Annotated in this window: 38 protein-coding genes; 20 read left to right on the forward strand and 18 right to left on the reverse strand. The window is 71.3% G+C overall.

The window, feature by feature from the left end; genetic code table 11:
* The first annotated feature begins 36 nt into the window (after positions 1–36).
* The gene (locus C1I93_RS06435) at positions 37–438 is read left to right on the forward strand and encodes an AbfB domain-containing protein (RefSeq protein ID WP_258378265.1); all 402 of its coding nucleotides are present in this window, start codon (positions 37–39) and stop codon (positions 436–438) included.
* A gap of 71 nt (positions 439–509) precedes the next feature.
* On the opposite strand, the gene C1I93_RS06440 is transcribed toward C1I93_RS06435, so the two are convergent.
* Positions 510–1,109: a DJ-1/PfpI family protein gene (locus C1I93_RS06440; protein WP_111242306.1), complete on the reverse strand. Its 600-nt coding sequence runs from the start codon at positions 1,107–1,109 to the stop codon at positions 510–512.
* A gap of 137 nt (positions 1,110–1,246) precedes the next feature.
* Between C1I93_RS06440 and C1I93_RS06445 the strand changes: the two genes are divergently transcribed.
* The 4 genes from C1I93_RS06445 to C1I93_RS06460 all read left to right on the forward strand — a co-directional run bounded on the left by C1I93_RS06445 (position 1,247) and on the right by C1I93_RS06460 (position 4,257).
* Complete coding sequence (locus C1I93_RS06445) at positions 1,247–1,651, forward strand: helix-turn-helix domain-containing protein (RefSeq protein WP_181445040.1); 405 nt, start codon at positions 1,247–1,249, stop codon at positions 1,649–1,651.
* 35 nt (positions 1,652–1,686) lie between these two features.
* Positions 1,687–2,106 (forward strand): VOC family protein, encoded by a 420-nt coding sequence (locus tag C1I93_RS06450; protein WP_111242308.1) that lies wholly within the window; start codon positions 1,687–1,689, stop codon positions 2,104–2,106.
* A 100-nt stretch (positions 2,107–2,206) separates the two neighbouring features.
* Positions 2,207–2,545, forward strand: coding sequence for an ArsR/SmtB family transcription factor (locus C1I93_RS06455; RefSeq protein WP_111242309.1), 339 nt, complete (start codon positions 2,207–2,209; stop codon positions 2,543–2,545).
* A complete protein-coding gene (locus tag C1I93_RS06460; protein ID WP_223256420.1) occupies positions 2,542–4,257 on the forward strand; it encodes a SulP family inorganic anion transporter in 1,716 nt (571 codons plus the stop codon). Before C1I93_RS06455 ends, C1I93_RS06460 begins: the two co-directional genes overlap by 4 nt.
* Positions 4,258–4,313: 56 nt before the next feature.
* Here C1I93_RS06460 and C1I93_RS06465 read toward each other — a convergent pair whose 3' ends face one another.
* The 6 genes from C1I93_RS06465 to C1I93_RS06490 all read right to left on the reverse strand — a co-directional run bounded on the left by C1I93_RS06465 (position 4,314) and on the right by C1I93_RS06490 (position 10,392).
* Positions 4,314–5,195, reverse strand: a complete 882-nt coding sequence (locus C1I93_RS06465) for a prephenate dehydrogenase (protein WP_146603450.1) — start codon at positions 5,193–5,195, stop codon at positions 4,314–4,316.
* A 65-nt stretch (positions 5,196–5,260) separates the two neighbouring features.
* On the reverse strand, positions 5,261–5,998 hold the full coding sequence (locus C1I93_RS06470; RefSeq protein ID WP_111242311.1) for a class I SAM-dependent methyltransferase: 738 nt from the start codon (positions 5,996–5,998) through the stop codon (positions 5,261–5,263).
* A gap of 28 nt (positions 5,999–6,026) precedes the next feature.
* A complete protein-coding gene (locus C1I93_RS06475; protein WP_111242312.1) occupies positions 6,027–7,406 on the reverse strand; it encodes a class II 3-deoxy-7-phosphoheptulonate synthase in 1,380 nt (459 codons plus the stop codon).
* A 43-nt stretch (positions 7,407–7,449) separates the two neighbouring features.
* Positions 7,450–7,935, reverse strand: a complete 486-nt coding sequence (locus tag C1I93_RS06480) for a hypothetical protein (RefSeq protein ID WP_111242313.1) — start codon at positions 7,933–7,935, stop codon at positions 7,450–7,452.
* A gap of 44 nt (positions 7,936–7,979) precedes the next feature.
* On the reverse strand, positions 7,980–8,789 hold the full coding sequence (locus tag C1I93_RS06485) for a class II aldolase/adducin family protein (protein ID WP_111242314.1): 810 nt from the start codon (positions 8,787–8,789) through the stop codon (positions 7,980–7,982).
* Positions 8,790–8,868: 79 nt separating this feature from the next.
* Entirely contained in the window at positions 8,869–10,392 is a 1,524-nt protein-coding gene (locus C1I93_RS06490) for an FAD/NAD(P)-binding protein (RefSeq protein WP_111242315.1), read from the reverse strand.
* 246 nt (positions 10,393–10,638) lie between these two features.
* Here C1I93_RS06490 and C1I93_RS06495 point away from each other — a divergent pair, with 246 nt between their 5' ends.
* Complete coding sequence (locus tag C1I93_RS06495) at positions 10,639–12,270, forward strand: AMP-binding protein (protein ID WP_111242316.1); 1,632 nt, start codon at positions 10,639–10,641, stop codon at positions 12,268–12,270.
* A 62-nt stretch (positions 12,271–12,332) separates the two neighbouring features.
* On the opposite strand, the gene C1I93_RS06500 is transcribed toward C1I93_RS06495, so the two are convergent.
* The 5 genes from C1I93_RS06500 to C1I93_RS06520 all read right to left on the reverse strand — a co-directional run bounded on the left by C1I93_RS06500 (position 12,333) and on the right by C1I93_RS06520 (position 17,685).
* Positions 12,333–13,346, reverse strand: a complete 1,014-nt coding sequence (locus C1I93_RS06500) for a hypothetical protein (protein ID WP_147374974.1) — start codon at positions 13,344–13,346, stop codon at positions 12,333–12,335.
* A gap of 4 nt (positions 13,347–13,350) precedes the next feature.
* Positions 13,351–13,836 (reverse strand): flavin reductase family protein, encoded by a 486-nt coding sequence (locus C1I93_RS06505; RefSeq protein ID WP_111242318.1) that lies wholly within the window; start codon positions 13,834–13,836, stop codon positions 13,351–13,353.
* 24 nt (positions 13,837–13,860) lie between these two features.
* Positions 13,861–15,405 carry a 4-hydroxyphenylacetate 3-hydroxylase family protein gene (locus tag C1I93_RS06510; protein WP_111242319.1) on the reverse strand — a complete coding sequence of 515 codons (1,545 nt, stop codon included), beginning with the start codon at positions 15,403–15,405 and terminating at the stop codon, positions 13,861–13,863.
* A gap of 218 nt (positions 15,406–15,623) precedes the next feature.
* On the reverse strand, positions 15,624–16,637 hold the full coding sequence (locus C1I93_RS06515; RefSeq protein WP_111242320.1) for an AraC-like ligand-binding domain-containing protein: 1,014 nt from the start codon (positions 16,635–16,637) through the stop codon (positions 15,624–15,626).
* A gap of 433 nt (positions 16,638–17,070) precedes the next feature.
* Entirely contained in the window at positions 17,071–17,685 is a 615-nt protein-coding gene (locus C1I93_RS06520) for a TetR/AcrR family transcriptional regulator (RefSeq protein WP_111242321.1), read from the reverse strand.
* 138 nt (positions 17,686–17,823) lie between these two features.
* On the opposite strand from C1I93_RS06520, the gene C1I93_RS06525 reads away from it, so the two are divergent.
* The 6 genes from C1I93_RS06525 (at position 17,824) to aroC (ending at position 23,414) form a co-directional block, all read left to right on the forward strand.
* Complete coding sequence (locus tag C1I93_RS06525; RefSeq protein WP_111242338.1) at positions 17,824–18,468, forward strand: NAD(P)-dependent oxidoreductase; 645 nt, start codon at positions 17,824–17,826, stop codon at positions 18,466–18,468.
* Between the two features lie 31 nt (positions 18,469–18,499).
* Positions 18,500–19,753 carry a multidrug effflux MFS transporter gene (locus C1I93_RS06530; protein ID WP_212808603.1) on the forward strand — a complete coding sequence of 418 codons (1,254 nt, stop codon included), beginning with the start codon at positions 18,500–18,502 and terminating at the stop codon, positions 19,751–19,753.
* Positions 19,754–19,955: 202 nt separating this feature from the next.
* Positions 19,956–20,960 carry a type I glyceraldehyde-3-phosphate dehydrogenase gene (gap, locus tag C1I93_RS06535; protein ID WP_111242323.1) on the forward strand — a complete coding sequence of 335 codons (1,005 nt, stop codon included), beginning with the start codon at positions 19,956–19,958 and terminating at the stop codon, positions 20,958–20,960.
* Between the two features lie 70 nt (positions 20,961–21,030).
* Entirely contained in the window at positions 21,031–21,960 is a 930-nt protein-coding gene (locus C1I93_RS06540) for a pyridoxamine 5'-phosphate oxidase family protein (protein WP_111242339.1), read from the forward strand.
* A gap of 1 nt (position 21,961) precedes the next feature.
* The gene (locus tag C1I93_RS06545) at positions 21,962–22,237 is read left to right on the forward strand and encodes a Dabb family protein (protein ID WP_111242324.1); all 276 of its coding nucleotides are present in this window, start codon (positions 21,962–21,964) and stop codon (positions 22,235–22,237) included.
* Position 22,238: 1 nt separating this feature from the next.
* Entirely contained in the window at positions 22,239–23,414 is a 1,176-nt protein-coding gene (gene aroC / locus C1I93_RS06550) for a chorismate synthase (RefSeq protein WP_111242325.1), read from the forward strand.
* Positions 23,415–23,460: 46 nt separating this feature from the next.
* On the opposite strand, the gene ilvD is transcribed toward aroC, so the two are convergent.
* The gene (gene ilvD / locus C1I93_RS06555) at positions 23,461–25,308 is read right to left on the reverse strand and encodes a dihydroxy-acid dehydratase (RefSeq protein WP_111242326.1); all 1,848 of its coding nucleotides are present in this window, start codon (positions 25,306–25,308) and stop codon (positions 23,461–23,463) included.
* A gap of 110 nt (positions 25,309–25,418) precedes the next feature.
* Here ilvD and C1I93_RS06560 point away from each other — a divergent pair, with 110 nt between their 5' ends.
* From C1I93_RS06560 to serA, 5 genes are all read left to right on the forward strand, one after another.
* Positions 25,419–27,752, forward strand: a complete 2,334-nt coding sequence (locus tag C1I93_RS06560) for a putative bifunctional diguanylate cyclase/phosphodiesterase (protein ID WP_111242327.1) — start codon at positions 25,419–25,421, stop codon at positions 27,750–27,752.
* 175 nt (positions 27,753–27,927) lie between these two features.
* On the forward strand, positions 27,928–29,787 hold the full coding sequence (locus tag C1I93_RS06565; RefSeq protein ID WP_111242328.1) for an acetolactate synthase large subunit: 1,860 nt from the start codon (positions 27,928–27,930) through the stop codon (positions 29,785–29,787).
* Complete coding sequence (gene ilvN / locus C1I93_RS06570; RefSeq protein WP_111242329.1) at positions 29,788–30,303, forward strand: acetolactate synthase small subunit; 516 nt, start codon at positions 29,788–29,790, stop codon at positions 30,301–30,303. It begins immediately after the preceding gene.
* A 154-nt stretch (positions 30,304–30,457) separates the two neighbouring features.
* Complete coding sequence (ilvC, locus tag C1I93_RS06575; protein WP_111242330.1) at positions 30,458–31,471, forward strand: ketol-acid reductoisomerase; 1,014 nt, start codon at positions 30,458–30,460, stop codon at positions 31,469–31,471.
* A gap of 294 nt (positions 31,472–31,765) precedes the next feature.
* Entirely contained in the window at positions 31,766–33,364 is a 1,599-nt protein-coding gene (serA, locus tag C1I93_RS06580; RefSeq protein ID WP_111242331.1) for a phosphoglycerate dehydrogenase, read from the forward strand.
* A gap of 91 nt (positions 33,365–33,455) precedes the next feature.
* Here serA and C1I93_RS06585 read toward each other — a convergent pair whose 3' ends face one another.
* A complete protein-coding gene (locus C1I93_RS06585; RefSeq protein ID WP_181445043.1) occupies positions 33,456–33,815 on the reverse strand; it encodes a hypothetical protein in 360 nt (119 codons plus the stop codon).
* A gap of 315 nt (positions 33,816–34,130) precedes the next feature.
* Positions 34,131–34,976: an FAD:protein FMN transferase gene (locus C1I93_RS06590; protein ID WP_111242332.1), complete on the reverse strand. Its 846-nt coding sequence runs from the start codon at positions 34,974–34,976 to the stop codon at positions 34,131–34,133.
* 222 nt (positions 34,977–35,198) lie between these two features.
* Here C1I93_RS06590 and C1I93_RS06595 point away from each other — a divergent pair, with 222 nt between their 5' ends.
* Positions 35,199–36,230, forward strand: a complete 1,032-nt coding sequence (locus C1I93_RS06595) for a 3-isopropylmalate dehydrogenase (RefSeq protein ID WP_111242333.1) — start codon at positions 35,199–35,201, stop codon at positions 36,228–36,230.
* A 154-nt stretch (positions 36,231–36,384) separates the two neighbouring features.
* Positions 36,385–37,482 (forward strand): branched-chain amino acid aminotransferase, encoded by a 1,098-nt coding sequence (locus C1I93_RS06600; RefSeq protein ID WP_111242341.1) that lies wholly within the window; start codon positions 36,385–36,387, stop codon positions 37,480–37,482.
* A gap of 77 nt (positions 37,483–37,559) precedes the next feature.
* Here C1I93_RS06600 and C1I93_RS06605 read toward each other — a convergent pair whose 3' ends face one another.
* Both C1I93_RS06605 and C1I93_RS06610 read right to left on the reverse strand, forming a co-directional pair.
* Positions 37,560–38,297, reverse strand: a complete 738-nt coding sequence (locus C1I93_RS06605; protein WP_111242334.1) for a tyrosine-protein phosphatase — start codon at positions 38,295–38,297, stop codon at positions 37,560–37,562.
* A 68-nt stretch (positions 38,298–38,365) separates the two neighbouring features.
* The gene (locus tag C1I93_RS06610) at positions 38,366–38,824 is read right to left on the reverse strand and encodes a PRC-barrel domain-containing protein (RefSeq protein WP_181445044.1); all 459 of its coding nucleotides are present in this window, start codon (positions 38,822–38,824) and stop codon (positions 38,366–38,368) included.
* A gap of 305 nt (positions 38,825–39,129) precedes the next feature.
* Here C1I93_RS06610 and cimA point away from each other — a divergent pair, with 305 nt between their 5' ends.
* Positions 39,130–40,713, forward strand: coding sequence for a citramalate synthase (gene cimA, locus C1I93_RS06615; protein ID WP_111242335.1), 1,584 nt, complete (start codon positions 39,130–39,132; stop codon positions 40,711–40,713).
* Positions 40,714–40,821: 108 nt separating this feature from the next.
* On the opposite strand, the gene C1I93_RS06620 is transcribed toward cimA, so the two are convergent.
* Positions 40,822–41,394, reverse strand: coding sequence for a DUF2690 domain-containing protein (locus C1I93_RS06620; RefSeq protein ID WP_181445045.1), 573 nt, complete (start codon positions 41,392–41,394; stop codon positions 40,822–40,824).
* Between the last annotated feature and the right edge of the window lie 104 nt (positions 41,395–41,498).

Here is a 41,498-nt window from a genome sequence, read left to right on the forward strand (position 1 = left end):
AGATGTGTATAAGAGGCAGGTCTCGAAGTCGCCGGCCTGCCCGGCCATCGGGTGCGGCACGCCAACTTCGAGGCACGAGTCGACCCGGTCAATGCCGGCAGCAACGCCGGCACGAAAGCCGACGCCGCGTTCGTCGTCCGTTCCGGCCTCGGCAAAAGTGACTGTGTCTCTTTCGAGGCGGTGAATTACCCCGGCTACTACCTGCGACACTCGGGATTCCGGGTGTTCCTGCATCGGGCTGAGGGCAGCGCGGGATTCCGCGCCGACGCCACGTTCTGCCCGGTCACCGGCATCGGCGGCAAGCACACGTCACTGCGCTCGCACAACTACCCCGATCGTTACCTGAGCCATGACTCCCGCAGGCAGATGCGTATCGCCCCGATCGGCGACGGAGCCACCTCCTCGACGGCCGCCTTCCTGATCCGCCCCGCCCTGTAGGGCTCAGCCGCCGCGCCCGTCATGGCGGCAGGTGTTCCGTTCGCCTGTCGACGGCCGCCCCGCAGAGCAGATCACCGGCTCTGCGGGGCGGAAGCGTTTCTCCACACGGGGGCCCGTAGGGCGAAGTCGATGGCGGTGGCCACCTCGATGGCGCGCTGCGCGCCGAACTCCCGCTCGGTCAGCCAGAGGCCCAGATCCAAGCCAGCGCTCAAGGCGCCCGCGGTGACTCGATCGCCGTCGTCGACCACCCGCTCCGCGACCACATTCACGCCGTACGCGCGCAGTTCCTCGTACGCGTTGCGGTTGGTCGTGGCGTTGCGCCCGGTGAGCAGACCCGCCGCAGCGAGCAGCATCCCGCCCGTGCACACCGACGCCATCCAGCGTGCGGAACCTGCCGCGTCTACCAGGCGTTCGAGCAGCACCCCACCCTGCGCCTGCGCCCAGGAGCCCTGCTCGGCTCGGTTCAACCAGCCACCGCCGACCACGATCACCCCGTCGGGGCGGCCCAGCACAGCGGGCACCTGAAGCTGGACCCCGCGCATGCTGCGTACCGGGCCCGGCCCGTGCCCGACCACGAGTTCCACGTCGAACCCGGCGCTGGACAGGACCTCGAACGGGCCGAAGGCATCGAGTTCGTCAAAGCCGTCGAAGACGACGATTTCTACTCTCATCCGCCCAGGCTCCCCGACCGATGCGTGATGTGCCAGTGGCATGCTTGCCGTCCTGAGCAACTGGGTAGCGACTGCGCAGCTACCCTGCTCGGCGCGGTCAGGCTGGTAGACATGGACGTGTCGCGGGGAGGGGCGGGTTGAGCAGGGCGATCGAGGAGACGAACCGGGCCATGCTGCGCGCCCGGGACGCGATGGACCGGGCGTACGCCGATCCGCTCGACATCGCGACGCTGGCGCGGATCGCGCACGTCTCCCCGGCGCACTTCATCCGCACCTTCCGGGCGACCTTCGGCGAGACGCCGCACCGATACCTGCAACGGCGTCGGGTGGAGCGGGCCATGTATCTGCTGCTGCACACCGGTCGGGACGTGACGGAGATCTGCCACGCGGTCGGGTTCGGCAGTCTCGGCACGTTCAGTCGTACCTTCCGGCAGATCGTGGGGGAGTCACCCACCGACTACCGCAAGCGGCGGGCGGTGCCTGCCGCGCCGGTGCCGGGCTGCTTCACCAAAGCCTGGACCAGACCGAGCAGTTTTGGATAAGCAGCAGGTCAGAGCGCTGCACTAGCGTTCCGGGCATGACGATGAACGCGATCAGCCGGTCCCAGATCTATGTGCTCGACCAGGACGAGGCGCTCGACTTCTATATTGGCAAGCTCGGCCTGGAGTTGAACACCGACCTGGATCTCGGCTTCATGCGCTGGCTCACGGTCAACCTGCCGGGCGACCCGACCCGCGAGATCCTGCTGGAGAAGCCGGGCCCGCCGAACCTCGACCCGGCCACCGCCGAGCAGGTCCGCGAGTTGCTCACCAAGGGCGCCGCCGGTGGCCTCCTCTTCATGACCACCGACGACGCCCAGAAGACGTACGAGGAGTTGGTCGCCAAGGGCGTCGAGATCACCGACGAGCCGATGGAACGGCCGTACGGGATCGACTTCGGCATCCGTGACCCGTTCGGCAACAAGACCCGGATCGGCCAGATGTTCCCGCGCGGCTGAGTGGCGGCCCGGCGCGGCACATCCGGACGAGTTGCAGATTTTTGCAAGTGCTAAAGTCTTCAGTGCGGTGTTGACTATCGCCGCAGGAGGAGGCTGAGGCGTGTCGGTGCCGCTGTACCAGGCGAAGGCGGAGCTGTTCCGCACCCTCGGGCATCCCGTCCGGATCCGGGTCCTGGAGCTGCTCCAGGACGGTCCCAAACCGGTGCGGGACCTGCTCGCCGTCGTCGAGGTGGAGGCGTCGAACCTGTCCCAGCAACTCGCCGTGCTGCGCCGGGCCGGCATGGTCACCTCGTACCGCGACGGCCCCCTGGTGATGTACGCGCTGAGCACGCCGGACGTCGCCGACCTGTTGGCCGCCGGGCGGCGGATCCTCGGCGCGGTGCTCACCGACCGGGACGGCCTGCTGGACGAGCTGCGGGCCAGCGGGCCGGACCGATGAGCACCCAGGCCGGGCCCGCCAGCGGCATCCGGCCGGCCGCGAGCACCATCGGGCGTCGTCTCCTCGACCTGCTGCCGGGCCGCGCCGACTGGCAGGCGGTACGCCGGGCACCCCGCCGGGATCTCGTCGCCGGGCTCACCGTCGCCATCGTCGCGCTTCCGCTGGCGCTCGCCTTCGGCGTCACCTCCGGCCTCGGCGCGGAGGCCGGGCTGATCACCGCAGTGGTGGCCGGTGCCGTGGCGGCTGTCTTCGGCGGGTCGAACCTCCAGGTCTCCGGCCCGACCGGCGCGATGACCGTGGTGCTGGTGCCGGTCGTGGCGCAGTTCGGGGCGACCGGCGTGCTGATGGTCGGCGTGCTGGCCGGGCTGATCCTGATCGCCCTCGCCATCGCCCGCGTCGGCAGGTACGTCCGCTACCTGCCGATGCCGGTGATCGAGGGCTTCACCGCCGGCATCGCGGTGGTCATCGCCCTGCAACAGGTGCCGGCCGCGCTCGGCGTGACCGACGCGCACGGCGAACGGGTGTGGGCGGTCGCGGCCGACGCGGTCGTCCGTTTCGTCGTACACCCGCGACCGGTGCCGGTCCTGGTGGCCCTCGGCGTCGCGGCGGTGCTGCTGCTCGGTGCGCGCTGGCGCCCCAACGTGCCGTTCTCGCTGCTGGCGGTGGCCGCTGCCACGGTCCTCGCCGAACTGGCACCGGTCGACCTGGTCCGGATCGGCGCCCTGCCGCAGACGCTGCCCGCGCCGTCGCTGGACTTTGTCGACCTCGGCGCGGTGGGTGTGCTGCTGCCGGCCGCGTTGGCGGTGGCGGCGCTGGCCGCGCTGGAGAGTCTGCTCTCGGCCACCGTCGCTGATGGCATGACCGTCGGCCAGCGGCACGACCCCGACCGCGAACTGTTCGGACAGGGGCTGGCCAACCTGGCGTCTCCGCTGTTCGGTGGTATTCCGGCCACCGCCGCGATCGCGCGTACCGCAGTCAACGTGCGGGCCGGCGCGGTGTCGAAGCTGGCCGCGCTCACCCACGCGGTGGCCCTGGCCGGCATCGTGCTGGCCGCCGCGCCGCTGGTCGGCCGCATCCCACTCGCGGCGCTCGCCGGGGTGCTGCTGGCCACCACGGTACGGATGGTCGAGGCGGCGTCGCTCTGGGCGTTGGCCCGTGCCACCCGGGGCGACGCGCTGGTGCTGATGCTCACCTTCGCCGTGACCGTCATCTGGGACCTGGTCACCGCCGTGGCCGTCGGGGTCGGCGTGGCGGTCGTGGTGGCCCTGCGCGCGGTCGCCCGCGCCGCCCGGCTGGAACAGGTCCCCCTCGACACCGGCGAGCACACCGCTGAGGAGCAGGCACTGCTCGCCGAGCACATCGTGGCGTACCGGCTCGACGGGCCGTTGTTCTTCGCCGCCGCGCACAACTTCCTACTCCGGCTCTCCGACGTCGCCGACGTGCGGGTGGTCATCCTGCGGATGTCCCGGGTGTCCACCATCGACGCCACCGGCGCACACGTGCTCGGCGACGCCATCCGCCGACTCCAGGGACGCGGCATCACGGTGCTGCTCTCCGGCATCGTTCCCGGCCACGACGAGGTGTTGGACGCCCTCGGCGTGGCCGACCAGTTGCGCCGCGACGGCCTGGTCTTCCCGGACACCCCGGCCGCCATCGCGTACGCCCGCACCCTCGTGCCGGGCACGCCGGATCCGGACCACGCGGTGGCGTGACGCCGGTCAGAGATCGAGGACGATCTCGCCGTGGACCTGCCGGTCACGTTGCGACCCTATCGCCGCGCCGGCAACCCCCTCGAGCCTCGTCGGCTACCGTGCTCCGCGGCGACCTCCAGCGCGGCCCGGCCGGCCTGCCCGGCCCCGAGCAGACCATTGACGGTGGCCAGGTCGGGCGGGTTGGCGGCCAGGGCCTCCGCCGCACGGCGCAGGTCCTCGGCGACCGCCGTGGCCACGGCGGCGACCTCGGTGGCGTTGTGGGCCAGGATCTGGGTCCACAGGTGCGGATCACCGGCGGCTATCCGGGTGGTGTCGCGCAGACCGGGACCGGCCAGACACAGGTCGGCGGCGGGCAGCCGGGCGAGCGCGGCGGCGAGCGCCCCCGCGACCAGGTGCGGGGTGTGCGAGACCGCGGCGACCGCGCGGTCGTGCTCTTCGGGGCTGCGCAGCACCGGCGTGGCACCGCAGAGCCGCACCAGGTGGCAGACCAGGTCGACGGCGGCGGGTGGGGCCTGTGTCGGGCAGATCGCCCAGGACCGCCCGGCGAACAGATCCGCGCGCGCCGCCGTCGGACCCGACCGCTCGCCGCCGGCCATCGGATGGCCGGGCACGAACGAGGTGAGGTCACACCCGGCGGCCCGCGCACCGGCCACGACCGACGCCTTGACGCTGGCCACGTCGGTGTAGACGCGGGCCAGCCGGTGCTGCTGGGCGGTGCGCAGCACGGCCGGCACCGCGTTCGGCGGCACGGCCAGCACCGCCAGATCGACTGTGGGCTCCTGCGGCGCGGCGGGTCGCCCGGCGCCCCGGGCGACCGCCTCCGCCACCGCGGCGGGATCTTCGTCGAGCAGGGTCACCGAAAGTCCCTGCGCCCGCGCGGCCAGCCCGACCGACGCGCCGATCAGTCCGGCCCCGACCACTACGACAGACACGATCATGGACGTCCCTCCGTGCCGGGCGTACGGGTGCGGGAACCAGACCCCGCACCCGTACGCGTCGATGATCAACTGACCCGTGCCACCGTGATCAGCGGCCCGCGCCCGGACGGCGCGGGCGACTCCTTCCGGAAGCCGCCGAACTCCTCGACGATCGTGAATCCGGACGACCGCAGCAGCCCACGGATCTCCGGGCCGGTCAACACCGTCTGGGCGAAGGTGTTCTCGTACATGCTCACCGTCCCGTCGGTGCCCCGGACCAGCAGCGTTTCGTCGTTGATCCAGGCGCCGTCGAGGGGACGCAGGACCTGACGGGCCAGGCGGGTGATGAGCAGCCCGTCGCCGCGGTGGTGGGTGACCACCGCCGGCTGGTACGCGTCGACGAAGTTGAGCAGGTGCGCCGCGTCGAGCACGAGGTGACCGCCGGGCCGAAGCCAGCTGGCGACCCGGGTCAACAGGCCCGGCAGGTCCGCGTACGGCACCAGGTTGAGTGTGCCGAACAGGCAGGTGACGACGTCGTACACGGTCGAGGTGTGGAACCGCGTGACGTCCTCCCACACGTACTCGACGCCGGGGTCGCCGGCCTCCTTGGCGTAGCTGATGAACTGCGCGCTGCTGTCCACGCCGGTGCCGGCGTACCCGCGTGCCGCCAGCGCCCGCAGGGTCGTGCCGGTGCCGCAACCCAGGTCGAGGACCCGGCCACCCGGCGGCAGGTACGCGGCGAGGAAGTCGGCCTCCGCGGTGGCGTCGCGCATGCCCCGGCGCATCACCTCGTAGCACCCGCCGGGAAAGTTGAAGGTTTCCATGTGCTGCCTCTCGAACGTCGGTGGGTGGTCAGCGGCGCAGCGCCTCGGCGACCAGGAACGCCAGTTCCAGCGACTGCTGGGGGTTCAGGCGCGGATCGCAGGCGGTCTCGTACCGCTGGGGCAGGTGCAGGTCCTGGATGGCCTGCGCGCCGCCCAGGCATTCGGTGACGTCCTCGCCGGTCAGCTCCACGTGGATGCCGCCCGGGTGGGTGCCGCTGTCCCGGTGGACCTGGAAGTAGCCGAGCACCTCGTCGAGGATCTGGTCGAAGTGCCGGGTCTTGTAGCCGTTGGACGACTCCTGGGTGTTGCCGTGCATCGGGTCGCACTGCCAGACCACCTTGACGCCGTTGCCTGTCACCTTCTCCACGATGGGCGGCAAGACCTCGCGTACCCGCCGGCTGCCCATCCGGCTCACCAGCGTGAGGCGGCCCGGGATGTTCTCCGGGTTCAGCCGTTCGCACAGATCCAGAGCCGTCTCCGGGGTGGTGTCGGGCCCGATCTTGACGCCGATCGGGTTCGCCACCCGGGAGACGAAGTCGATGTGCGCCCCGTCCAGTTGCCGGGTGCGCTCGCCGACCCAGAGGAAGTGCGCGGACAGGCAGTACGCCCGCCCGTTGGACACCCGGGTCAACGCCTGGTCGTACTCCAGCGCCAGGGCCTCGTGCGAGCAGCTCACCGACGTGGTTTGCAGGGCGGCCACGTCGGTGAGCCCGCAGGCGGTGATGAAGTCGATCGCCCGGTCGATCTCCCGGGCCAGTGACTCGTAGCGCTGACCGGCCGGGGATTTGCGGACGAAGTCCCGGTTCCAGTCGTGTACGCGGTGCAGGTCGCCGAGGCCACCGCCGAGGTACGCGCGCAGCATGTTCATCGCGCTGGAGGCGTTGGCGTACGCCCGGATGAGCCGCTGCGGGTCCGGCCGGCGGGCCTCCGGAGTGCTCTCCAGTGAATTGATCATGTCGCCCCGGTAGGCCGGCAGACCGGCGGCGTCGACGTCCTGCGACCGTGGCTTGCTGTACTGACCGGCCACCCGGGCGACCTTCACCACGGGCAGGCTGGCCCCGTAGGTGAGCACCACCGCCATCTGGAGCAGGGTGCGCAGGTTGAGCTGAAGGTGTTCCTCGGTGTTGGCGGCGAACGTCTCCGCGCAGTCGCCGCCCTGGAGTACGAAGGCGCGACCCTCGCAGACCACGGCGAGCTGCCGGCGCAGGTCGTCCACCTCGTTCGGTGCCACGATCGGCGGCACCTCACGCAGCAGGTCGGCGACGGCGTCGACCTCGGCCGGGTCCGGCCAGGGTGGCTGCTGTGCCCTCGGCAGCCGACGCCAGGTGTCGAGGCCGAAGTCGTCGTCGGGAGCGGAGGGCGCGGCGCTGGCCTCCGCGAGAGAGATGGCGGGAGAGGAGTGGGTCATGAGTCAGCTCCAGGCTGATCGGCGCGGCGCGGCGCGGACCGGATCACCGGGCGGCGGTCCGTACGCCCGTCATGCTGACCGGGTTCGGACCGCTGACCGTTGCGTCGGGCTTGTACAGGTACGACTCGCCGGTGGTCTGGAAGGTGCCACCGTCGATCGCTCCCTCCTGGGTGCCGTGGATGACGCCGAGGAGACTGCCGTCGGCAGCCGGCACCGGGTGCACGACGGTGAAGCTGAGCCGATCGCCGGCCAGCTTCCACAGGCCGGCGCCGACGTAGAGCGGCTTGCCGTCGGGGCCGGTCGGTCCGGTGATCGTGACCAGGTGCCGGGGCGCGAACACGAGTGTCACTACCGAATCGGCGCGGCCGGGGATCGTGACTGTGGTGCGCCACGAGCCGATCGCGCTCTGGGCCGGTGTGACGACGGCGGGACCGGCAGCGTGGGCGGCGCCGGGCACGGCCGCCACCGGGACGAGCGCGGCGACGGCCGCGGTGGCGATCAGGACGAGGCGGTACGGGATGGCGCGCATGGGTGTTCCCTCCTGAGGGTGACGGGTACGGGGTCGGGGTGTGGTCATTCGTCGAGCAGGTCGGGCTGCTCGTGGACGATGTCGTCCCAGAGCACCTGGAAGCTGAACCAGCCCAACTGGGCATCGCCGAAGCCGTCGCGGGCGGCCTCGGCCTGCTCGTCGGTGAAACGGCCAAGCTGTCCGGCCGCGGCGGCGAGCAGTTGCACCTGGGCGCAGCCGTCGTACGTGACGAACCAGTGCACGGCCTCGTCCACCGAGCCGCCCACGGTGATCAGGCCGTGGTGGCGCAGCAGGATGGCCCGCCGGTCGCCGAGCGCCTCGGCCATCGCCCGGCCCTGCTCGACGGCGACTGAGGGGCCGTCGTACCGGTCGAAGAGGACCTGGTTGCGGTAGAAGGCGGCGGATTCCTGGTCGATCGGTTCCAGCAGCCGGCCCAGCGCGCCCAGCGCCCGGGAGTGGGCGGTGTGGCCGTGCGCCGCCGCGGTGGCGTCGGGACGCAGTTGGTGAATCTGCGAGTGGATGGCGAACGCGCTGGGGTTGACCGGGTGCCGGCCGGCGACGACCCGGCCCTGGTCGTCGACGCAGATGAGGTCGCGCACCGTCACCCGGTTGAACGAGACCCCGAACGGGTTGACCCAGAACTGGTCGAGGTTCTCCGGGTCGCGTACCGAGATGTGCCCGGAGATCCCTTCGCCGTAGCCGAGCTTGCCGAAGATCCGCAGGGCGGCGGCCAGCCGCTGCTTGCGGTGCCGGCGTTCGTCCTCGGCCGACGTGAACACCGGCTCGGTCGGGATCGGCAGTCCGGTGTGGGTGTCGGCCAGGTATCCGGGCCGACGGTGGTCGATGACGGTCATGATTCCCCCTTGCTGGTCGGTCTGGTGGGTTCGGCGGGAATGGTCGGTTCGATGAGTCCGGCGGGGATGTAGGCCGGGCTCAGGCGACGCCGGCACCCACCGGCATCGCCCGCGTCACGGTGGGGTGCTCCGCGTCGGCGATCGAGGCGGCCACGTCGACGGCCCGGTCCACCAGGGACGGGACGCCGAAGGTGAAGAAGAGTTCGCCGGCGGCGATGTCGCCGACGCCGTACAGGCGGGGGTCGGCACCGCGGATCGAGACGATCCGGCTGGTGGCGCGTTCGAGACGCAGGCCGCCGCGCGGGTGCCGGATCGCGGCGCCGTCGGCCTCCAACGAGTGCACCAGCGCCCCCGCGGCGGGCGGGATGCGGTGCGGCGCGGAGCTTGTCGCGTTGACGACGTGCGCCGTGCGGAACGAGCCTGAGCCTGCGGTGACGTCGAAGCCGCCGGCCGGGCGGGGCCGGATGTCCATCAGGCCACCGCCGACCGTCAACTGGCCGCGGTCCATCAGCTCCAGCAAGGCCGCCGCGCTGGCCGGTGGCATGGGGCAGCAGAGGCTCATGATGGTGCGGTAGTGCGGGCCGAGCAGTCGCGCCCGGTCGTTGCCGTCGAGCAGCGGCCAGACGTCCGGTCCGGCGTCCGGCACGGCCCGTTGCAGGATCCGTAGCCCGAGGTCGGGCGAGTTCACCTCGGACAGTTGCCGGCGCAGCCGCTCCGGGGCCGGCTCGGTGCCGTTGGCGGCCAGCTCGCGGCGTACCTCCGCCTCGGCGCCCGGACCGGCCTCGGCGAGTTCGCGGCGCATCAGGGCCACCAGGTCGGCCAGCTCGACGCGGTCGCGGGTGGCGGCCCAGTGGCGCAGCCGCTGCGGGGTGAAGTGTCGCAGTTCGTGGTCGACCACGCGCTGCCGGACGCCGGGGAGCAGGCCGCTGCGCGACACCATGGCGATCGGGCCGGTGTGGCCGGTACGGGCGAGCCCGAGCACCACGTCGACTGCGGTGAGCCCGCAGCCCAGCACCGTCACCGGGTCCTCGGGGCCGATCTGCCGTAGCGTCGCGCGCAGCGGGTAGGGATCGACGACGAAGCCGCGCTCGCCGGTGAGGCCGTACACGTCCTGGGGACGGCCGCCGCCGAAGCAGAGCACGGCGTAGTCGAGGGCGTGGTGCCGGCCGTACGCGGTGCGCAGCACCATTCGGTCGCGGGCGCGCCGGGCGGCGGTCACCGCCGAGCGGACCACCTCCACCCGCCAGCCGCGCTGCCGCAGCAGGTCCAGGGCGGTGGTGGCGGTCTCGGCCAGGTAGTCGCCGTAGCGGGCCCGCGGCGGGAAGAGCGAGCCGCTGTACGGGTCGGGAGTGACCGTGCGCGTGGCGCAGGAGTTGAGCCAACGGCCGAAGTGCCCGGGGTCGCCGGCGAAGACGGACATCTCCTCGGGCGGGGCGTTGACGCGGACGGAGTCGAGGTCGGGCTGGAACGGCCGTCCGCGCCACAGGTGTGGCGACGGCTCGTAGACCGTCAGGCCGCCGTGGCTGAGGTCGAGTTGAGTGAGCGCTGCGATGAGGCAGACGGCGGATGCTCCGCCGCCGACGATGCCGATTTCCATGGTCATATCTCGTTCTCCCCCCAACGTCTTGCGGTTCCTTCTCGGTCAATTTAGAGCTTCAAAAAAGGATTTGGATCGGACCATACGGCTCAATGTTCACTCCATTGTGTTCATCATCACACCACCCTTTCTTGAGCGCCGGATTTCTGGCTAGCTTGAGCGGTGGGTCGACGCGTTTACAGGGAGCCGCTGCGAGCGACTCTATGGCGTTGACCAGCGCAAACAGTCGACTATTCGCAAGGAGGAACTGTCATGGATCCGTCAGTTGCAGACGGCGGCGACGCGCCTTTTCTGGCGCATGAAAACATTGGGTCCGCACTATTGGCGGCGGCGCGGGTGCAGACCGGCTCGATGGTTTTCATCGACTCGGCGGGCGCTCGGGAAAGTCTTTCCTACGCCGACCTCCTGTTCCATTCACGGAAAGTGCTCAACGGGCTGCGTTCACGCGGCGTCGCCGTCGGCGACCTGGTCCTGCTGCAGGCCGAGGAAGAACGGGAACTGCTCGCCGGCTTCTGGGCCTGCGTCCTCGGCGGCTTCGTGCCGGTGCCGGTGACCGCCGGCACCTCATCGGCCCAGCGCACCGACGCGGATCGGCTGCTCGTCGACGTCTGGCGGATGCTGGACCAGCCGTGGGTGCTCACGGGGCACGAGACGGACGGCGACGCCGCGCCGCCCTGGGCGGCGCGCTGGCTGGGTTCGATCGCCCGGCTCGCCGAGCACGAGCCGGCCGACCGGCTGCACGAGGCCGCTCCGGACGACCTCGCCGTCCTGCTGCTCACCTCCGGCAGCACCGGCCTGCCCAAGGCCGTGATGCTGCGACACGGCAACATCCTCAGCCGCAGCGTCGCCACCGCCGAGGTCAACGGGCTGACCGCTGAGACCCGTACCTTCAACTGGATGCCGCTGGACCACGTCGGCGGCCTGATCATGTTCCACGCCCGCGACGTCGTCCTGGGCTGTCACCAGGTGCACGCCCGGCTGCCGTGGATCCTCGCCGACCCGCTGCGCTGGCTGGCCGCCATGTCGGCGCACGGCAGCGAGGTGACCTGGGCGCCCAACTTCGCCTTCGGCCTGGTCAACGACCGGGCCGTGGCGCTGGCCGGACGGGACTGGGACCTGCGGGCGTTGCGCTACATCATGAACGGCGGCGAGCCGGTCAAGCCCCGGGTGGCCCGGACGTTCCTGCGCCTGCTGAGCGAGTACGGCCTGCCGGCCACCGCGATGTACCCGGGCTGGGGCATGTCGGAGACGACAGCCGGCGTGGTGGACTGCGTCTTCTCGCCTGAGCAGGTCGAGGAGGACGCCCGGTACGTGCCGGTCGGTCGGCCGCACCCCGGCGTACGCCTGCGGGTGGTGGACGAGGACGACCGGGTGGTGCCGCAGGGCACGGTGGGCCGGTTGCAGGCGGCCGGCCCGACCATCTTCGCCGGCTACTACGGCAATCCGGAGCAGACCGCGGCCGCCTTCACCGAGGACGGCTGGTTCCGCACCGGGGACCTGGCCTACCTGGACGACGGCACGCTTGTGGTGACCGGCCGGGTGGACGACGTGCTCGTGCTGGACGGGATCTACCTGCACGGGCACGAGATCGAGGCCGCAGTCGAGGAGTTGGCGGCGGTGGAGCCGTCGTACACGGTGGCCTCGACCGTCCGGGAGCGGCCGGAGAACCCGCACCGGCTGGCGGTCTTCCTGCACCCGCGCGACTCGGCGGACGTGGGGGCGCTCGCCGCCGACGTCCGCTCCCTGGTGCACCGGCGATTCGGTGTCGAGGTGGCGCACGTGGTTCCGGTGGCCCGCGAGGACGTGCCGAAGACCGGCATCGGCAAGCTGCGGCGGGCACACCTGCGGCGACGGTTCGAGGCGGGCGCGATCGTGAGCAGTTGAGGGCATCTCGTCCTCCGCAGCAGGGCGGGCGGGAGCGGTCATCGCTCCAGCCCGCCCCGACGTCAGCGCCGGAAGTTCTCCAGCGACACGGTGAAGTCGTCACGGTTGGACCGGTACCGGATGCAGTACTCCTGCGGATACCAGCCGGTGGTTTGCCAGCTCTGCGGCTGCTTGATGGGCAGGCAACCGCTGGGGTTCTGGCCGGTGGCGACGCCCTGGAGCCAGGCGTGGCTGATCATCGGCTCCAGGAAGCTGATCTTCCCGTCGTAGGCGCCGTAGACGAACGTGCGGGTGAAGGCGGCACCGTTCCACTCCGGGGAGGTCTGGTCGAGCAGGTGGTTGCCCATCGCCACCTCGACGAACTGGAGGTCCCGGTAGTCGGCCGGCAGGTGCTGCGCCGGGATCGGCGTGATGCCGCGGGTGAAGTCGTCGCAGTGCACGATGATGCTGCACGGGCCGGGCCGGATGGCGTCCCGCTCGGCCTTCGGCTGAATGTAGAAGTGGAAGTCGAAGTGCGGGATGTCGTACACGCCGGGGGCGCCGTGCCCGTGCGGGTTCCAGTTCACCAACGCCCACTTCAGTGGCAGCCCGGCGATCCGGGTCGCCGCGGCCGGCAGCGTCAGCTCCCGCTCGTGACCACCGGCGCACTCGGACATCTCGTCGAGCTGCCCGTCGCCGTTGACGTCGTAGCAGTGGTGCCCGTCGGTCATCGAGGTCGGCAGCCCGGAGAGCATGCCGCGCGGGAAGGTGATCCCGATCGTCTTCGGCGCGTTCCGCTCGATCTGCGCGTACGTGCGGACGGTCCCGCCGCCGAGCGCGAGCGGTTTCCCGTACGCGGCGCAGACCCCCTGGTACGACAAGGTCTGCGCCAGCAGCGCCGGCACCGCCACGGTGGGTACGGTCACCGTGACCTCCACCGCCGGGGTGCCCCGGGGCACCAGGCAGATGGTGGCGGTGGTGACGCCGGCCGCCCGGCTCACCTTCTGCTCGGACGACGCCAGCTGCGCGAAGGCGGCGGTCGCCAGCAGCGCCACCACCAGGGCACCGGCCAACAGGCGTTTTCGGACCATGCTCACGGTGCTATCCCTCCAGGGTGTGGAATCCTCCGCGAAGGAAGATCAACGGATCTCGGTCGTCGTCGGAGCCCGCGGCGAGCACCTCGCTGATCACCAGGACGTGATCGCCGACGGTGACGTGGTCGCGCACCTTGCACTCGACCCAGCCGGCCGCGTCCAGCACCAGCGCGCCGGTGAGGCCGCCGGGACGGGCCGGTAGGTCCTGGACCGCCGTGTCGCGGGCATCCCGGGTACGGGCCAGTGAGCGGGCCAACTGCTCGCCACCGGCGGCCAGGATCGACACCGCACAGACGCCGCTGTGCAGCATGTCGGCGAGGAACCGGGAGTCGGCGCGCAGGCACACCGACACCAGCGGCGGATCGAGGGACATGGAGGTGAAGGAGTTGACGGTCACCGCGTCGTGCCGTCGCCCGTCCGGCTGCTCCGTGTACGTGGTCACGATGCAGACGCCGGTGGCGAAGTGACGCATGATGGAACGCAAGTCGCTCATGCTGGTATCCCTCGCTGGGCCGGGTCAGGACTGGGCGCTCCACCGGCCACGGCGCCACCCGTCCACGTCGTAGTCGTCCATGCACTGCTGCACGAAGGCGCCGTACGAGTCGAGCAGGCCCTTGCCGCGGGACCAGTTCATGGTGTCCAGGCGCACCTGGTCGGGGCCGCCCGCGTAGTTCAGCTCGTAGAGCTCGTGCCGGCCGCCGAACTCGGTGCCCAGCGCGTCCCAGGCGAGCTTGAAGAGCTTGACCCGGTCCTCGGCCGTGCCGCCGGAGCCGCGCAGGTACCTGTCGATCAGCGGGCGCAGCTCGGGGTTCTTCATGTCGGCCGCGCTGGACGGAGTCATCAGCAGGGCGGCGGCGAGGTGCTCCTCGAAGAACCGGTGGGTACGGTCCCAACTGATCGGAGCGAGCGCCCGGTAGCCGGCCGAGTAGTCCATCCGCGGCAGCACCGTGCCACCCGGGCCGGGCTCCGGGTCGGTCGCCATCGCCGTGGTGACCGCCCAGGTCAGGTGCCGCCAGGCGAGCAGCTCACCGAGCCCGGCCTGCACGCCCCGGAACTTGTCGGTGCCGTTGAGCTGGGTGCCCCGGTCCAGCAGGCCGGCCATGAACTCCAGCTTCACCGCCATCCGGATCGCGCCCTGGAAGAAGCCCCGGCTGAGCAGGCCGGACCGGGGGAAGTACTGGTGGATCTTCTCGGTGTCCCGGTAGATCAGCACGTTCTCCCAGGGGATGAAGGCGCGGTCGAACACCAGCACCGAGTCGTTCTCGTCGAAGCGGCTGGACAGCGGGTTGTCGTAGGGGCTCCCCGCCTTCTGCTCGTACGAGGTCCGGCAGATGACCTTCAGGCCGGGGGTGTCCAGCGGTGCCATGAAGGCCAGCGCCATGTCGTCGGCCTTGCCCGCCTCGAGGTTCGCCAGGTGGATCTGGCCGACGAACGCGGCGTGGGTCAGCGCCGACGCGGTGCCCATCAGCTTGGCGCCCTCGACCACGATGCCGCCGTCGCGCTCCTCGACGACCCGCAGGTAGACGTCGGGGATGTCGTGGGCCTGCTTGTTGCGGTCCACCGGCGGGTTGACGATCACGTGACTGATCGACAGGCCCTGCCGTACGTAGCGCTCGTACCAGCCACGCGCGCTCTGCTCGAACGGCTTGTAGAAGTCGTGGGTGACGGCGAGCCCGGCCATGAACGACGCCTTGTAGTCGGGCGTCCGGTTCATGAAGCCGTAGCTCAGCCGCGCCCAGCACTCGATGGCGTCCCGAGCCCGGAGCAGGTCCTCGGCGGAGTGCGCGGGCGTGAAGAACCGGTGGGTACGAGCGCCGGTGTACCGGTCGACAGTGGTCATGATGTCGTGCGTGGCCGGGTCGTGCAGGGCGTCGTAGAGCTGCGCGGTGGACAGCGCCGACTGCCGGAACGCGGGGTGCGCGGTGACGTCCTTGACCAGCTCGCCGTCGATGAAGACCTGGCGGCCGTCACGGAGGCTCTCCAGGTAGCTGTCACCGGTGAGCAGATCGTTGGGGGCGTCGGCGTCTGCCGTGGGCGCGACAGCGGTCGAGACCTGGGTCATGACAGGGCAACCTCTCCAGTCGTGAACGAAGACGGCCGGGGGTCGACGGGGGCGTACCTTGAGCGGTGCGCCATACTGTCCAAAGTGGACACCGATCCCCGCCTCGGCCACGAACGACGCTACTGAGCCCAGCCGCCCACGGGTGCGCCGAAAGCGCAGGACCGATGACGCAAACGCGCACGGTCGCTTGCCCTGTGGAACTTTTGGTGGGGCGGTGTTCAGGCGATCAGGGGGGCCCGTACGCCGACCGGCTCGTGCATCGGCATCGTCCGGCCGACGCGCTCGGGTGTTCTGCCGAGTCGCCGGTACTCCTGCGGGGTGACGCCGAAGCGTTCCCGGAACAACCGACTGAAGTGTGAGGCGCTGGTGAGTCCCCAGCGTTCCCCGATCAACGCCACCGGCACGTCCCGCAGGCGCGGGTCATGCAGGTCGGCGGCGCATCGGCTGAGCCGCTCGTCGCGGATGAAGCTGGCCGGACTCAGCCCCTGCTCCTGAAAGATCTTCTGCAGGTGGCGTACGGAGATGTGGTGCTTCTCGGCCAGCACCCGGGGGCACAACTGCGGGTCGCGTAGCCGCTCCCGGGCCGATGCCTGCACCCGCAGCAACTGCGCTTGCCGGACGGCCGCCGGATCGTCGGCGTCGCGTCGCAGATGCTCGCTGAAGAGCGTGGTGATCAGGCCCGCGATGCTGCATCCCACCTGCTGCGCGCTGGCCGGGTCCAGCTCGCCCATGTGTGCCGCCAGGCTGATGAGCAGCGGCGAGAGCAGCGCGGCGACCCCTCGGGTGTCGGACAGGCGTCGTGCGGTGAGCCGGGCGGTGGCCATCGGCGCGACGCCGAGCGCGCGATGCGGGATCTTCAACACCATCATCCGGAACCGCGCGGCCATGGAGAGCGTGAACGGCCGCGCGTTGTCGAACATGACCATCTCGCCGGGGCCGGCCGCGCTGGCCCGGTCGTCCTGGGTGACGGTGGCGGAGCCGGCGAGCACCTGGCAGACGTAGACGAACTCGCTCTCGTCGGGACAGGTGAGCCCGCTGGGTCGGGCCACGGTATGCGCGTCGGCGGTGATCAGCGAGGTGTTCACCGATCCCAGTCGGGCCAGCGTCATGTCCCCGTGGAATTTGTCCTCGTTCCTCCTTGTCACGCGCAATCGGCCGCAGTTCAAACGCACCATCTCTTGCCACTCGGCAAAGCTGCGCGGACGAGGCAAATCGGGCCTTCCAGCATCCATCGTTTCCCCCGTTGGTTTCGCTAACAGTACGACGGAGACGGCGCTGTCTGCTGATGCGCAACGGTGACAGATACCTTGCTCGGTGGCGAGGCGGTTAACAAGTTCGAAATCTTTTCGATATGAATAGACTGTTCTCTATTTTTACTGCCGCCCACTCGAAAGGTTGTGGCCAGTTCCTCGTGCCGTCATCGCAGGCGGGCGGGAGGGCGCGCCGGCCAGCTCGGGTCGCGCGGCGCTGCCCGCTGCGCCGGAGGATTGCCAGCTCGACCGCCCGGGCCCACGGTCAGGGCCGTTTCTGAGAATACGCTGGCCAGGGCGTCGCCGGTAGGCGGCAAACTGCTCGTTGCGGTCCTGCTCAACCCATCCGAACGTGTTCGACCGAATTAGTTGATACGGCAATCAGTCCGAAAAGCGACATGGCGTAGAATCGACACTACGAGTTATTCGCATCGGCGCTTATCAAGCAATTGGCAGTTGCCACCCCACTTCTGGCGAACTCGACCAGAAATTCGCGAAGGGCGCGTTGGCCCTCCTCGGTGGCGGTGTCGTTGTCGGTCACCAGGCGCCCCAGCGTGGCGAACGCGCTCGGCCAGGCGGTGATGCCGATGAGGGTGAAGAGCAACCGGGCGGTGTCCGGGCCGGCGGTGCGGCCCAGGTGCTCGGCGAGCGCGGCGTTGCTGCGCCCGTAGCACCGGCGGCGCGCCGCCTCGTCGGGCACGAACTCGCCGTCGCACTCCAGGGCCTCCCAGAGCAGCATGCGCAGCAGCTCGCGGTGCTCGCTGAGGTAGTCGAACGACTTGCGGACGTAGTCGCCCACGTCCTCGCCCTCGCGCACCACGGTCGCCAGGCGCATCTCTTCCAGCATCTCGCTCAGTACCCGCTGGTAGAGACCTTCCTTGTCGCCGAACCGGGCGTAGATGCGTTGCTTGTTGTATCCCGAGCGCGCGGCGATGCGATCGACGCGCGCCCCGGCCAGGCCGTAGGCGGCGAACTCCACACGTGCCGCGGCCAGGATCGATGCCTGCGTCGCCTCTGGGTTGCGTGCCATGAACGAATCCTAAACCCCGCAAGTTGGCCTACCAACCAACTAGTTCGTTTGTTAGTCTGACCGCGTTCCGCCACGGCCCTCTGACCTTCCGTGGCGTCACCGGGTGTACGGCACCCGCCCAACCTGAAGGAGATCGACGTGAAGGTTCTGCTGTTCGGCGCGAGCGGCAACATCGGCCGGGCGATCGCCGAGGAGTTGCTGTCGCGGGGACACAGCGTCACCGGCGTCACCCGCCGCGGCGTCGTCAAGGGCCTCGAGCACGAGCGGTTCACCGCCATCGTCGGCGACGCCACCGACGCCGGCACCGTGGCGTCGCTCGCCTCCGGGCACGACGCCGTGGCCTCCGCAGTAGGCCCGGCGGTCGGCCGCGAGAACGACCACGAGATCATCGTGGGCGCCGCGCGGGCGCTGATCGAGGGCCTGTCCAAGGCGGGGGTGACGCGCCTGGTGACCATCGGCGGCGCCGGCAGCCTCGAGGTCGCCCCCGGCAAGCGGGTGCTCGACGACCCCAACTTCCCGGCCATGTGGCGGGCCAACGCCGAGGCGCAGAGCGCGGCGCTGGGCCTGTTCCGCAACAGCGAACAGCTCGACTGGACCTACGTGTCCCCGGCCGCGCACATCGGCGAGGGCGAGCGGACCGGCGCCTTCCGGGTCGGCGGCGACCGACTGCTCACCGACGCCGACGGCAAGAGCGACATCTCGTACGCCGACTACGCGGTGGCCTTCGTCGATGAGCTGGAGCAGGGCAAGGCCGTCCGCCGCCGGATCAGTGTCGCCTACTGAGGCCGCCCCGCCGCCGAAAGGTAGAGAAGCCATGAGTTCCACCAGTTCCGCCCAGAGCGGTACCGCTCGGCTCATCGTCATCCTCGGCGCCCTGGTGGCGCTCGGCCCGCTCTCCACCGACGCGTACGTGCCGGGCCTGCCGGCGCTGACCCGTGACCTGGGGGCCAGCGCGTCCGGCGCCCAGTTGACGATCACCGCCTGCCTGGTCGGTCTCGCGGTCGGCCAACTGCTGGCCGGCCCGATGAGTGACGCGCTCGGCCGCCGTCGCCCGCTGATCGTCGGTCTCGCGGTCTACACGATCGCCGGCCTGCTCTGCGCGCTCTCCACCGACGTCTGGGTGCTGATCGCGCTGCGGCTCCTGCAGGGCATCGGTGGCGCCTTCGGCATCGTGATCGCCTACGCCGTGGTCCGGGACCGCACCTCGGGAGCGGCAGCGGCCCGGTTCTTCGCCCTGCTCATGCTGGTCACCGGCCTTGCTCCGGTCTTCTCCCCGCTGGCGGGCGGCCAACTGCTGCGGTTCACCACCTGGGAGGGCATCTTCGTGGCGCTGGCGGTGCTCAGCGCCGTCATGCTGCTCGCCTGCCTGGTCGGCCTGCCCGAGACGCTGCCCGCCGAGCGGCGGCACGGCGGCGGCCTGCGCGCCATGGGCCCGGTCTTCGCCCGGCTGCTCGCCGACCGGACCTTCACCGGGTACGTGCTGGCCAACGGCTTCGCGTTCGCGGCGATGTTCGCGTACATCTCCGGCTCGCCGTACGTGCTGCAGGACATCCACGGACTCTCCCCGCAGGAGTACAGCGCGGTCTTCGCCGTCAACGCCCTGGGCCTGGTCGTCGCCGCCCAGCTCAGCGGCCGTCTGGTCCGGCACACCGGGGCCCGGATGCTGCTCGCCGCCGGCCTGACCGGCAGCGCGGTCGGCGGCCTCGGCGTACTCGTCGCCGCCGTCACCCAGGCGGGCCTGTGGCCGCTGCTGGTCGCGCTCTTCGTGGCCGTCGCGAGCGTCGGCCTGGTGATGCCGAACGCCGCCGCCCTGGCCCTGCAGGACCACGGCGAGCACGCCGGGTCGGCCGCCGCGCTGCTGGGCTTCTCCCAGTTCCTGATCGGTGGCGCCCTGGCGCCGCTGGCCGGGGCGGGCGGCACCGGGACCGCCGTGCCGATGGGTGCCGTGATGGCCGTGCTGGGCTGCCTCTCGCTCCTGGTCTTCGTCGCGCTGGCCCGTGGCGGTTCCGGGCTGCGAGCGGACGACGCCGCCGGCCTCGACGAGGTCCGCGCACCGGCAGGCCCGTGAGCACCGGCCGGGTCGGGCCGGCGGCGAAGGTCCCACCGCCGAGGTGCCGACCGGCCCGGCCGGGCACACGATCCGTCCGGATCGCCCGCTGCGGCGGACGAGCCCACGGGATGGCGTGCGTGGCGCGACGGCGCGCAGGTCGCACTGGTCGTCCCGGGATCCCCCCGGGTCACCCCGGGAGAACCTGAGAGGAGACACCCTCATGACCACCACGGTCGCCATCAACGGTTTCGGCCGCATCGGGCGCAGCTTCTTCCGCGCCGTCCTGGCCCGCAAGGCGGACCTGCGGATCGTCGCCGTCAACGACTTGACCGACGCGGCAACCCTGGCCCACCTGCTGCGTTACGACAGCATCCTCGGCCGTCTGGACGAGGAGGTGAAGGTGGCCGGCAACGAGCTGACCGTCGCCGGCCACACGATCCGGGTGCTCGCCGAGCGCGATCCGGCCAACCTGCCCTGGAAGGCGCTCGACGTCGATGTCGTCGTCGAGTCCACAGGCGTGTTCACCGACGCGACGAAGGCGCGAGCCCATTTGGCGGCGGGCGCGCGCAAGGTGCTCATCTCGGCGCCGGCCAAGAACGAGGACATCACGATCGCGTACGGCATCAACCACGACAGGTACGACGCCGCAGCACACGACGTGGTGTCGAACGCCTCCTGCACCACCAACTGTCTCGCCCCGCTCGCCCGCGTGCTGCACGACGGACTGGGCGTCGAGGCCGGGCTGATGACCACCGTGCACGCGTACACCCAGGATCAGAACCTCCAGGACGGCCCGCACCTTGACCTGCGCCGGGCCCGTGGCGCCGCTCAGAACATCGTGCCCACCACGACCGGCGCGGCCAAGGCCATCGGCCTGGTCGTCCCGGAGCTACAGGGACGCCTCGACGGGTACGCCATGCGCGTGCCGGTGCCGACCGGCTCGTGCACCGACCTCAGCGTCACGGTGTCCCGGCCGACCACTGTTGACGAGGTGAACGCCCTCTACCGGGCGGCGGCCGAGGGGCCGCTGGCCGGCATCCTCAGCTACACGGAGGACCCGATCGTCTCCGCCGACATCGTCACCGACCCCGCGTCCTGCATCTTCGACGCGGGCCTCACGAAGGTGATCGGCAACCAGGTGAAGGTCGTCGGCTGGTACGACAACGAGTGGGGCTTCTCCAACCGCGTGGTCGACGTGGTCGGCCTCCTCGGAACCCGATCCTGACCCAGCCGCCGCGGGCGGTCCGGCCACCCCCGTGCCGGACCGCCCGCGGCACCTCGTCCAGGAGGTACAGATGACCCGACACGAGGGTGAGCAAGCCGTACAGCGCCGTGCCGGTGAGGGACACGAGGGCTGGGGCTCGCCGATGTTCAGCCCGGAGATCCCGATCGGCTTCCACGGCTTCCTGCTCGCCCAGCGCATGGTGGTGCTCAGCGCGCGGGACGACGATGGCGCTCTGTGGGCCACCGTGCTCGCCGGGCCGCGGCGGTTCGTGACGCCGACCAGCGACCGGACCATCGACATCGCGGCGTTGCCTGCCCACGGCGACCCGCTGCGCGCCGCCCTCACCACAAGCCGGGAAGTGGGCATGCTCGCCATCGAGCCGCAGACCCGACGCCGGATCCGGGTCAACGGCCGGGCCGTCCGCGAGGGCGACGGGCTGCGCCTGATCACCGACCAGGTGCTCGGCAACTGCCCGAAATACATCACGACCCGCGAGGTCGTCGACAGCCAGCCGCAGCCCGCCGAGGCCGAGGCCAAGGTCCGGCACAGCGACGAACTCGACGGCGACCAGCAGGAGCTGATCCGCGCCGCCGACACCTTTTTCATCGGCAGCCACGGGCCCGGCCAGGGCGGCGACGCCTCACACCGCGGCGGTATGCCCGGCTTCGTGCGGGTCCTCGGCCCCCGCCGGCTGGCCTGGCCCGACTACTTCGGCAACTCCTTCTACATGACGCTCGGCAACATGGTGCTGGACCCGCGCTGCGGGTTGCTCTTCGTCGACTGGGAGACCGGCACCACCCTCCAGCTCACCGGCCGGGGCCGGATCGACTGGGACACCGACCACGCCGCCGCCGTCCCGGGCGCGCTGCGGCTCGTCGAGTTCGACGTGGAGCGGGTGGTGCAGGTCGAGCACGCCCACCAACTCCGCTGGCGGCTGCACGACTATTCGCGCCACAACCCTCCCAGCGGCGTCGGCGGCGACGCCGGAAAGGTGACCTGAGATGCTCACGCACGTTGTCCTCATGCGACTCGTCGATCCCGCGGACGCCCCGAAGGCGCAGGAGCTGCTGGCCGGCCTCGCCGCCGAGATCCCGCAGTGCCAGGCGCTGGTGACCGGCACCGACGTGACCCGCGGCCCGTACTCCTGGGATCTGGCACTGATCACCAAGCACGACGACCCGGACGGATTGGCGGCGTACCAGGCCCACCCCCGTCATCAGGACGTGATCGGGTGGCTCGGCCCCCGCATCGCGGAACGCGCCATCGTGGACTTCTGACGTGCGCTGGCTCACCGCTGGCGAATCCCACGGGCCGGCGCTCGTCGCGCTGCTCGACGGCGTACCCGCCGGGGTGCGGGTGACCAGTGAGCAGATCGTGTGTGACCTGGCGCGGCGGCGGTTGGGATACGGCCGGGGCGCGCGGATGTCCTTCGAGCGCGACGTGGTCGAACTGCTCGGCGGGGTGCGGCACGGCATGACGCTGGGCAGTCCGGTGGCGATCCGGGTGGGCAACTCGGAGTGGCCTAAGTGGCGCACGGTGATGGCCGCCGACCCGGTGGACGCGGCCGAACTGGCCAACCAGGCGCGGGCTGCGCCGTTGACCCGACCCCGGCCGGGGCACGCGGATCTGGCCGGCATGCAGAAGTACGGTCACACCGACGCGCGGCCGGTGCTGGAGCGGGCCAGCGCCCGGGAGACCGCTGCCCGCGTCGCCGTGGGCGTGATCGCCAAGGCCCTGCTCCGGCAGGCGCTGGAGGTCGAGATCGTGTCACACGTGATCGAACTCGGAGCGGTGCCCGTCCAGACCGGTCTGGTACCGGTGCCGCAGGACGCGGGGCGCATCGACGCGGACCCGCTGCGGTGCCTGGATCCGGAGGCGAGCGCCCGGATGGTGGCCGAGGTCGACGCGGCGAAGAAGGACGCGGACACGCTCGGCGGCATCGTGGAGGTGCTGGCCTACGGGGTGCCCCCGGGACTCGGCTCGCACGTGCAGTGGGACCGCAAGCTCGACGCTCGCCTCGCCGCCGCCCTGATGTCGATCCCGTCGGTCAAGTCCGTCGAGATCGGCGACGGGCTCACCCAGGCCCGGTCGCGGGGATCCGTCGCGCACGACGAGATCATCCCGACCTCGGACGGCGTCCGTCGCGTCACCGGCCGGGCCGGCGGCCTGGAGGGTGGCATCAGCAACGGTGAGCCGCTGCGGGTACGTGCCGCGCTCAAACCGATCTCCTCGCTCAACCGGCCGCTGCGGACCGTGGACGTCCGCAGCGGGGAACCGGCCCCGGCGATCAACCAGCGGTCGGACGTGTGTGCCGTACCGGCCGGGGCGGTGGTCGCGGAGGCGATGGTGGCGCTGGTGCTGGCCGAGGCGGCGGTGCAGAAGTTCGGTGGTGACTCGGTCGCCGAGATCCGCCGCAACCTGGCCGGCTATCTGGACTCGTTGGTGATCCGCTGACGCCCCGGTCGCCGGGTGCCCTGCACCCGGCGGCCGGGGCGCGCCGTCACTCCGGCACCCGGCGGTAGGCGCCGTCGCTGGCCGAGGTGGCCATCGAGGCGTACGCGCGCAGCGCGGCGGAGACCGGGCGCTGCCGGTCGACGGGCGTGTAGGGGCGGTCGCGCTTCTCCTGGGCGACGCGCCGGGCGTCGAGGACGTCGGCCGGGACGTTCAGCTCGATGGAGCGGGCCGGGATGTCGATGACGATCTCGTCACCCGGCTCGACCAGCGCGATCAGTCCACCGGAGGCGGCCTCGGGGGAGGCGTGTCCGATGGAGAGCCCGGAGGTGCCGCCGGAGAACCGGCCGTCGGTGAGCAGCGCGCAGGAGCGGCCCAGTCCCCGGCCCTTGAGGAACGAGGTGGGGTAGAGCATCTCCTGCATGCCGGGGCCGCCCTTGGGGCCCTCGTAGCGGATCACCACGACGTCCCCGGCGACGATCTCCTTGGCCAGGATGGCGGTGACCGCGTCGTCCTGTGACTCGTACACCTTGGCCGGGCCGCGGAAGGTGAGGCACTCCTCGGGCACCCCGGCGGTCTTGACCACGCAGCCCTCGGGCGCGAGGTTGCCGTGCAGGATGGCCAGCCCGCCGTCGGCGGTGTACGCGTGTGCCAGGTCCCGGATGCAGCCACCGGCCGCGTCGGTGTCCAGGGTGGACCAGCGGTTGGTGGTGGAGAACGGTTCGGTGGTGCGTACCCCGCCCGGCGCGGCGTGGAACAGCTCGATCGCCTCGGGGATGGCGGAGCCGCCACGCACGTCCCAGTCGGCCAGCCAGCGCTCCAGCGAGGGGGCGTGCACCGCGTGCACGTCCCGACGGAGCAGGCCGGCGCGGTTGAGCTCGCCGAGAATGGCCGGGATGCCGCCGGCCCGGTGCACGTCCTCCATGTGGTACTGCGGCGAGTTCGGGGCGACCTTGGCCAGGCAGGGCACCCGGCGGGAGATCTCGTCGATGTCGGCGACGGTGAAGTCCAGCTCGGCCTCGCGGGCGGCGGCCAGCAGGTGCAGGATCGTGTTCGTCGACCCGCCCATCGCCACGTCCAGCGCGACGGCGTTCTCGAACGCGGCCCGGCCGGCGACGTTGCGCGGCAGCACCGAGGCGTCGTCGTTGTCGTACCACCGCTTGGCGATCTCCACGGCGGTGCGGCCGGCCTCGACGAAGAGCGACCGGCGGGCGGCGTGGGTGGCAAGCGTCGAACCGTTGCCCGGCAGCGCCAGCCCGATGGCCTCGGTGAGGCAGTTCATCGAGTTGGCGGTGAACATGCCCGAGCAGGACCCGCAGGTGGGGCAGGCGGAGCGCTCGATCTCGCCGAGCTGGTCGTCGGTGACGGCCTCGTTCGAGCTGGCGATCATCGCGTCGATCAGATCGATCTTGGAGTGGACGACGCCCTCGATGGCCACCGTCTTGCCGGCCTCCATCGGGCCGCCGGAGACGAAGACCGCCGGGATGTTGAGTCGCAGCGCCGCCAGCAGCATCCCCGGGGTGATCTTGTCGCAGTTGGAGATGCAGACCAGGACGTCCGCGCAGTGCGCGTTGACCATGTATTCCACCGCGTCGGCGATCAGCTCCCGGCTGGGCAGGGAGTAAAGCATGCCGCCGTGGCCCATCGCGATGCCGTCGTCGACCGCGATGGTGTTGAACTCGCGGCCCACGCCACCGGCCTCGGCGACCGCCTCGGCGACCAGGCCACCCATGTCCTTGAGGTGTACGTGGCCCGGGACGAACTGGGTGAAACTGTTCGCGATGGCGACGATCGGCTTGCCGAAATCGTCGTCGGTCATCCCGGTGGCCCGCCACAGGGCCCGGGCGCCGGCCATCGTCCGACCGTGCGTGGAGGTCTTCGACCGCAGCTCAGGCATGCACACCAGTCTGGCACCGTTCGGGCCGCCGCGGACAGCCGAGCGGGTCGTGTCCCAACAGTTGCGCACCCGATCCCCACGGGAAGCGGTCATCCGGCAGAGTTGGGGGCGTGCACACACCCCCGGGCATGATCGGTGCCGCGGTGCTCAGCGCGTTGGTCGCCCTCGCGGCCGGCGTGCTGCTGGCCGCCGCAGCCCGACACCGGGCCGGACCGCACCGCCAGGCGTACGCGCTGCTCGCCGTCGCCGGCGCGGTCGCCCTGCTCACCCTGTTGTGTGGGCTGGCGGTCGCGCTCAACCGCAGCGGGCAATGGCCGCAAGACCCGCAGGGCGTCGGGTGGCCGAGCGTGATCGCGTGCGGCACCGCCGTCAGCGGTCTGCTCTTCTGTCTCGGTTTGCTGCGGATGCCCGGGGTGGCCGGTTCGGTCGGCTCGGCCGCCCGGCTGGCCCTGGACGGTGTGATCCTGGGCACGGCGCTCTGGTTCGTCGGCTGGGTGCTCACCTCCGAGCCGACCCGGCTGCTCGGCGACGCCACCCCGACGGCCTGCCCGGCGATCCTGGTCGGGTCGGTGAGCGCGGCCTTGAGCACCGGCCTCGCCGTCATCATGGTCCTGCGGGTCTCGGCGCCCCGCCGTGGCCTCGCCGTGCTGGCCGTCGGCATCACCGTGGCCACCTTCGGCGGGCTCGGTCTCGCGGCCGGGCTCTGCCAGGCCGGCCGCACTGTCACCTCGGTCAGCGCGGTAGCGCTCGCGGTGGGGTTGCTGGCCGCCGCGCTCGCCGTGCACCGGACCGACCTGCCCGGCGAGGTCGCCATCGACGTGATCCGGCACGACGGCGAGTACGCCGTGGTGCCGATGGCCGCGATGGTCGGTTCGGCGATCTACCACCTCGTCGCGGGCGGCCGGTTCGATCTGCTCGGCGTCGTCGCCGGCAGCGTGCAGGGGTTCGCCCTGGTGGCCCGGCAGTACCTCACCCTGCACGAGGCCCGTGCGTACGCTCGGCAGCTCGCCGAGCGGGAGGCGCACTTCCGCCAGCTCGCGCACACCGACGCGCTCACCGGCCTGGCCAACCGGCGTGGGCTGCTGCGCGCGCTGCACCGGTGCGCCGAGGAGGCCACCGGCTGCGTGCTGCTCGGCCTGGACCTGGACGGCTTCAAGCACGTCAACGACATGCGCGGGCACGATGTCGGTGACGCGGTGCTGGCCGAGGTGGGCCAGCGGCTGCGCGGCAACCTGCGCCCCGGCGACCTGGCCGCCCGGCTCGGCGGGGACGAGTTCGCGGTGCTCATGCACGGCGGCCCGACCGAGGCGGGGGTGGTCGCCGAGCGGCTGCTGAAGGTGCTCGGTGGCGGCTACGAGCAGCCCGAGGGGCCGGTCTTCCTCTCGGTGAGCATCGGACTGGCCGGCTGGACGGACCAGCCGGATGTCGAGTTGCTGCTGCGGCACGCCGATCTCGCGCTGCGCTACGCCAAGCAGCGCGGCAAGAACCGGATCGAGCGGTACGACGGCGCGTACGACCAGCTGCTGCGCCGGCGTACCACGCTGGAGCACGAGCTGCGGGGCGCGATCGAGCGCGACGAGCTGCGCCTGGTCTTCCAGCCGGTGGCCTCCCTGCCGTCGGTGCGTCCGGTCGGCGCGGAGGCGTTGCTGCGCTGGCGGCACCCCGAGCTGGGCAACGTCGGCCCGGACGAGTTCATCCCGTTGGCCGAGGAGTGCGGGATGATCGCCAAGCTCGGCGCCTGGGTGCTGCACCAGGCTTGTCACCAGCTCTCCCGCTGGTTGGCAGATGGGCACGACGTCTGGGTGTCGGTGAACGTGTCCCCCCGCGAGCTGCACGCCCCCGAGTACGTGGTGCAGGTCACCGAGGCGCTGCGCGCCCACCACGTGCCGCCGCAGCGGCTGGTGCTGGAGGTCACCGAGCACGCGGTCGCCACCGACCTGGACGAGCTGATCCGGCGGTTGACCGCGCTGCGGCTCACCGGCGTGCGGATCGCGCTCGACGACTTCGGGGCCGGCTACTCCTCGCTGGGGCAGCTCCGCCGCCTGCCGATCGACATCCTCAAGATCGATCACGGGCTGGTGGCCGAGCACGAACCGGTCCGGCCGGTAGGGCGCGACGGCCCGGCCTTCGCCCCGATGGTCGACATCGTCATGCGGCTTGGGCACCAACTCGGCCTCGAGGTCATCGCCGAGGGGGTCACCACGCCCACGGAGTTGGCTGCCGTGGTGGCCGCCGGCTGCCGCTTCGGCCAGGGCGCCCTGTTCGGCTGGGGCGTGCCGGCCGAGCACCTGGAGGCGATGCTGGAGGCGGCCACCTCGGCGGGCGCCCGCCCCAGCCGGTCGGCTCCGGAGCAGGTCAAGCCGGGTGTGGGCCACGAAACACCGGAGCCCGTGAACCAAAATGTGGGATCAGTTGACTCATCGCATGAGATGCGTCAGGCTTGAGCCCATGTCGTACCGGTCGCTGCGAGTACTTACCTGAGCGCACTCTCCTCGCCTGAGAGTGCGCTGGCCCCGTGCATCTGGCACGTGGGCCTTTTTGTTGCCGTCGAACCCATCGAACGTCGGCCCGGCCCGCGTTCCACAGTCTGAGCAGCCCACCAACTCGAAGGCCAACGTCATGACGAGACCCACGCCAGAGACCCTCGCCCACTCCGCCCGGCGGGCCCGCACCACCGCAGAGGCCCCGGGCGACACCGATCACGTCCGCCCCGCCACGCCGGTACGCGCCACTCCGACCCAGGTCTCGGGCGCCGGTTCGCTGGTGCGCTCGCTGGAGGCGCTCGGCGTCGACGTCGTCTTCGGCATCCCGGGTGGCGCGATCCTGCCGGCGTACGACCCGCTCTACGACTCGACGGTCCGCCACATCCTGGTCCGTCACGAGCAGGGCGCCGGCCACGCGGCCACCGGCTACGCCCAGGCCACCGGCCGGGTCGGGGTGTGCATCGCCACCTCCGGGCCGGGCGCGACCAACCTGGTCACCCCGATCGCCGACGCGTACATGGACTCGGTGCCGATGGTGGCGATCACCGGTCAGGTGGCCCGCCCCGCGATCGGCACCGACGCCTTCCAGGAGGCGGACATCCAGGGCATCACGCTGCCGATCACCAAGCACAACTTCCTGGTCCAGGAGGCCAGCGAGATCCCGCAGGTGCTGGCCGAGGCGTTCCACCTGGCCTCGACCGGCCGGCCCGGCCCGGTGCTGGTGGACATCCCCAAGGACGTCCTCCAGGCGTCGACCACCTTCGCCTGGCCGCCCACCCTGGACCTGCCCGGCTACCGGCCCACCCTGCACCCGCACGGCAAGCAGATCCGCGAGGCGGCGCGGTTGATGAGCAACGCCCGGCGTCCGGTGCTCTACGTCGGTGGCGGGGTGCTCAAGGCCGGCGCCACCGAGGGCCTGCGCAAGCTGGCCGAGCTGACCGGCATCCCGGTGGTCACCACGCTGATGGCGTTGGGGGCGTTCCCCGACTCGCACCGGCAGCACCTGGGCATGCCGGGCATGCACGGCACCGTGGCGGCGGTCTACGGCCTGCAGAAGGCCGACCTGATCGTGGCGCTCGGCGCCCGCTTCGACGACCGGGTCACCGGCAAGCTGGACTCCTTCGCCCCGGACGCCACGGTGGTGCACGCCGACATCGATCCGGCCGAGATCGGCAAGAACCGGCACGCGGACGTGCCGATCGTCGGCGACGCCCGGTACGTGATCGACGAACTGCTGGCGGCGGTCACCGCGGAGCGGGCCGCCGGGCGGGTCGCCGACCTCGCCGACTGGTGGACGCAGCTCGACGACCTGCGCGAGCGGTACCCGCTGGGCTACGACGAGCCTTCCGACGGCACCCTCTCCCCGCAGTACGTGATCAAGCGGCTGGGGGAGATCGTCGGGTCGGACGCCATCTACGTGGCCGGCGTCGGCCAGCACCAGATGTGGGCCTCGCAGTTCATCTCCTACGAGAAGCCGCAGACCTGGCTCAACTCCGGTGGCCTCGGCACGATGGGCTACGCGGTGCCGGCGGCGATGGGCGCCAAGGTCGGTAAGCCCGACACGGTGGTCTGGGCGATCGACGGCGACGGCTGCTTCCAGATGACCAACCAGGAGCTGGCCACCTGCGCGCTGGAGGGCATCCCGGTCAAGATCGCCGTGATCAACAACGGCAACCTCGGCATGGTCCGGCAGTGGCAGACGCTGTTCTACGGCGAGCGCTACTCCAACACCGACCTCGGCACCCACAAGCACCGCATCCCGGACTTCGTCAAGCTGGCCGAGGCGCTCGGCTGCGTCGGGCTGCGCTGCGAGAACGCCGAGGACGTGGAGAAGACGATCGAGGCGGCGATGGCCATCAACGACGCGCCGGTGGTGATCGACTTCGTGGTCGGCAAGGACGCCATGGTCTGGCCGATGGTCGCCGCCGGCACCAGCAACGACGAGATCATGTTCGCCCGCGGCGTCCGCCCGGTCTTCGACGAGGATGACATCTAAATGACGACCCATACGCTTTCCGTGCTGGTGGAGAACAAGCCGGGCGTGCTGGCCCGGGTCTCCGGGCTGTTCTCCCGGCGCGGCTTCAACATCGACAGTCTCGCCGTCGGCGAGACGGAGAACCCGGACGTCTCGCGGATCACGATCGTGGTCAACGCCGAGTCCTCCCCGCTGGAGCAGGTCACCAAGCAGCTCAACAAGCTGGTGAACGTACTCAAGATCGTTGAGCTGGACCCGTCGACCTCGGTTGCCCGGGAACTGCTGCTGGTGAAGGTGCGGGCCGACCGCAACGCCCGCAGCCAGGTGCTGGAGACGGTGAACCTGTTCCGGGCCCGGGTGGTCGACGTGGCTCCGGACACCCTCACCATCGAGGCCACCGGCACCGCCGACAAGCTCGACGCGCTGCTGCGCGACCTCGAACCCTTCGGCATCAAGGAGATGGTCCAGTCCGGGCTGGTGGCGATCGGTCGCGGTTCGCGGGCCATCACCGCCGGTCCGGCCCTGCGGGCCGCCTGACCCGCACGGCCGGCCCGCAGGCACCGGGGCCGGCCGTACCGAACCACCGGCCCGCAGGCGCGGGTCGTGAGAAAACCGCAGGTCCGGCACCGTCCGGCCGCCTGATCAACACAGCCACGACGGGCCGCTGCGGCCGCCGTACGAAAGGGAAGTCATGAGCGTTGAGGTGTACTACGACGACGACGCCGACCTGGGCCTGATCCAGGCGAAGAAGGTCGCCGTGATCGGGTACGGCAGCCAGGGCCACGCCCACGCGCTGTCGCTGCGCGACTCGGGTGTCGACGTGGTGATCGGCCTGCCGGAGGGCTCGAAGAGCCGGCCGAAGGCCGAGGAGCAGGGGCTGCGGGTGCTCACCCCGGCGGAGGCGGCGGCCGAGGCCGACGTGATCATGATCCTCGCGCCGGACACCGCGCAGCGGCACATCTACGCCGAGTCGATCGCGCCGAACCTCAGCGCGGGCAAGGCGCTGTTCTTCGGACACGGCTTCAACATCCGGTACGGGCTGATCAAGCCGCCGGCCGACGTGGACGTGGCGATGGTCGCCCCGAAGGGCCCCGGTCACCTGGTCCGCCGGCAGTACGTCGACGGCAAGGGCGTGCCCTGCCTGGTCGCCGTGGAGCAGGACGGCAGCGGCAACGCCCTCGCGCTGGCCCTGTCGTACGCCAAGGGCATCGGCGGCACCCGCGCGGGCGTCATCAAGACCAGCTTCAAGGAGGAGACCGAGACGGATCTCTTCGGCGAGCAGGCGGTGCTCTGCGGTGGCGCGGCGGCCCTGGTGCAGACCGGGTTCGAGGTGCTCACCGAGGCCGGCTACGCCCCCGAGGTGGCCTACTTCGAGTGCCTGCACGAGCTGAAGCTCATCGTCGACCTGATGTACGAGGGCGGCATCGCCAAGATGCGGTACAGCATCTCCGACACCGCCGAGTACGGCGACGTCACCCGGGGCCCGCGGGTCATCGACGGCCGGGTCAAGGAGGAGATGCGCAAGATCCTCGGTGAGATCCAGTCCGGCGAGTTCGCCCGCGAGTGGGTGGCCGAGGACGAGGCGGGCCGCCCCAACTTCCGCAAGCTGCAGTCCGAGGGCGCGGCGCACCCGATCGAGGAGACCGGCGCGAAGCTGCGCGGCATGATGAGCTGGGTGGACCGGCCGATCACCGAGACGGCCTGAGATCTCGGCCACCTGAGAGCACTCTCACCAACGGCACCCGGACCTGGCGTTCTCCCCGACGTCGGGCCCGGGTGCCGTGCTGTCCGCCACCAGTTGACCGATCGTTAACACGCACGTCACGTCCGGTTTGTGAGGGCACTCACCCCGTACTCCGGGGCGCGCCGGGCGAGCCGCCCCCTACGATCGCGGGTAGGTGCTCCAGGCGGCACCTGACGGCCATGGCCCTGTCTGCGCCGGGCGCAGCGCAGCGTCCACCGCACCGGCCGACCGCATTGACGACATCTACGAGGACCAATGACTCCTGTCGTACTGATCGCCGAAGAACTCGCCCCCGCCGCCATCGAGGTGCTCGCCCACGACTTCGACGTCCGGCACGTCGACGGCACCGACCGCCCGGCCCTGCTCTCCGCGCTCGCCGAGGCCGACGCCGTCATCGTCCGTAGTGCCACCCAGATCGACGCCGAGGCGATCGCCGCCGCGCCGCGACTGAAGGTCGTGGCCCGGGCCGGTGTGGGTCTGGACAACGTCGAGGTGCCGGCCGCCACCGCGCGGGGCGTCATGGTCGTCAACGCCCCCACCTCCAACATCGTCTCCGCCGCCGAGCAGGCCGTCGCGCTGCTGCTCGCGGTGGCCCGCAACACCGCCAGCGCCAGCGCCGCGCTCAAGGCGGGGGAGTGGAAGCGGTCCAAGTACACGGGTGTGGAGATCCAGGGCAAGACCGTCGGCGTGGTGGGCCTCGGCCGCATCGGCGTGCTGTTCGCGCAGCGCATCGCCGCCTTCGGCACCCGGCTGATCGCGTACGACCCGTACATCCAGCCGGCCCGCGCCGCGCAGCTCGGGGTGCGCCTGGTCGGCCTGGAGGAGCTGCTGCGGGAGAGCGACTTCATCTCCATCCACCTGCCGAAGACCCCGGAGACCGTGGGCCTGATCGGTGAGAAGGAACTGTCGATCGTCAAGCCGGGCGTGCGGATCGTCAACGCCGCCCGCGGTGGCCTCGTCGACGAGCAGGCCCTGGCCGACGCGCTGGCCGAGGGCCGGGTCGGTGGCGCCGGGGTGGACGTGTACGCCAAGGAGCCCTGCACCTCCTCGCCGCTGTTCGCCTTCGACAACGTGGTGGCCACCCCGCACCTGGGTGCCTCCACCGCCGAGGCGCAGGACAAGGCGGGCCTGGCCGTGGCGAAGAGCGTGAAGCTGGCGCTGCAGGGCGAGTTCGTGCCGGACGCGGTGAACGTGCAGGCCGGCGGCGTGGTCGACGAGGACGTCCGCCCGCTGCTGCCGCTGGCCGAGAAGCTCGGCCGGGCCTTCACCGCGCTGGCCGGCGGCGTGGCCGCCAGCGTCACCGTCGAGGTACGCGGCGAGATCGTCAACCACGACGTCTCGGTGCTCAAGCTCGCCGCCACCAAGGGCCTGTTCAGCTCGGTGGTCGAGGAGCAGGTGACGTACGTCAACGCACCGCACCTGGCCGCCCAGCGTGGGGTCGAGGTGTCGCTGACCACGCAGACCGAGACCGTGGAGCACCCGGTCCTGGTCACCGTGCGTGGCGCGCTGCCCGACGGCCGCACCGTCAGTGTCTCCGGCACGGTGACCCACGCCGGCACCCGGGACGTGCTCAAGCTGACCGAGGTGGACGGCTTCGACGTGGAGATCGGCGCCGAGGGCATCCTGCTCTTCCTGCGCTACGCCGACCGGCCCGGTGTGGTCGGCACCGTCGGCACCCTGCTCGGCGAGGCCGGCGTCAACATCGCGGCGATGCAGGTGGCCCGCCGGGAGGCCGGCGGTGAGACGCTGATGACCCTCACCGTCGACCAGGCGCTCGGCGCCGACCTGCTCACCTCGGCGGCTGACTCCATCGGCGCGACCGCGGCCAGCGCGGCGGATCTGCGCGACGAGTAGTCCACGCACGACCGCGAGGGGCCCGACCTTCGGTCGGGCCCCTCGTCGTGCCGGCGACGTGCGGGCCGCGTGCTACTGCGGCGCGCCCGGCTCAGCCGGGCAGTCGGGCCGCCGGTGGCGGATAGACCGAGCCGTCCTGGGCGTCGAAGAGCATCAGTCGACACTCACCGGCCAGCCGTTCGATGTCGAGCAGGACCTGGTCGGCGCAGCCCGGATCCAGGTTCAGTTCGATGTGGTCGGCCGCGGTGTGCAGCGGTGCGACCGCCCAGGGGGTGCCCGGACCGGCCGGCCGGTCGGGGTAGCGGGCGGTGATCGCCCGGTAGAACCCCACAAGTCGTGGGTCCGGGTGGCGCTCGATGTGCTGGCCCTGCCGGCACCGTTGCACCGCCGCGCGAACATCCTCGGGCGTCGCCCCGTCCGCCAGGGCCCACACGCTCAGATCGAAACTCACGGCGGACAGCGTGCCATCCGCAGTTTGCCTTGTCGAAAACGGCCCGGTCGGGGCCGACAGGCGACGGTGGAACAGTGCCGGATGTCCCGTGTGGAACCCTTGCCGCGAAACGCGTCGATTCGATAGCGTACGGAGGCGGTTGCTGGCCGTGCCTGTGGCGCTGACCCGTCTTCGGGTGGCGAGGTTGACGCCCGGCTGACCGGCCCGCACCCCTCGATTGCGCGAGCCACGCGCACTCGTCGCCGACCGGCCTCCACGGTCGTTGCCGCGGCCGTGGAGGCCGATTGGTGTCGGCCGCCCGCCCCCGGCGGGCCTCTAGCGGCGGGCGGCGAGCAGCGCCCGATATTCCGACCCCGGGCGGAACCAGCCCAGCCCCACCGCTCCGGCCGCGTACAGCGCGGTGGCGTAGGCGTCGGCGGTGGCCAGATCGGGACCGACCACAGTGGCCGCGACGAGCTGATCGGCCGGATCACCGGTGTGCGGGTCGACCACATGTCCCTGCCGGCCGGTCACCCCGGAGGTGCCGATCGCACCGGCGGTCATCTCCAGCACCAGTGGGGTTCGACGGCGATCGGTCGGGTGGTGCACCGCGACCCGCCACGGGCCGCCGTGCGCGGCGTGGCCGCGTACGGTCAGGTCGGCGCCGGTGAGCACGGCGTAGTCGTGGATGCCGGCGGCGCGCAACCGGGCCGCGGCCCGCTCCACCGCCCAACCGCCGAGCAGGCCGCCGGGGTCGAATCCGCCGGGCACGGCCCAGGCGTCGAACCAGCCGTCGGTGACCGCCCGCATCGCGGCGCACCGGTCCACCAGGTCCGCCAGCGGCGGGTACGAGTCTGGGCCGATCTCACCCCGGCGCAGCCGTGACACCAGGCTCTCCGGGCGGTTGGGGCCGTAGGTGAGGTCGATCGCCCGCAGTTCGGCCACCGCGTCCCGCAACGCCTCACCGGTGCCCCGCCGGCCGACCCAAACGGGTGCGTTCAGCAGCAGGGTGTACGTCGCGGTCGAGGTGCGTACGGTGTGCCGGACGGCGATCCGGTCCCCGGCCACCAGGCCGGCCCGGTCGGGGCGGTGCTCGCGGGTGCCCAGCCGCAGGTCGGGTCGGCGGAAACGGAAAGTCGCCGGGTCAACCCACCGGGTTCGCGGCTGCTCGTCGATCCACATCGCCTCGTCCTCCCTCGACGCCCCGTCACGCCGTCGTGGCGGTCGCCCAAGACCCGGACCGAGCGGCCCGCGCACGATCACGCTACGCAGCGCAGATGACCGCTCCATGAATGCGTGCTGGGAAGCTGCTGTGCGTTCCGGCGTCCCGAAAAGTGGAACCTTCGTACCGGGACGCGGGACGGCGGCGTACCGTCGAGCCACACGAGCGAAGGAGCTGACGACGTGGCACGGATCGCGGTGGTGGCCGGGGACGGGATCGGACCCGAGGTGGTCGCGGAGGCCCGCAAGGTCATCGATGCGGTGCTGCCCGGGGTGGAGGCCACCGAGTACGACCTCGGCGCGGCACGTTACCACCGCACCGGCGAGGTGCTGCCCGACTCGGTGCTGACCGAGTTGGCCGGCCACGACGCCATTCTGCTCGGTGCCGTCGGCGACCCCACCGTCCCGCCCGGTGTGCTGGAGCGGGGTCTGCTGCTGAAGCTGCGCTTCGCCTTCGACCAGTACGTCAACCTCCGACCGTCGCGGCTCTGGCCGGGCGTGGCCAGCCCGCTGGCCACTGTGAAGTCCGGCGAGGTCGACCTGGTGGTCGTCCGCGAGGGCACCGAGGGGCTCTACGCCGGGGCCGGTGGCACCCTGCATCGGGACACCCCGGCCGAGGTCGCCACCGAGGAGAGCCTGAACACCCGGCACGGGGTGGAGCGGGTGGTCCGGGACGCCTTCGCCCGGGCCCGGCGGCGCGAGCGGCGCAAGGTGACCCTGGTGCACAAGACCAACGTGCTCACCCACGCCGGTTCGCTGTGGGCCCGCACCTTCGCGGCGGTGGCCGCCGAACACCCCGACGTGGCCACCGAATACCAGCACGTCGATGCCGCCGCGATGTTCCTGGTCACCCAGCCCCAGCGTTACGACGTCGTGGTCACCGACAACCTCTTCGGCGACATCCTGACCGACATCGCCGCCGCCGTCACCGGCGGAATCGGGCTGGCCGCCAGCGGCAGCATCAACCCCGACGGCGGGTACCCGTCGATGTTCGAGCCGGTGCACGGCTCCGCGCCGGACATCGCCGGTCGCGGCGTGGCCGACCCGGTCGCCGCGATCCTCTCCGCCGCGTTGCTGCTCGACCAGCTCGGGCACGCCGACGCCGCGGCCCGGATCACCGCCGCGGTCAGCGCCGAGCTGGCCAACCGCGGCCCGGAGGTAACCCTGCGTACGGCCGAGGTCGGCGACCGGATCGCCGCGCAGGTAACCGCCTGAGCCGCGCGCGCCACCGCCGCCGGCCACCGGTTGTCGTCTTCCTACCCGCCGGTCGACCTACCCGCTGAACGACCGTTCGGGGTAAGTTTCTGGCACATACGTTTCCGGCGTGCGACTGCGCGCGTACGCCGTGGTCCTCAGGGAGGTCAGCGCGATGAGCGGTGGTGACAAGCTCGACTTCGAGATCCGTCCGAATCCCGCGCGGGTATCCGCCACCGACCGGGCCGCCCTGCTGGCCAACCCCGGGTTCGGCCGGGTCTTCACCGACCACATGGTCACCGTCCGCTATGCCGAGGGCAAGGGCTGGTACGACGCCCGGGTCGAGGCGCGGGCGCCGATCCCGATGGACCCGGCCAGCGCGGTGCTGCACTACGCCCAGGAGATCTTCGAGGGCATGAAGGCGTACCGCGCCGCCGACGGCGGGGTGACCATGTTCCGCCCGTACGCCAACGCGGCCCGTTTCAACACCTCCGCCGCCCGGATGGCGATGCCGGCGTTGTCCGAGGCGACATTCGTCGACTCGCTGCACCAGCTGATCGAGATCGACCGTGAGTGGATTCCCGACGGCGAGGACGGCAGCCTCTACCTGCGGCCCTTCATGTTCGCCAGCGAGGTCTTCCTCGGTGTGCGGCCGGCGAACGAATACCTCTACGTGGTGATCGCCTCGCCGGTCGGCGCGTACTTCTCCGGCGGGGTCAAGCCGGTGACGGTCTGGGTCTCGCCCGACTACACCCGCGCCGCCCCCGGTGGCACCGGTGCGGCCAAGTGCGGCGGCAACTACGCCGCTTCGCTCGCCGCCCAGGCCGAGGCCGCCGAGCGCGGCTGCGACCAGGTCGTCTTCCTGGACGCGGTGGAGCGCACCTACGTCGACGAACTGGGCGGCATGAACGTCTTCTTCGTCTACGACGACGGCTCGATCGCGACCCCGCCGCTGACCGGCACCATCCTCCCCGGCATCACCCGGGAATCGGTGATCGCGCTGGCCGAGGCGGCCGGGCACCGGGTCGAGGAACGACCGGTGAGCTTCGCCGACTGGCAGGCCGACGCGGCAAGCGGCCGGCTGCGCGAGGTCTTCGCCTGCGGCACCGCAGCGGTGATCACCCCGATCGGCCGGGTGCGCTTCCCCGACGGCGAGTTCGCCATCGCCGGCGGCGAACCCGGCACCGTCACCATGGCGCTGCGCCAGCAGCTCGTCGACCTCCAGCGCGGCAAGGCCGCCGACCCGCACAACTGGGTCCACCGCGTGCTCTGAGGTGTAAGGAGGGGCCCCCTGCTAACGCCTCGTGTATAGCAGGGGCCCCTTCTTAACACCCGAGGCCGATGTCGGCGTCAGTCGAGCAGGTGAGTGCGCAGGGCGGTGAGCTGGTCGTCGGTCACGCCGGCGTGCCGGAGGTAGTTCTCGACGGAGCCGTGTCCCTCGCGGATCTCCGCCAGGAACAGCAGCATCGTCTCGGCGGGCGAGGCGAGGAACGGCGGCGGGATCTCGTCGGCCTCCGGGAAGGTGGCCTTGAGCCAGGCGGCGAACCGCTGGGACGCCTCGTTGGTCAGCGCGTAGTCCGCCGCGATGTCGTCGTCCGCCACGCCGAGCACCGCGAGGGTCAGGCCGCAGACGATGCCGGTCCGGTCCTTGCCCGCGACGCAGTGCACCACCACCGGTGCGTTGGCGCTGTCGGCGATCAGGCCGACCGCCTCGGCCAGGCCCGCCGTGCCGGTGCGGGCCAGGTCGGCGTACCGGTCGGCGAGGTAGCGGGCCAGGTCTCCCGACTGGTACGGCCGCTGACTCCACTCGGTGTGCTCCGGGTGGATGTGCCGGTAGCTGAGGCCGTCGAACTCGGGAACCCGGCCGTCGCGCTCCACCTCGGCGGGGCGACGCAGGTCGATGACGGTCCGTACGCCGAGCGCGGTGAACACGTCCCGGTCGGCGTTGGCGATGCGGTGCAGCGAGTCGGAGCGGTAGAGGCGGCCGGTGCGGACCGTACGGCCGTCCCGGTTGCGATAGCCCCCGACGTCGCGGAAGTTGAAGGTCGTGGCGAACGGGATCTTGCGGGTTATCTCGGTGGCGTCCACCCTGACACGGTAACGGCCGGTGGGGCAGTGCCCCACCGGCCGTCACGCGATTCGTCAGTGAACCCGAGTCACCGCAGGCCGCCGGGCGGAGTCGCGGCGTACGTGTCGTTGTAGTAGCCGCCGAGCTTGTCCCGGTACGCCGGGTCGGTGGCCGTCTCGTCGAACTCCGGGGCCGCCTTGATCTGGTCCTTGTTCCGGTCGACGTAGACCTTCTGCTCGTCGTGGTCCACGTGGTTCACGGTGCCGGCCGGCAGCATGACCTTCTTGCCGAAGATCCACGGCCCGGTGTCGACCACCAGGTAGCTGGCGTTCACCTCGTTGCTGTCACTGTCGATCTTGCCGATCGAGCCGTCGGTGGCCTCGACCTTGTAGCCGACCAGGTTGGTGCCGGACACCCCGGCCTCGTCCCGGTAGCTCCACGGGTCGAAACTGCCAGCCGGCGCGCCGCCTGCGACGACACCCTGGTCGACGCCGCGCAGAGCCGGATCCGGAGTGGTGTGTGCGGTGTTCTGATCGAGCCTGTCCATGATTCTCACCTGCCTCGACTACGATGAGTCGTCTCGTGCGGAACGTGCTTCCCTGTCCCGGAAACTCCTACCCCGTGCGGCCCGGCCTACACCCACGAGTCTCCGGCCGTTCCGCGCCGCGTCCCGACATGTGGATTTCGCCTCCCAGAGGTCGTCGGCGAGTGGCAGAGTGCAGTACGTGACCAGCACCGCCCGCATTATTGGCAACTAGCGCGCCGGCCTCCCCTCGCCGAGCGCGCAGACCTCCCGCAGCCGCGGGGGGTCTTTTTGTTGCGTCGGCCGGTGCCAGTACGAAGGGATCTCCCATGACGTTCCAGGTCTACGACACGACCCTGCGCGACGGTGCCCAGCGCGAGGGGGTCAGCTACTCGGTGGTCGACAAGCTCGCGGTGGCGCGGCTGCTCGACGAGTTCGGCGTCGGGTTCATCGAGGGCGGGTGGCCGGGCGCGGTGCCGAAGGACACCGAGTTCTTCCGCCGGGCGCGTACCGAACTCGACCTGCGGCACGCGGTGCTGGTGGCTTTCGGCGCCACCCGCCGGGCCGGTGCCGTCGCCGCCGACGACCCGCAGGTACGCGGCCTGCTGGACGCGCAGACCCCGGCGATCGCCCTGGTCGCCAAGGCCGACCTGCGGCACGTGGAGCGGGCGCTGCGGACCACCGCCAAGGAGAACCTGGCGATGATCCACGACACGGTGACCCACCTGGTCGCCGAGGGACGGCGGGTCTTCGTCGACGGCGAGCACTTCTACGACGGCTACCGCCATGACCCGGCGTACACCGCCTCGGTGGTGGAGACCGCGCTTGCCGCGGGTGCCGAGCGGTTCGTGCTCTGCGACACCAACGGCGGGATGCTGCCCTCCTGGGTGACCGCAGCCATCGCCGACCTCACCGACCGGATCGGGGTCGCGCCCGAGGTGCTCGGGATGCACGCGCAGAACGACACCGCCTGCGCGGTGGCCAACACCATCGCCGCCGTCGAGGCCGGCGTCCGCCACGTGCAGGGCACCGCCAACGGGTACGGCGAACGCCCCGGCAACGCCGACCTCTTCGCCGTCGTGGCGAACCTTCAGCTCAAGCTCGGGATGCCCGTCCTACCGGAGGGCTGCCTGGAGCAGATGGTGCGGGTCTCCCACGCCATCGCCGAGATCGCCAACATCGCCCCCGACACCCACCAGGCGTACGCCGGGGCCGCCGCCTTCGCCCACAAGGCGGGGCTGCACGCGAGTGCGATCAAGGTGGATCCGCTGCTCTACAACCACGTCGAACCCGAGGTGGTCGGCAACGACATGCGGATCCTGGTCACCGAGATGGCCGGCCGGGCCAGCATCGAACTCAAGAGCCGCGAGCTGGGGTTGGATCTGGCCGGCCATCCGGAGACGCTGTCCCGGGTCACCAACCGGGTCAAGGAGCTGGAGGCCGGTGGCTGGTCGTTCGAGGCCGCCGACGCCTCGTTCGAGCTGCTGGTCCGCTCCGAGCTGCCGGACGCCGCGCCGGCGCGCCCCTTCGCGCTGGAGTCGTACCGGGTGCTTGTCGAGCACCGCGAGGACGGTGCCGTGGTCTCCGAGGCGACCGTGAAGATCCGGGTACGCGGTGAGCGGCTGATCGCCACCGCGGAGGGCAACGGCCCGGTGAACGCCCTCGACGAGGCGCTGCGGGTGGGCCTGGGCCGGCACTACCCGGAGCTGCGTGACTTCGAACTGGCCGACTACAAGGTCCGCATCCTGGAGGGCAGCCACGGCACCGGCGCGGTGACCCGGGTGCTCGTCGAGACCGCCGACGGCCGGGGCGGTGGCTGGACCACCGTCGGGGTGCACCCCAACGTGGTCGAGGCGAGCTGGCACGCCCTGGTCGACGCACTCACCTACGGTCTGAACCGCGCCCGGGTCTGACCGGGCCGCGCGCCGTCACCGGCACCGGCCGGGTACGTGCTGCTCGGCTGGCCACGATCGTGGCCAGCCGAGCAACCGGGGTGGGTCAGGTCTCGGTGTCCCTGGGTGTCACCACCAGCGGGTGCAGTCCCAGCCGGAGATCGGGCCGCTCGCCGCGTAGCAGGCCCGGGCCTCCAGGTCGGCGTCGTTGACCATCAGGGTGTAGCCGCCGGACTCGGTGTAGCCCGACTCCGTCCGGCGGTGGTTGCCGTTGAGGTAGCGGCTGTCCACCTTGAACGACACGTAACTGGCGGTGGTCCGGGCCCACGCGGTGCGGCAGCGCGGGCTGTACCGCAGCTCGACGGAGCCGATCGGGCTCGACGTCTTGTACGTGTAGGTGCCGGACTTCGGCACGACAGCGTCCTCGGCGCAGGTGTAGTAGGCGGAGCCGTTGTAGTAGATCTTGTAGGTCTGCGGGTTCCGGCCGTCGCAGGAAGATCCACAGCCGGACGCGGCGAGCGTCGCCTCGTCGATCATGGTGGCGTTGCCGGCCGCGATCTCCGCCATGACCGCGGCGCTGGGCTCGGCGGCCGCCGCGACCTCGGCGGCGCGGTCGGGGGCGGCCTGGGCCGAGGCGGGTGCCGCGAGCAGGCTCACGGCGAGGGCCGAGGTGACGCCGAATGTGCGTAACAGACGCTTCACGTGTGCTCCTGGTGATGAGGGGACGACTGCACGCAGCCTGACGGCAGCGCTCATCGCCGCGTCATGACTGGCTCATCGCCCCATCACCGCCGCCCGCCCACCGC

The sequence above is a fragment of the Micromonospora endophytica genome, from assembly GCF_003236305.1.
Lineage (GTDB): Bacteria > Actinomycetota > Actinomycetes > Mycobacteriales > Micromonosporaceae > Micromonospora > Micromonospora endophytica.

Bases quoted from the DNA above. Each gene is read 5' to 3' on its own strand.
- C1I93_RS06440 (WP_111242306.1), bottom strand. From the start codon at position 1,109: ATGAGAGTAGAAATCGTCGTCTTCGACGGCTTTGACGAACTCGATGCC.
- C1I93_RS06450 (WP_111242308.1), top strand. From the start codon at position 1,687: ATGACGATGAACGCGATCAGCCGGTCCCAGATCTATGTGCTCGACCAG.
- C1I93_RS06460 (WP_223256420.1), top strand. From the start codon at position 2,542: ATGAGCACCCAGGCCGGGCCCGCCAGCGGCATCCGGCCGGCCGCGAGC.
- C1I93_RS06465 (WP_146603450.1), bottom strand. From the start codon at position 5,195: ATGATCGTGTCTGTCGTAGTGGTCGGGGCCGGACTGATCGGCGCGTCG.
- C1I93_RS06470 (WP_111242311.1), bottom strand. From the start codon at position 5,998: ATGGAAACCTTCAACTTTCCCGGCGGGTGCTACGAGGTGATGCGCCGG.
- C1I93_RS06475 (WP_111242312.1), bottom strand. From the start codon at position 7,406: ATGACCCACTCCTCTCCCGCCATCTCTCTCGCGGAGGCCAGCGCCGCG.
- C1I93_RS06480 (WP_111242313.1), bottom strand. From the start codon at position 7,935: ATGCGCGCCATCCCGTACCGCCTCGTCCTGATCGCCACCGCGGCCGTC.
- C1I93_RS06485 (WP_111242314.1), bottom strand. From the start codon at position 8,789: ATGACCGTCATCGACCACCGTCGGCCCGGATACCTGGCCGACACCCAC.
- C1I93_RS06490 (WP_111242315.1), bottom strand. From the start codon at position 10,392: ATGACCATGGAAATCGGCATCGTCGGCGGCGGAGCATCCGCCGTCTGC.
- C1I93_RS06495 (WP_111242316.1), top strand. From the start codon at position 10,639: ATGGATCCGTCAGTTGCAGACGGCGGCGACGCGCCTTTTCTGGCGCAT.
- C1I93_RS06505 (WP_111242318.1), bottom strand. From the start codon at position 13,836: ATGAGCGACTTGCGTTCCATCATGCGTCACTTCGCCACCGGCGTCTGC.
- C1I93_RS06510 (WP_111242319.1), bottom strand. From the start codon at position 15,405: ATGACCCAGGTCTCGACCGCTGTCGCGCCCACGGCAGACGCCGACGCC.
- C1I93_RS06515 (WP_111242320.1), bottom strand. From the start codon at position 16,637: ATGGATGCTGGAAGGCCCGATTTGCCTCGTCCGCGCAGCTTTGCCGAG.
- C1I93_RS06520 (WP_111242321.1), bottom strand. From the start codon at position 17,685: ATGGCACGCAACCCAGAGGCGACGCAGGCATCGATCCTGGCCGCGGCA.
- C1I93_RS06530 (WP_212808603.1), top strand. From the start codon at position 18,500: ATGAGTTCCACCAGTTCCGCCCAGAGCGGTACCGCTCGGCTCATCGTC.
- gap (WP_111242323.1), top strand. From the start codon at position 19,956: ATGACCACCACGGTCGCCATCAACGGTTTCGGCCGCATCGGGCGCAGC.
- C1I93_RS06540 (WP_111242339.1), top strand. From the start codon at position 21,031: ATGACCCGACACGAGGGTGAGCAAGCCGTACAGCGCCGTGCCGGTGAG.
- C1I93_RS06545 (WP_111242324.1), top strand. From the start codon at position 21,962: ATGCTCACGCACGTTGTCCTCATGCGACTCGTCGATCCCGCGGACGCC.
- ilvD (WP_111242326.1), bottom strand. From the start codon at position 25,308: ATGCCTGAGCTGCGGTCGAAGACCTCCACGCACGGTCGGACGATGGCC.
- C1I93_RS06565 (WP_111242328.1), top strand. From the start codon at position 27,928: ATGACGAGACCCACGCCAGAGACCCTCGCCCACTCCGCCCGGCGGGCC.
- ilvN (WP_111242329.1), top strand. From the start codon at position 29,788: ATGACGACCCATACGCTTTCCGTGCTGGTGGAGAACAAGCCGGGCGTG.
- ilvC (WP_111242330.1), top strand. From the start codon at position 30,458: ATGAGCGTTGAGGTGTACTACGACGACGACGCCGACCTGGGCCTGATC.
- serA (WP_111242331.1), top strand. From the start codon at position 31,766: ATGACTCCTGTCGTACTGATCGCCGAAGAACTCGCCCCCGCCGCCATC.
- C1I93_RS06590 (WP_111242332.1), bottom strand. From the start codon at position 34,976: ATGTGGATCGACGAGCAGCCGCGAACCCGGTGGGTTGACCCGGCGACT.
- C1I93_RS06600 (WP_111242341.1), top strand. From the start codon at position 36,385: ATGAGCGGTGGTGACAAGCTCGACTTCGAGATCCGTCCGAATCCCGCG.
- C1I93_RS06610 (WP_181445044.1), bottom strand. From the start codon at position 38,824: ATGGACAGGCTCGATCAGAACACCGCACACACCACTCCGGATCCGGCT.
- cimA (WP_111242335.1), top strand. From the start codon at position 39,130: ATGACGTTCCAGGTCTACGACACGACCCTGCGCGACGGTGCCCAGCGC.